Raw genomic sequence first — 57,191 nt, forward strand, 5'->3', positions numbered from 1 at the left:
ACATTTGGTCCGAAGCGGACCTAAATGCCAGGGCAGGATTCCCGCCCCGGCAGCGGCGGGGAAGCGGCGTAAAGCGTTTGACAGCACCCTGTATTTATGTGCTTTCGGGCCCGCATAAGCGGCAGCAGATTCATCAGACAGGCCCGGACCGGGCCCGGACAGGCAAGGAGCATCCTTTGGCAGCAGCAGCAGAGGCCCCCGGCAGCGCAATCCCGGCATCGCCAGCCCCCGGCGGCGCAGGCCGCCTGGTGGCGGTGGTGGTGACCTACAACCGGCTGGACAAGCTGAAGGCAACGCTGGCGCGGCTCTTGGAGAGCCCGGAGCATGAGCTGGCGGCGGTGGTGGTGGCCGATAATGCCTCCACCGACGGCACCGGTGAATGGCTGGCGGCGCAGGAGGATCCGCGGCTTGATATCTGCGCCAGCCAGACCAACCGCGGCGGCGCCGGCGGCTTCGAGATGGGCATGCGCCGGGCGATGGAGGCCCACGCCCCGGACTGGCTGGCGGTGATGGATGACGACGGCCGGCCCGCACCGGGCGGGCTGGCGGCGTTCCACGGGCTGGCGATGCACCAGCAGCCGGCAGGCGCAGCAGACGGCGGCGGCTGGGACGCGGTGGCAGCGGCGGTCTATTTCCCGGATGGCCGTATCTGCGAGATGAACCGCCCCTCGCGCAACCCGTTCTGGCACGCCCGCGAGTTCCTGCGCACCCTCTTCGGCGGCGGCCGCTCCGGCTTTCATGTGCAGCCCTCGGATTACGAGGGGCCGGGCATGCAGATCGATGTCACCTCTTTTGTCGGCTTCTTCATCTCGGCGGATGCGGTGCGGCGGATCGGTTTTCCGGATCCGGAGCTGTTCATCTATGGCGATGACGGCATCTATACGCTGGGGCTGACCAAGGCGGGCGGCCGGATCGGCTTTGAGCCCTCGGTGCGGTTCGAGCATGACCTGTCGACCTTCCAGGGCGGCGCCAAAGAGCCGGCCGGGGAGAAGGCCAAGGCGGATGCCGCGCAGCGCGGCCGCTTCGTGCCGCTGTGGAAGGCCTATTACTACCACCGCAACCTGCTGCTCTTGTACCGGATGGCGGCGGGCTGGCTGTTCTGGCCGGCGCTTTGCGTGGTGCTGCCGAAATGGGCCCTGAAACTGCGCCATCACCGCGGCGCCCGGCGCGCCTTTGCCCGGCTGCTGGCGCATGCGGTGCGCGACGGGCTGCTGCGGCGCACCAGGGTGAGCCATGCACGGGTGCTGGAGCTGGCCGCCGAAGACTGACCCCCGGCCCGCGCGGCATGCGCCCCGGGCCGGGCAGGCCGGCGGTTTCAGGCGGGCGGGTTCAGCGGTTCAGGATGTCCCGGTGGTAGCGCCCGGTCAGCACCAGCCCCAGCGCCAGCAGCCCGAGGCTGCTGAGCAGCACAAACGGCACGCTGGCATAAGAGGCGGTATAGGTCGGGTAGAAGCCGGTGCGCATCAGCCCGGTGATATGGATCAGCGGGTTGAACCACAGGATGTCCTGGGCCAGCGGCGGCAGGTCCTCATAGATGAACAGGATGCCGGAGGCGATGAACAGCGGCCGGGTCAGGATCGACCAGGCGACCTCCCACAGCGGGAACAGCCCGCTGAGGACGCAGTTCAGGGCGCCCACCCCGAGGCCGAGAATCATCGCCAGGAACATCGCCAGCACCGCCGGCGGCAGGTCCAGCACCGCGCGGCTGTCGATGACGGCCAGCACCGCTCCGGTCAGCAGCAGGGTGACCAGGATGCCGGTCAGGCTGTTGAGCAGGAACCGGGCCAGCAGCGCATCAATCCAGGTCACCGCCGGGTAGCGCAGCAGCGGCCGCGAATAGCTGAGCGCCCGGGCCACGGTGTTGGACACGCTCTGGTAGAGATTGAACGGCAGGAAGCCGGTGGCATAGAACAGCAGGAAACTGGTGCCCAGCGATGGGTTGCGGATCACCAGCGAAAAGCCGACCGACAGGAACAGGATCGCCGCCAGCGGCTCCAGCACCGCCCAGAGGTAGCCGCCCGGGGTGCGCCCGTAGCGGGTCGACATCTCGCGCAGCATCAGCGCGGCGATGGTGCGCAGCGCGGCAAAGCTGCGGGCGCGCCCGGTGCCGGGACGCTGGGCAGGAGGGAAGGCCGGAGCGGCGGCCGAAGACGGGGCAGGGGACGGGGCCGGGGCTGCCGCGGATGTGGGTCGGGTCATGAATAGCCATTGTGAATATGCGCGCTGCAGGCGATAATATGAAAGAAAGACGAGGCAATTACAAACGGCTGCAGGCCGGGGTAAGCAGATTATGACACAGGATCGTCCGGCGGCGCAGCGCACAGCGGCCGCCCAATTCCGTTCTGGCCGCAAGGATGCGGACGGTAAAGGTGCCGGCGGCAAGGACACTGGCCCGGCGGCAAGGCCCGGTCCTCTTGAGCCGGAGGTGAAGATCGCCCAGCAGAAGCGCCGGATCGGCCGCCTGCTGGTCCGGGCCGAGGCCGCCGAGGCGGAGCTGGAAGCGCTGCAGCAGCAGCAGCCCGCCTATCCGATTGCCCGCGCCGCCCATATGAAGCGGCGCCACTGGGGGCTGATCGCCTCTTTCGGGCTCTTGGTCCTGCTGCCGCTGGCGGCGGCGGTGTTCTACCTGTTTGCGGTGGCCGAAGACCAGTATGCCTCCACCGCCGGTTTCACCGTGCGCAGCCAGGACAGCGCCGGCGCCAATGACATCCTGGGCGGGCTGGCCAGTTTCACCGGCAACAGCACCGCCTCCGACAGCGACATCCTCTATGAATTCATCCAGAGCCAGGAGCTGGTGGCCGCAGTGGAGGCGCGCACCGGCCTCAGCGCCCATTATGCCAGCCGCTGGCCCGGCGACTGGGCCTTTGCGCTGTGGCCCGGCGCCACGCTGGAGGATCTGACCTGGTACTGGCAGCGTGTGGTGCGGATCGCCTATGACAGCGGCTCCGGCCTGACCGAGGTGCAGGTGACCGCCTATGAGCCGCAGATGGCCCAGGCCATCACCCGCGCCATCGTCGAGGAAAGCCAGATCCGCATCAATGCGCTCAACGAGCAGGCCCGCACCGATGCGATGCGCTATGCCGAGGCCGATCTGGCGGAGGCGCTGGAGCGGCTGAAAGCGGCCCGCGAGGCGCTGACCCGGTTCCGCTCCCGCACCCGCATCGTCGACCCGGCGGCGGATATCCAGGGCCGCATGGGGGTGATGAACAACCTGCAGCAGCAGCTGGCCGAGGCGCTGATTGAATACGACCTGCTGGCGGGCACGGTGGCAGAGGGCGACGTGCGGCTGGCCAAGGCGCAGCAGAAGATCGAGGTGATCCGCGACCGCATCGACATCGAGCGCCAGACCTTTGCCTCCAGCAACACCGACACCGGCGGCGTCGGCGAGGACTATCCGACGCTGATCTCCGAGTTCGAGCGGCTGACGGTGGACCGGGAATTTGCCGAGGAGACCTACCGCGCGGCGCTGGCGGCGCTGGAGGTGGCGCGCGGCGAGGCGGCCCGCCAGAGCCGCTACCTGGCCACCTATATCAAGCCGACCCTGGCCAGCGAGGCGGAATACCCGCGCCGCTATGTGCTGAGCGGGCTCACCGGGCTGTTCCTGCTGCTGGTCTGGTCGATCGGGGGGCTGATCTATTACTCGGTCCGCGACCGCAGCTGAGGGCAGGGCGGTGATCCGGTTCGAGAACCTGACCAAGAGCTTCTGGATCAAGGGCGAGCGCAAGATTGTCATCGACAATCTGAACCTCACCCTGCCGGGGGGCAAGTCGCTGGCGCTTTTGGGCCGCAACGGCGCCGGCAAGTCGACGCTGCTGGAAATCATCGCCGGCACCCTGCGCCCCGATCACGGAAGGGTGGTCTCCGACGGCACCATCTCCTGGCCGGTGGGGCTGGCGGCCTCGTTCCACCGCGATCTGACCGGCGCCGAGAACGTCCGCTTCATCGCCCGCATCTACGGCGTCGACAGCGACGATCTGGTGGCCTTTGTCGAGGAGTTCTCCGAGCTCGGCAAATCCTTCCACATGCCGATGCGCAGCTATTCCTCCGGCATGCGCTCGCGGCTGACCTTCGGCGCCTCGATGGGGATCCGCTTTGACACCTATCTGGTCGATGAGGTGACGGCGGTGGGCGACAAGGCGTTCCGCCGCAAGAGCCAGGCGGTGTTTGCCGACCGGATGAAGCTGTCCGGCGCCATCATGGTCAACCACTCGATGAAGCAGGTGCGCCAGTTCTGCAATGCCGGCCTGGTGCTGGAGAAGGGCGAGATGCGCTATTACGAGGACCTGGAGGAAGCCATCGCCGTGCATGAGGCGATGCTGTCCTAGGGGGCAAACAGGTCTGCGGGGATCTGCCAGCCGCCGTCTGCGGCGGGGGTGATATGGCCTGCGCGCTGCATCTGCGCCAGCAGCGCCTGCCGCCGCGGGCTGCCGGCGCTGAGCCGCAGCTGCCAGAGCGCCTGGGCCAGCGACAGCGGGTTGGGCAGCAGCTGCAGGTTGGGGGTGTCGGAGCCGCAGTGGAAATCGCGCTTGGGCACCTGCCAGTTGCCGTAGTTCTCGGTCAGGTAGCGGCCGGCGTCATCCGGGCCCTGCACCTCGATGCCGGCCAGCGGATAGGATGCCAGGCCGAAGTCGGCATTGTCCCAGCGGTACTGCGAGGAGCCGTGCCACAGCAGCCCGTCCTCGCGGTAGTGCAGGAAGATATCGGCGACGGTGCCGTTGGCGTGGCGCAGCTTGTAAAGCACCGGCAGGTCGCGCCGGGCCAGGCGGCCGCTGCCATCGCGCTCCAGCCGGGTCTGGCAGGCGCTGGCAATGCAGCGGAACGGCGGGCTGCCGTGCAGCACCGCTTCCAGCCGCTCCAGATCGGTCTCCTCTGCAATCACCCCGAGGTCGATGTCGTAGTCATGCTCCAGGATCGCCTTCTCGCGCACCGCCCCCAGGAAGGTGCCGGAGAGCACAAAGGCGCGGATGCCGTTCTGCTCCAGGAGCGCCAGGGTGTCGCGCAGCGCCTGTTCGGCGCCGGGGCGGGAAAACTGCTGCTGGATCGGCGTCCCGGCGGCGGGCGGCTGGCTGGCAGGCGGCACCGGCGCGGCATCCAGCGCCCCCTGCAGGGCGGCGGCGGCGTCCTGGCGGAACAGCTGCAGGCAGCGGGGATAGTCCGGGGTGCCGAAGGCGGCGAGGGCGGCGCTGGCCGAGATCAGGCACAGCTCGCCCTGCAGCACATCCGGCGCCAGCCGGGCGGCGCGGCGGCTGAGGAAGCGGCGCAGCGCCGCCAGCTCGCGCGGGGCCAGCTCCTGGTAGAACACCGGCACCGGGTCCTGCGAGATGTCGATGCCGGGCCAGCCGCGCCGCAGGTACCAGGACAGCCGCCGCATGCCGGTCAGGAACTGGTCGCCGTGCAGCCGCCGGAACATTTCGCGCGCCAGGGCCGGGGTGCCGGTCACCGCCAGGGTGGCGCCGGCCGCGGCCAGGGCGGTGCCCCAGCGGGCGGCGCGGCCATGGCTGCGGGTCAGGAACTGGCCGGGAAACAGGGTGCGGGCAAGCCGGGCAGCGGGGCGGGAAGCGGTCAGCGTCATCGGGGAGAAAGAGGTCCTGGTGGCGGTCTTCGGGGCAGGGCAGGCGGCGGCGGCGGGGCCGCTCCGGCTGGCTAGATAGCCTGTTCCGGAGGATTTGGATAGGGGCCTGCTGCGGGCTTGCGGCGGGCCTGTTGCAGGCCTGTTGCGGGCCGGGGGAGGGGGCTGCGCGCCGGTCCGCCCGGCCGCGGCCTGCGGGCAAAGCGCGGTGGCCTTCCGCCGCGGCAATGCGTAGTATCCGGCGCGGGAAACAGCCGCGGCCCGCGCGGCGCAACAGAGCAGCCGGAATACAATGAATCAGGTCACTTTGCACATCGGCACCACCAAGACCGGGTCGACCAGCATCCAGAGCTTCATGGCCGCCAACCGGGAGCGGCTGGCGGAGCAGGGCATTCTCTATCCCCGCAGCCTGGGCGAGGTGCCCCATAACGCCATCCCGGTGTTCCTGCAGGGGCGGCAGCGGCAGACCCAGCTGCAGGAGACGCATAATATCCGCACCCAGGCGGACTACGAGAAGTTCGAGCGCCGGGTGCAGGCGGCGCTGGCGGAGGAAACCGCCGCCCATCCGGACAAGCATATCGTGATTTCCAGCGAGCATATGCATTCGCGCTGCACCACGCCGGAGCATTTCGCGCGGCTGAAGACGCTGCTGGCGCCGGCGCTGGAGGGCCGCCGCCTGCGCATCGTGGTCTACCTGCGGCCGCAGATCGACCACGCGGTGGCGCTTTATTCGACCATGCTGCGGCACGGGCTGGAGGAGGATGTGGACAGTTTCCTGGCGCGCCACATGCACCCGCCCAAACGCGGCTATTTCAATTTCCGCAAGCTGCTGGAGAGGTGGGGCCGCGAGTTCGGCCCGGAGGTGCTGGAGGTGCGCGCCTTTGCCGCCGCGAAGGGGCTGCCGCATGGGGTGGTGTCGGATTTCGCCGCCCTGCTGGGGCTGGATCCGGAGGCGCCGGGCTGGGAGCAGCCGGAGCGCGAGAACACCAGCATGGGCGTCTGGGCCGCCGGGGTGCTGCAGGCTCTGAACAGCGGCGAAACCGGGATGGAGCTGCCGCCCCATGCCGATTTCCAGCTGCGCCAGTGGCTGCGCAACGAGGTGCCGCCCGGCAAGGTGCTGCCGGGCCTGGACACCGCCCGGGCGTTCCAGAAGAGCTTTGCCGGGGGCAACAAATGGGTGGCGGCGCAGTATTTCAAGGACCGCCCCGGCGCGCTGAAGGTTGACTGGACGCCGTTTGAAACCCCGCCGCCGCAGCCGCAGCAGGATGTCAGCCCCGAGGCGCTGATCCGGCTGGCCGAAACCATGATGTATTGCGGCAAGCCCGCGCCCGAGCGCTGGGTCCGGCGCTGGTGGCGCCGCCTGTTCGGCAGCGAAGAGGAGGCGCAGGCGGCCTCCGCTCCGGCACCTTTGCCGCGTCCCGAAAGCAGCCCGTCCGGCAGCGGCTCGCCCGGCTGATGCCCGGTGCCTAGGCCAGCGGCGGCGCAAAAAACGCCGGTGCCGCCTGGCCCTTGTCCTGGCACTCCAGGAAGCCGCGCGCCGCGTCCAGCGCCTCGCGGATGGTCACATCCATGTCGAGATAGCGGTAGGTGGCCAGCCGCCCCGCAAAGGTGACGCCCTGGGTCTCCTGCGCCAGCTGCACATAAGCGGCCAGCAGTTCCTTCTCCTTCACCTGGCGGATCGGGTAGTAGGGAATGTCGCCGGGCTCTGCCTGGCGCGAGAACTCGCGGTAGAGCACCGAGCCCTCATGGCTTTCCCAAGGGCTGAAATGCTTGTGCTCGGTGATGCGGGTGTAAGGAACAGCTTCCTCGCCGTAGTTCATCACCGCGCAGCCCTGGTAGTCGCCCTGATGGGTGAAGCGCTCGAAATCGAGCGTCCGGTAGCCGAGCCGGCCCAGCCTGTAGCCGAAATAGCCGTCCAGCGGCCCGGAGTAGAACACATGATCGTATTCTGCTCCCATCTCCGGGGTGAATTCAGTCTCTAACTGGAGCGAAATGCCCGGATGATCGAGGATCTTTGCGGTCATCGCGGTATAGCCGTCCTGCGGCATGCCCTGGAATTTGTGGAAGAAGTAATTGTCGTCGTAGTTGAAGCGCACCGGCAGCCGCTTCAGGATCGAGGCAGGCAGCTCTGAGGGGTGCATGCCCCATTGCTTGAGGGTGTAGCCCTTGAAAAACGCCTCATAGAGATCGCGGCCGACAAAGCGCAGCGCCTGCTCTTCGAAGGTCTGCGGATCCTCGATCGAGGTGTCGGCCTGTTCCTCGGTGATGAAGTCATGCGCCTCTTCCGGGCGCAGGGTCTTGCGGAAGAACTGGTTGATGGTGTGCAGGTTCACCGGCAGCGAGAAGACTTCCTGCGCGCCCGAGAGCCCGCGGGTGGTGGATTTCACCCGGTTCTTGTAGGGCAGGAAGGCTGCGAACCGGTTCACATAGTCCCAGACCTCGGTGTCGTCGGTGTGGAAGATATGCGGCCCGTAGACATGCACCATCACGCCGGTCTCCGCATCGCGCTCGGTGTGGCAGTTGCCGGCGATGTGGGGGCGCGCGTCGATCACGGTGACCTGATGGCCGGCCTCGGCCAGCTGGCGGCCGATCACCGCGCCCGACAGGCCTGCGCCTACGCAAAGAATGTTCATGGCGGTTCTCCGGGTCCGGTCCGGGCGCTGCCGGCCCTTGCGGCCCTATTGTGCCGCAGGCGGCGGCGGATGTCATACGGCTGTCATGCTCTGCGGGTTAAGTGCCCCGGAAAGCCGCCGGCAGGGCGGCAGGGCACAGGAGGCGGCAGTCGGGGAACAGCAGGCATACCACGGGGTCCGCCCGCATCCGCTGCGGCCGGGGCAAAGCCGGGCGGCGGCGGGGTTATTCGGCAGCGGTGCTGAGCCCCTGCATCTTGTTGCGGATCATCGTGCTGGAGATTTCCGGCGTGCGCGGCATGTAGATGACCTGGCAGAGATCCGACAGGAAATCGAATTCGCCGGTCCAGTCATCGCCCATGGTGAAGACGTCGATATTGTGGTCCTGCACGTCCTGGCGCTTCTGCTCCCAGGTGTGCTCCGGAATCACCAGGTCCACATAGCGGATCGCCTCGAGGTCGCGCTTGCGCTCCTCCCAGGAGAATTTCGAGGTCTTGCCCTTGAGCTCGTTGAACTCGTCGGAGGACAGTGCGACGACCAGGTAATCACCCAGTTCCCGGGCCCTGCGGAGCAGGCGGATATGTCCGAAATGAAGGGTGTCAAAAGTGCCGTAAGTAATCACACGCCGCATTAATAACTCCATATTCACACGCCCCGTGCCGGAAATCTGTTTTCCGGTCCGGTCTGGCTGCAATTCCGCTTTCCCGCCGGGGCCTGACTGCTCGTGCCGGGATGCCTCTCTTAGCTGTGGAAGCGTTGATAGCCGGTTAAGCGGCCTTTGGGTAGACCCCGGATCAATTTAGCCCGCCAGCCGCGGCCGGCAGGCCGCATTCTGCCGCTGCCGGGTCTGTGCAGGCCTGTTTCCGCCCGGTCCGGAAAGGGGCCGGGACGGGGGGTCAGGCCGGCGGCAGGCGCTTGGGGGTGAAGCCGAGAATGCGGTCGAAGAAATCCTGCAGCGCCGCCTCGCAGTAGCGTTCGGCGTCGAAGTCGGCGCCGCTGATCCGGCCCTCGATGAAATGGCGCATGCCCTCGGCAACCCCGTCGACGCTGGGCGGCACCAGGTGGCCGTACTCGGTGCCCAGCACGCTGCGGGCGCCGGGGATGTCGGTGGCCAGCACCGGCTTGCCCAGGGTGAGCGCCTCCAAGAGCACCATCGGCTGGCCTTCGTAGTCGGAGCTGAGCAGGAAGCAGCTGGCGCGGGCGATCACCGGGAAGGGGTTGCTGACATGGCCTGCAAAGATCACCAGGTCCTCGACGCCGCAGTTGCGCGCCTCTTCCTTCAGTTCCTCCTCCAGCGGGCCGGTGCCCATGATCACCAGCGCCGCCTCGGTGCCTTCGGCGCGCAGCCGGGCCAGGGCCTGGATCGCCCGGTCCTTGGCTTTCTCCGGCGACAGCCGCCCGGCCATCACGAAGACCGGCTTGTCCTGCGGCAGCTGCAGCTCCAGCTCCCGCGGCAGCGGCGCCTGCGCCCGGGTCCGGATCTGGTCCGGGCGGATCACGTTGCGCACGGTGAGCGCCGCCTCCGGCGCGGCGTAATAGGCGGTGAGATTGCCGGCATTCACCTGCCGGGTCTCATCCGAGACGCTGGCAATTGCGTCATACCATTTGTAGGTGGCAAAGACGCCGTTGAGGATCGCGAACCGCTTGTCGGCCTCCGAGCGCATGTCGTTGTGCTGGTAGATCGCATGGCGCTTGGCCGGCAGCATCGCCATCAGCAGGCTCCAGTAGCGGGCATAGCCGCTGAAATCCACTGCCGCGTCAAACTCCATGTCGCCCGCGAGCCGCCGTGCCTCGCGGCGGAAGACGGCGGTCACCGCGGCCTCATGCTCCGGGTTTTCAAAGCCGTTCAGCGTATAGAACTGCTCCACCTGGAGGTTCTCTTCCGGGCTGCGCAGCATGGCGCCGGCCCGGTGGATCAGCCGCACCCGCGGCCCGGCCCGGCGCAGGTTGGCGCGCAGCTCTTCGGATTTCTCCAGCGGCAGGCCTTCGGTCAGCACATAGATGTCGAGGTCGAACTCCTGCAGCGCCGCCAGCAGGTTCAGCATCGAGGAGGTGATGCCGTTGTTCTTCCAGCCGCCGCCGAAGAAGGCGACCCGGGGCCGCTGGCGGCTGCGCGGCGGCACCGGCCCCTTGATGGCCTCCAGCGCGCGGGCGCTGGCCTGGCCGTCCTCCAGCGGGAAGAACTGCGCCTTGGCCGCCTCAAACTGCGGCAGCGCATCGGCGCGGGTGCCATCCTGGATGGCGTCGATCACCTCGCCGGGGCGCATGCACAGCTGCGCGGGCAGATCCTCAAGGCTGGCATTGAGGCCGCGCAGCTCTTCGTATTCGGCGCGGTCGTAGACATAGAGGATCAGCTGCCGCCCGGTGGCCAGGTAGTCGAACATGATGCTGGAATAATCGCTGACCAGCACATCCGCGGCCGCCATGAAGCGGTTGGTGGACATGCCGGCGGGCACTGCCTTGGCGTTTTTGGCGCGGGTGCCGGTGAAATTGTGCATCTGGGCAAAGACGGCGTATTCTTCCGGGTCCAGCCCGTTCAGCGCCGCCAGCAGCGCCTCCAGCATCGGCGCCTTCTTGTCGGCCTTGCCCAGCTCGCCGCGCCAGGTCGGCGCCACGAAGATCAGCTTCTGGCCGTCGCTGAGACCCAGTTCGGCGCGCAGCGCATCGCGGTCTGCGGTCAGCGTCTCATCCACCCGCGGCGCGCCGATGCAGCTGAGCCGTGCGCCGACGGCCTCCTGCACATCCGCAGCCCCCAGCAGGGCATCGGCGGTGAAGCTGTTCTGCAAGAGCACATGCGAGGCCTGCAGGAAGTTGCGCTGGCTGTTGCGGTGCACGGTCGGGCGCAGGGCGTCCTCGTGCTTGAACATCCGCTTCAGCGGCACCCCGTGCCAGGTGTTGACATAGGACTGCCCGTCGCGGCGCAGGTACCAGGTCGGCAGGGTGCTGTTGGAGATGATCGTGCCGGCGGTGGCCAGCAGCTGCGCATACTCCGCCGAGCCCGGCGCCACGAAGCGCACATTGGGGTGCTCCCGCAGCGCGTCCGGCGCCAGGCCGGGCTTTTTCAGCGACCAGACATGCTGCAGCCCCTGCTGTTCCGGATCCTCCAGCAGCGCGTCGAAGATGGCGCGCGGGCTGCAGTTCATCGAGCTGCCGTGGAAGCTTTCATAGAGCATCACCCCGGGCTGGACCGGATCGTTTTCCAGCGCCCGGATGAAATGGGTCTCAGGCGCCTTGCGGGGGGCTTCGGTCCGGGCCCGGTAAAAGGCCCCGATCCTGCGGCGCAGCCCGGCGGGCATGTAGGTGCTGGTCCAGTAGAACCGGCGGTAGGCGCTGCGCAGGAGGGGCTTCAGGGTCATGGGGGCGGATCCGGGTCAGGGGCAGGTCAGGGGGCGGCGCGGGGAGCGGGCGGGGGTCAGGCGGGGGAGCTGATTTGCAGATCCTTCGGCAGCTGCTCCGGGTCATAGCCGAAACGCTCGAAATCCGCCGCATAGAACTTGCGGATCCTCTGCAGGGTCTGTTCGGTTGCGCTCAGCGTGTCGCGCTCGGATTTGCGGGCGTGGTGGATCTCGAGGGCCTCCGTGTCCAGGCCCAGATGCTCAAGCCCGGCCCGCACCGGGCTCTCCAGCCCGTCTTCGAGACGGAACACCTCGACGCGGGCGCCGATGAATTCGCCTTGCGGCCGGATGTGGTTGTCCAGGATGAAGCTGTCCTCGCCATAGCGCTTGAGCTGCCGCCGCACCCAGGTGTCGAAATCCGGCAGTTCCCGGGTCTTGGTGAGCACCCGGCGCCAGCGGTATTCGCTGACCATCCGGGCCATCGGGTGGCGGACCACCGCAAAGGCGTAATCGTAGAACCCCGCAGGCAGCCAGTGTTTCAGCACTTCCCAGTGCATGTGCTGGGGGGTGGCGTTGGAGTAGCCCAGCCGCTTGTGGTACTTCAGCGCCTGCGGTGCGCCCGCGGCCTTCAGCACCTCTTCCACCGTAGAACCGCCGGTTTTGGGAATATGGACAAAGAGAATGACTTTATCGCCGTTCCGGTAAAGGGGCATGCAGTTGCGGCCTTCTGTTCTGGAGTCGTTTTCTGCGGGTGTCATAGCCGGCGCGGCAGGGGTTTCAAACCCGAAAGGCAGGCGCTGCGGCAGGAGCGCGTATATTGGCCGCGGACCGCGTCCCGCAGGCCTCAGCGCACCAGCCATTCCTCGAGGTCCGGACCTGCCTGCCGCATCCGGATCCAGCCCGGGGCCGCGGGCTGGCCCTGGCGCAGGCGCAGCTTGCCCAGAAGCCCCGTCAGCGCCCATTCCGGGCGCGCCTCCCGCGGCACATAGGCCCGGGAGGCATCATAGGCGGGGTTCTCCTGCGGGTTACCGTCCGCATCGCGCAGCAGGGCGCCGTAGGCATCGCGCAGCCAGCGGTGCTTCCAGCCGTCCATGTCGCCGTCGCCGATCACCGCCGGATTGGCGCTGATCACGCCGAACGGCGTCTCGCCGGCGTTTGCGGCGCGGATTTTTGCGCCTTCCAGCACCACGGACAGCCCGCGGCGGTCTTCGCCCGCAGGGTTGCCGTCAGCCCATTCGAACCATTCTGCGTAATCGGCGCCGCCGCCGGACCAGGCGCCGGAGCAGCTGCCGTTGCCGTCTGATCCCAGCCGGAAATCGGCGCCGCCGCCATCACCGGCCAAGAGGTAATCATCGCTGCTGCCCCGGATCTCCAGATGCGCCGCCGGGCTGGCGGTGCCAAATCCCGCGCGCCCGTTCGGCTTCAGCGCCAGGGCGGTGCTCCAGCTGCTGCCATCATCCGACAGTTTCACCGCGAAGTCATTGCTGCCCGCCAGCCCGATCTCGGCGCGGCCGCTCCAGTTTGACTGGAACAAGAGCGAGGCGGTCTCTGCGCTGGCGGATTTGTTGATCTTGAGCTGATGGCCGGCGCCTGCGTGGCTCAGCAGCGTTGCCGGGCCGGAGACCGCCAGCGGGTTGGCGGCATCACCCGCGGTGCCCACCCCGAGGCGGGTGAGGTTCTGGGTGTCCGCCGGCGGCAGCACCCAGGCGCTGCCGTCCCAGACCCTGAGTTCCTGTTCCGCGGTGCCCCAGGCGCGCCAGCCGGGGCGGGGGGTGAGGAACAGCCAGCCCTCGCCCTGCCAGACGGCAATGGCATGGGGATGGCCGGCCCAGGCGCCGGCGGGGCTGGCCGACAGCACATGGGTCTCGCCCGGGGCGGGCGCGGCGGGGGGCGTGGCGGCATCAAACCCTTCAGCGCTGAGCTGCACCAGCGCGTCCAGCATCTGCAGCGCTTCGTTGTGGGTCACATGTTTCTGCGCCTGGGAGGGCATCAGGTAGGGCAGGGCGAGGATCGGCGAGGCCTGGGTCATCGGCGGGGCTCCGGCATGGGAAAACGGGATCGCCGGCCAGAGTGCCAGAGCCAGGTCAAAACGGCGCTAACGGGGCGTACGCAGGGTACGCAACACCCCCCTGCGGGGCCCGCGCGGTCCCGCTCTGTTCCCGACTTAGTCCCGGCCTGTTCGCGCAATTGTTCTCAATCTGTAAACAATGTCCCCGGTTTTGCCCGATTTGCCGCCCGCTTTGCGCCGCCCGGCCCCGCCAGTCTCGCCCCCGGGTTCTGCAGCGCATGGGAGCGGCACAATGGCACTGGCATTCACGGGACGGTTCGGCACCGGCGACATGATTTTCGGCACGGATCTGCGCGATCTTGAGATCGCGGTGCAGGACGGCCAGGCCACGCTTTATGCCATCAGCGGCATGAACGGCGGCATCAGCCGCTGGCAGCTGCCGGGCAATGGCGGGCTGCCGCAGCTGGCGGGCCAGCAGCTGCACAGCCAGGCGTCCTTGCGCACCGGCAGTTTCGAGCTGGCGGAGATGGGCGGCGGTGTGCGGCTGGTGCAGGAGCACGCGGGCGGCGGCCTCAGCTATTATGCCCTGGGCAGCGGCGGCAGCCTGGGCAGCCGCCAGCAGGACAGCCTGGCGGCTGCAGATGCGGGCGGGCTTGGCGATGCGGCGGTGCTGCAGCTGCAGGGCGGCCGGTCGGCGCTCTATGCGGTCGGGCAGTCCGGCGGCGGATTGCAGGGCTGGCGGCTGGATGCGGATGGGACTGTGCAGGCGCAAACCGGCGCAGCCGGCGGCGCGGATGCTTACCAGCTGGATCCCGCGGCGCTGCTGGCCGCGGTTGAGACCGCGGGCGGGCCGGTGCTGCTGGCAGCCGGCGCCGGGGGCTTGCGCGGCTACAGCGCGGATGCGGCGACCGGCGCGCTCACCCCCGGGGCGGTGCTGGGCGCGGAGCAGGGGCTTTCGGTCTCGGGCATCACCGCGCTGGAAAGCTTTGAGACGGATGGCAAGGCCTGGGCGCTGATGGCGGCGGCGGGCAGCAGCTCGCTGACGCTGGTGGAGGTGGATGCGGCGGGCGGGCTGCAGTTCCGGGCGCAGCTGCAGGACAGCGCGATGACCCGCTTCGGCGGGGTGTCGGCGCTGGAGGTGGTGCAGGCGGAAGGCCATACCCTGGTGCTGGCGGCGGGCAATGACGGCGGTCTCAGCCTGTTCACCCTGACCCCGGGCGGCGCGCTGATCCATCTGCAGAGCCTGGAGCATATGCCCGGCCTGGGGCTGCAGAATGTGACCGCGCTGGAGGCAGTGGCGGCACATGGGCAGCTGCAGGTCTTTGCGGCCTCGGGCGCGGAAGACGGCATCAGCCGGTTCACCCTGCCGCTGGCGGAGCTGGGCGTTGTGCGCCGGGGGGAGGCAGGCGATGCGCGGCTTGATGGCAGCGCCGCAAATGACGTGCTGGAGGGCGGCGCAGGGGCGGCGGATCTTTATGGCCATGCCGGCGATGACGTGCTGGTCTCGGGCGCGCAGGGCGGTGAGCTGACCGGCGGCGCAGGCGCTGACATCTTTGTCATTACCCCGGGTGCAGAGGCGGTGACGGTGCGCGATTTCACCCCCGGCGAGGATGTGCTGGACCTGTCGCTGTTCGAAGGGCTCTACAGCCCGGCCCAGCTGCAGAGCCGCGGCCGCAGCTTCGGCATCGACCTGGAGGCCGGCGGCACCAGGATCGCGGTGGTGCAGGCGGGCGGCGGGCGGCTGGAGCTGGAGGATGTGTTCGGCCCGGCGCTGCACTTCCAGTTCCCGCAGCGCCAGGGACTGGGCGATACCCTGCCCGGCGGCGGCTACTACGGCGGCAGCGGGCATGATGTGCTGGAGGGCACCGGCGGCCGCGATGCGCTTTACGGATGGGAGGGCAACGACCGGCTGGACGGCAAGGATGACCGCGACACGCTGCTGGGCGGCAGCGGCAATGACACGCTGCTGGGCGGCAGCAGCGGCGATGTGATGCAGGGCGGCAGCGGCCGCGACAGCCTGGCGGGGCAGGACGGATATGACTGGCTGTGGGGCGGCAGCGGCGATGACAGGCTGCTGGGAGAGAACGGCTATGACAAGCTGTGGGGCGGCACCGGTGCCGATATGCTGGACGGCGGCGCGGGGCATGACCAGCTGACGGGGCAGACCGGGCGCGACACGCTGGCAGGCCGCGACGGCGATGACCGGCTGGCCGGCGGGCGCGACAACGACGTGCTGCGCGGCGGCGCCGGCAATGACACGCTGCTGGGGGAGAGCGGCGCGGATTTCCTGGCCGCCAGCAAGGGCGATGACCGGCTGTACGGCAGCAGCGGCAACGACACGCTGCGCGGTGAGGCCGGAACCGACAAGCTGTGGGGCGGCACCGGAACGGACCATCTGGAGGGCGGCGATGGCGACGACCAGCTGTGGGGCGGGGACGGCAATGACCGGCTATGGGGCGGCGAAGGCGCCGACATGCTGGACGGCAGCGATGGCCACGACCGCCTGGCCGGCCAGACCGGGCGCGACACGCTGGCGGGCGGCGAGGGCGATGACCGGCTGGCCGGCGGGCAGGACAATGACGTGCTGCTGGGCGGCAGCGGCGATGACACGCTGCTGGGGGAAGGCGGCGCGGATGATCTGGCGGCTGGCGGCGGCAATGACCGGCTGTACGGCAGCGGCGGCAGCGATACGCTGCGCGGCGAAGGCGGCGCCGACAAGCTGTGGGGCGGCAGCGGCACTGACCGGCTGGCCGGCGGGCGCGGCAATGACGTGCTGGATGGCGGCAGCGGCGATGACACGCTGCTGGGGGAGAGCGGCGCGGATTTTCTGGCGGCTGGCAGCGGCGATGACCGGCTCTATGGCAGCAGCGGCAATGATACGCTGCGCGGCGAAGCCGGGGCGGACCGGCTGTGGGGCGGCACCGGCGCGGACCTTCTGGAGGGCGGCAGCGGCAATGACCGCCTGGCGGGCGGCGAGGGTGCCGATGTCTTTGTCTTTGCCGGCAGCCACGGCAGCGATACGGTCACCGATTTCACCCCCGGCCTCGACCGGATCCGCCTGAGCGGCACCGGCGCGGACAGTTTTGCGGATCTGGAGATCCGCCAGGCCGGGGACGGTGTGCTGGCGGACAGCGGCAGCGGCTGGATCCTGCTGGAGGGGCTGCGCCCGGATCAGCTGGCGGCGGATGACTTCCTGTTCTGAGCAGGCCGCCGGCCGCCGCGGCTTGCTCCGCCGCGGGCAGGGCGGTATCACCGCCGGACCCTGATGCCCCCTGCGCCGCGGCGCAGGCCAACCGGAGAGCTCTCTGCCCGTGCTGTCATCGCTGCTGCAAAAGCTCAGGCTGCAAAAATCCGGCCCGCAGAAATCCGGCCCGCAGGCCTCCGGTATGCCTGCCGGTTTTGCGGCGCCGGCGCCTGGCGAACCGCTCTGCGTGATCGGCGATGTGCATGGCTGCCTGGACCTGCTGGAACGGATGCTGGCGCAGGTGCCGCAGGGCCACCGGATCGTGCTGGCCGGCGATTACACCGGCCGGGGCGAGCAGAGCGCAGAGGTGCTGCGCTGTCTCAGCGCGCGCCCGGATCTGACCTGCCTGAAGGGCAATCACGAGGACATGCTCCTGCGCTTCCTGCGCGATCCCGGACGCGAGGGCGGCCGCTGGATCAGGAACGGCGGGCTGCAGACCCTGGCCTCCTTTGGTGTGCCGGGGGTGCGGCCGCAGATGCGCGCAGAGGAACTGCGCGCGTGCCGGGATCATCTGCAGGAGCGGATGGGGGCGGCGCTGATCAACTGGCTGGCCGGGCTGGAGGCCTCGCTGCTGTCGGGCAATGTGCTGGTGGCGCATGCCGGTGCGGACCCGCAGATTGCCGCGGACCGGCAGGCGGAAGAGGTGCTGATGTGGGGGCACCCGGCGTTCCTGGGCACCCCGCGCCGCGACGGGGTCTGGGTGGTGCATGGCCATACCATCGTGGACCATCCCGCTGCCGCGCAGGGCCGGATTGCCATCGATACCGGCGCCTATGCCAGCGGGGTTCTGTCGGCGGTCTGCCTAGGCGGCGGGGCGGTGCGGTTCCTGCAGGCCGGGCGCTGACGCAGACCGGTGCAGCCCGGACACGGGGCGGTGGCAAAGCCGCAGCCGGCGGGGGCTGGAAGTTGCGCGTATTTTTGGAAAATGTTAACGGCTTTTGCAGGGGTGTGAACGCGAACCAGTTGAGGCCGAGCAATGAAAACTTTTCTGACTGCAGCCGCCGCTGCACTTGCGGCGCACTGCCTGACCCTGACGGCTGCCTTTGCCATGGGCAACGGCAATGGATACGGCATTGGCAACGGCAATGGCGGCAACAATGGAAACGCCGGCGGCAATGGCTGGAACAACGGCGTTGGCAACCCGCACGGGGTGCCGGAAATCGATGCAAGCACCGGCCTGCTGGCACTGGCAGCCGTGAGCGCCGCCCTGGTCCTGGCCTGGGAAGTGAACCGCCGCCGCCGCGCCTGACGCGCGCGGATTTCCGAGGCGGGGTTTCGCGCCGGAGCGCAGGCCCGGACAGAGCGCGGCGCAGATGGCAGCGAAGCTCCAGACAGACAGGCCATGGCCATGGAAAGCACGATGAGTCCCAAGCCCCCCGCCAAGGCGCCGCGGCGCCGCAAACCGCTGGTGGCGGCCCGGATTGAGTCGGAAGACTATAACGGCAACCCGCAGATCTCCTCCCTGGTCTTCATCTGCGGATTGCACCGCAGCGGCACCACCCTGCTGGAGCGGATGCTGACGGCGCAGTTCGAGCTGTCCTGCCTGCGGGCCACCGTGCCTGAAAGCGAAGGCCAGCATATGCAGAATGTGTTTGCCTCCGCCCGGGGGTTCGGCGGCCCGGGGGCCTTTGCCTTCAGCCGCCGGATGCGGGAGGAGCTGCAGCAGCTGACGGATTACGCGGGCTGCCGGGAGCGGATCCTGCAGGACTGGAGCCGCTTTGTTGTCGGCAGCGCGCCGGTGCTGCTGGAGAAATCGCCGCCGCATCTGACAAAGATCTGGTGGCTGCGCCGGGTGTTTCCGGGCTGCCGCTTCATCATCGTCACCCGGGACCCGCGGGCGGTTGCGGCGGCGACGCAGAAATGGAGCAAGACCTCGCTGCCGGAGCTGATGATGCATTGGAACGCGGCCTATTCCCAGGCCGATGCGGATTTCTCCGAAGCGGATTGCATCATCAGCCGCTACGAGGACTTCGTGGAGCAGCCGGGCGCGGAGATGCAGCGGCTGGGGGCGTTCCTGCAGGTGCCCGCGCGCCGCGGCGCTGTTGCGATGGAAGAGCGGTTTGCAGAGCTGGAAAACTCGAACCCCAAGTATATCGAAGCGCATGAGGGAACTGTCTATGGCCGCGGGGTCTGGGACAGGTTCGGCTATTGCGTGTAAGGGCGCATCCCGCCGCCGGCAGACCGGCCGGGGGCCGGGCCTGTTCCGTGCCGCTGCGGCAAAAAACAGCCAGGGTCCGGAAGTATGAGAATTCCTACTTAATTTTATTACAATTAGGGTGTATCAAGCGTGGACTGCTCGCGTTAAGCGGGTGGTTTTTTATTTATCTGTTTGAATTTACGGGTGTTTGACGATGCGGGATTTTGCACTGCAGCCCTATGCTCTCGAGGAGACCGGTCAGGAGCCGGGCCAGGAGAGCAGCCTGGAGACCGGCCCGGCGTTTGCGGGGTTTTATGCCCGCACCGGCAAGCGGGTTTTCGACATCGGCTTTGCCCTGCTGCTGCTGCCGGTCCTGGTTCCGGTCATCCTGGTCTTGTGGGGGGCCGTGCGCTGCGACGGCGGTGCGGGGTTTTTCGGCCATGTCCGGGTCGGCCGGGGCGGCAAGCCGTTCCGGTGCTGGAAGCTGCGCAGCATGGTGCCCGATGCCGAAGCCCGGCTGCAATCCTACCTGGACGCCGATCCCGCGGCGGCCGCGGAATGGGAGCGCAACCACAAGCTGGCCGATGATCCGCGCATCAGCCGGCTGGGCCGGATCCTGCGCAAGACCAGCCTGGATGAGCTGCCGCAGGTCTGGAACGTGCTGAAGGGCGAGATGAGCTTTGTCGGCCCGCGCCCCATCGTCACCGGGGAACTGGCCAAATACGGCAGCAGCGCCCCGGCCTATCTGGCCCAGAAGCCCGGCATCACCGGGTTGTGGCAGGTCTCCGGGCGCAACGGCATCAGCTATGACGAGCGGGTGGCGCTGGATGTGGCCTATCTCACCCGGCGCAGCTTCCTTAAGGATTTGAAAATCATCGCCAAAACCGGCCTGGCGGTGATCGGTACCACCGGCCGCTGAGCGGCGGCGGCCTTTCTTCTTGCCGCCCCCGCGTGTATGCGGGGGCTGACGCGCCGCAGCGGCGCGCTGCGGGTCTCACGGGTTTCGGGTCATCATGAAACAATCGCCTTTGAATGAAGCTTCCTTCCCGGCGCCGCGCCCGGTGGCCGCAGAGGCGCCGGAAGACGATGCCGTCGATCTGGGCGCCCTGGCGGCCACCCTGTGGCGCGGCAAGTGGATCATGGCGCTGGCCGCAACGGCCGCCATTTTCCTGGGCGGCCTCTATGCCTTTGTGGCGGCGGTGCCGCTTTACACCTCCAGCGCCGTGGTGATGCTGGAGACCAAGCAGCAAAGCGTGGTCGACCTGCAAAGCGTCGTCAGCGGGCTGTCGGGCGATTACGCCGAGGTCAACTCCGAGCTGGAGGTGCTGCAGTCGCGCGGGCTGATGGGCAAGGTGGCGGACAAGCTGAATCTGGCGGAGGATCCGGAGTTCAACGGCGCCCTGGCGGAACCGTCTGCCCTGGGGGTGCTGGTCCGGTCCGTCAAATCGGGGATCAAATCGCTGCTGGGGCTGCACCGCCCCCGGGCGCCGCTGCCGGAAGAGCTGGCTGAGCAGCTGCTGCGGGACAGCGTGGTCTCTGCCCTGCTGGGCAAGGTCACGGTGCAGAACGTGCCCAACACGCTGGTGTTCCGGGTGTCCGTGGAAACCGAATCCGCCCGCAAGTCGGCGCTGATCGCCGACACCATCGTCGATCTCTATATCCTCAACCAGATCGAGGTGAAATTCGACGCCACCGAGCAGGCGACAACCTGGCTGACAGGCCGGGTGGCGGAGCTGAAGGCGGAGCTGGAAACCGCCGAGGCCAGGGCCAATGAATTCAACGCCGCCACCGCGCTGGTGTCGCCGGAGGCGCTGCAGGCGCAGGAGGTGCAGCTGAAGGACCTGCGCGAGCGCATCCTCCTGGCCGGCACCGCCGCGGAGACCGCGCAGGCGCGCTATGACGGGCTGCGCAGCGCAGAGACCCGGGAAGCGCAGGCCGAGATCAGCCAGGACCGGCAGCTGCAGCGCCTGCTGGCGCAAACCGGCACTGATGCGGGGGATGCTGCCTTTGACACCGCTTTCCAGCGGCTGCTGGCCCGCGCCGCGCTGGACGCCCGCCGCGCCGCCCAGCAGCTGCAGACGCTGGTGCAGTCGGAGGCGGAATTGTCCCGCCAGACCGCCCGCCAGGGCGAAGACCTGATCACCCTGCAGCAGCTCAGCCGCGAAGCGGAGGCGGTGCGGCTGCTCTATGAGTATTTCCTGACCCGCCTCAAGGAAACCTCGGCCCAGGAGGGCATCCAGAAGGCCGACAGCCGGCTGCTGTCGCGGGCGGTGATCCCGCTGCGGCCCTCGGCGCCGAAGAAATCCCTGATCCTGGCGGTGAGCGGCCTCCTGGGGCTGATGCTGGGGGCGGGCATTGTGCTGCTGCTGGAGGCGCGGCGCAAGGGCTACCGCTCCGCCCGGGAGCTGGAGCATAAGACCGGCTGCAGCGTGCTGGGGCAGATCCCGGTGTTCCCGGCCAGCGGGCGGCGCAAGGTGCTGGAATACCTGGCCGAGAAACCCTCCTCAGCCACTGCCGAGGCGGTGCGCAACCTGCGCACCTCGCTGATGCTGTCCAATGTCGACCAGCCGCCGCAGGTGGTGGTGATCACCTCCTCGCTGCCCGGCGAGGGCAAGACCACCAACGCGCTGGCGCTGGCGCAGAACTTTGTTGGCATCGGTAAGAAGGTGCTGCTGGTCGAGGGCGATATCCGGCGCCGGACCCTGACCGCGCAGCTCAAGGATGTGCCGCCGCAGGGCATCGTCTCGGTGCTGGCAGGCGACGTGCCGCCCGAAGACGCGGTGTTCCGCGATCCGCTCCTGGGCTGCGACGTGCTGGCCGGGGAGGCGACCTCGGCCAATGCCGCCGACCTGTTTGCCTCGGAGCGGTTCCGCGCCTTCCTGCAGCAGATGCGGCAGCGCTATGACGTCATTCTGATCGACACGCCGCCGGTGCTGATCGTGTCTGACGCGCGGCTGATTGCGCGCCATGCGGATGCGGTGCTGCTGACGGTGAAATGGGACGGCACGGCGGAGCAGGATGTGGCGGAATCCCTGCGCCTGTTCCACACCGACAACCAGCGCCTGACCGGGATGATCCTGGGCCAGGTCAACACCCGCCGGATGAAGCAGTACGGTTACAGCTACGGCGATTATGGCGCGAAATACTACGTCAGCTGAGGTGCCGCCCGGGGGCGGGCGCCCTGCGGAAACGGCGCGCCCCGCTTGGGGCGCGCCGCTGCTTTTGCTCCTGTCAGGCTTGCCGGCCGGGCCGGGGTTCCCCGGAGGCTCCGGGGAACCGGGCCGGATCAGTTGGTGCTGACGGTGCTGGTGGTGGAGGGGGTGGAGCCGCCGCCCGCTGCGGCGGCAAGGCCGGCCGCTGCCGCGGCGGCGCCCAGGGCCGGAGCCACCAGCGGCACGAAGCCGGTGACGCCTTCCGCTTCCGCTGCCGCGGCGGCGTCTGCTGCGTCCGCCAAAGCGCCGATGCAGGCGTCGTCGTCATTGGTCTGGTTTTCTTCGCAGTCGTCCTGGCTGGCAGTCTGGGCGGCAACGCCGGTTGCGGACAGGGCCAGTGCCAAAAGGGTAATCCGGATCATCATCAATCTCCTGAACCTATTCGGCGCGAGCCTATCATGCCCGGGCTGTTCTGAGAATGCCGCACGGTTGCAAAAGCCCGCAAGCCCTCGCTTTTTTGCGGTGTTCCGCCTGCCGGCCCGGCAGGCGTTGCGGGTGCTGGCCTGCCGGCGCCGCGGCGGCGCCGGCAAGCGGGGCTGCGGGGCCCTGAACGGGCAAGAAAACAGGCAGATTCGCCACAGGCAGGAGACAATTCGCCCGGCCCCGCCCGGCGGCGGGACAGCCCGCCGGAAAACGGATATGGGGAAGCGGGCCACAAGCGGTTTTTCAAGCGGTATGAGACAACGGATACTCCAGGGACGGCATTTTCTGCTGGCGGCGCTGGTGCTGGCGGCCCCTGCCGCGCTGAGGGCCCAGACCACCTCGAATTACGGCACGCCGGGGCTGATCGAGACGCCCACCGCCGAAATGTATCCCGATGGCACCCTGGCCTTCACCAGCGGCATGCTGGACCAGACGCTGCGGGCCACGATGACCTTTCAGATGCTGCCCTGGGTGCACGGCAGCTTCCGCTACGGGGCGGTCGAGGGGTTCTTCCCGGACCGGCCGGATGGTGCGCAGACCCTGTATGACCGCAGTTTCGACATTCATTTCCTGCTGCGCGGGGAAAGCCGCAGGGGCCCGGCCCTGGCGCTGGGGCTGCGCGACTTCGGCGGCACCGGGGTTTATGCCTCGGAATATCTGGTGGCCACCAAGACCTTCCGGGAGCGGCTGAAGATTTCCGGCGGCATTGGCTGGGGCCGGATGGCCGGGCGCGGCAGTTTTTCCAACCCGCTGGGGGTGCTGTCGGACCGGTTCAAGACGCGCGAGACCTCCGGCGCGGGCGGCATTTCAACCACCGGCCAGCTGGATTTCGGCAATTGGTTCCGCGGCGATGCGGCGCTGTTCGGCGGCGCCAGCTGGCAGTACAATGACCGTCTGACCCTGCTGGCGGAATATTCGCCGGATCTTTATACCCGGGAGCAGGCCCGCAACGGCTTCGAGGTCAATTCGCCGTTCAACTTCGGCCTCCAGTACCGGTTCAAAAACGGCGCGCAGCTGACCGCCTCTTATCTCTACGGCAGCACCCTGGGGGTCAATTACAGCTATTTCATCGACCCGCGCCAGAGCGTGGCGCCGGGCGGGCAGGGGGCGGCGCCGCCGCCCTTGCTGCCGCTGAACCAGGCGGCGCTGGCCAGCTGGAACCTGCCGTCCGCGCCCGCCGCCGCCGCCCGCCGCCAGCAGGTTCTGGCGCAACAGCTGCAGCAGGAAGGGCTGCGGCTGGTCTATCTGGAGGACGCGGGCGGAACCTTCCGCATCGGGGTGGAAAACGGCCGCTACGGCCAGGCCGCCCAGGCCATCGGCCGCACTGCCCGGGTGCTGGCCAACACCCAGCCCGCAGGCGTGCAGGCCTTTGACATCGCGCTGATGGCAAACGGGGTGCCGCTCAGTTCGGTGCGGATTGCCCGCGATGACCTTTATGAGCTGGAGCATGACCCGGACGGCGCCTGGCGCAGCTTTGCCCGCGCCGAGGTGTCCGACAGCATCTCCCTGGTCAAGGGCGGCTTCACAAGGGATGCCTATCCGCATTTCAGCTACCGCTTCGGCCCCTATCTGCAGGCGTCTTTCTTCGACCCCGACGCGCCTTTCCGCTATGAGGTTGGCGCCCAGCTGGGGCTGGACTACACGCTGTCGCCGGGGCTCAGCCTGTCGGCCGGGCTGCGCCAGCCTGCGGCCGGCAATCTGGACGACAGCCAGCGCCGGTCCAACTCGGTGATCCAGCGGGTGCGCTCGGACTGGGGGCTTTATGCGCAGCAGTCCGACCTGCGCATTGAGCATCTGACCGGTGAATACATCTGGCGGCCCGGCGAAAACCTCTATGCCCGCGCCACGCTGGGCTATCTGGAAACCATGTACGGCGGGCTGTCGGGGGAGCTTTTGTGGTTCCCGGCCAACAGCCGCCTGGCGCTGGGGGCTGAGCTGAACTATGTGCGCCAGCGCGATTTCGACGTGCTGTTCGGCTTTCAGGATTATTCCACCGTGACCGGCCATCTGTCGGCCTATTACGATCTGCCAGGGGAGTATCACGCCCAGATCGATGCCGGCCGCTACCTGGCGGGCGATTACGGCGCCACCGTCACCCTGGACCGGGAATTTGCCAATGGCTTCAAGGTCGGCGCTTTCTTCACCCTGACTTCGGTGGGGTTCAGCGACTTCGGCGAGGGCAGTTTCGACAAGGGGATCCGGCTGGAAATACCAATTTCCTGGCTGACCGGCCGCCCGTCGCGCGACCGGCTGGCGCAGGTGATCCGCCCGGTGCTGCGCGATGGCGGCGCCCGGCTCAACGTGCGCAACCGGCTCTATGGCGTCACCCGCGAGGCGCGGGCCCAGCAGCTGGTCAAGGGCTGGGGGAGGTTCCTGCGATGAAACACCTGTGGCCGGTGCTGTCCGCCTTGCTGCTGCTGATCTCCTGCGGCGAGGCCAAGGACGATCTCGATCTGTTGCGCGGCGCGCTGCAGCCCGATGCGCCCCGGTTCCATCCGCGCGCCTCGGCGCTGGCCTCTGTCCGGCCGATCCCGCCGCGGCTGGAGGTGTCCTTCCCGAGCCGCGATCTGAGCGGTGTCATGCTCTTGGAGACCGAGCGTGCGGGGGTGCAGACCTGGCTCACCGCCGATGGCGCCACCATCACGCTCAAGCAGGGGTTCCTGACCTCGGCCAAGGGCTTCGGCTCCGGCCTGGCGGCCTCGGATGTGCAGCACAGCGCGGATCTGGTGCTGGCGGCGCGGGAGGGCACCGTGGAGCGGTTCCACAGCTTCCTCAATGGCAACGACCAGATCGAGCTGCACGCCTACCGCTGCGCGGTCACGCATGCGGGCGCGGAGACCATCTTCCTGCGCGGCGAGCCGGTGGCGGTGCAAAAGCTGGAGGAGCGCTGCCACGGGCTGGCGGACAGCTTCACAAATACCTATTGGGTCCGGCAGGGGGCGGTGTTGCAGTCCTCGCAGTGGACCGGCAGTTTCCTGGGCAACCTCTTCATGAAGACGGTGCCGGATGAAAATTGAACGACAGTTGATTGGAGGACGCATCGTGCGCCGCATTTCCCTTGCCCTCAGCGCCCTGGCCCTGGCCGCACTGGCTTCCGGCTGCTCGACCATCTACCGCAGCCCCGCCGTGAAGGCCGGCGTGTCGGACGCCGGCAAGGTGCGGGTGGTGGCGGTGACGCCGGAAACCGTGCTGGTCGCCAACCGCGCCGCCTATCAGCCCAAGGCCCTGCCGGCCGTCTTCGGGGTTTCCGCAGGCTCGGGCGCGGGCGCCAGCCCGCGGGGGCCGGGCACCCTGCCGCAGGCGCCCTCCTCCCAGGACGGCAGCCGCCAGGGGCTGCGGCTGGACCCGCCGCCCAGCATCGACCCCGGCCCCTATACCATCGGCACCGGCGATGTGCTGGTGCTGTCGACGCCCTCGACCCAAGGCACGGTGGCGGAGCTGTCCGGCCTGCTGGCGGCGCAGAACAGCCGCAACGGCTACACGGTGCAGGATGACGGCGCGATCAACATTCCGGATGTGGGCCGGGTGCGGGTTGCGGGCCTCACCGTGGACGAGGCCGAGGCGCTGTTGTTCCAGCGGCTGGTGGAAAGCCAGATCGACCCGACCTTCAGCCTCGAGGTTTCCGAGTTCAACTCCCGCCGGGTGTCGGTCGGCGGCGCTGTCGGCCAGCCCGGCGTCTACCCGATCACCCTGACCCCGCTCACCCTGGGCGAGGCGCTGGCCGCCGCAGGCTCGGTCTCGGTGGCGGATATCGACACCAGCTCGGTCCGGATCTACCGCGATGGCACCATGTACCAGATCCCGCTCGAGGATCTCTATGCCCGCCCGGCGCTGCAGCGCCTGCCCCTCTTGGCGGATGACTCGGTGTTTGTGGACACCGACTACGATCTCAGCCGCGCCGAGCGTTATTTCACCCAGCAGATCGAGCTGCAGAGAGCCACGCTGGCAGGCCGCCGCGCCGCGATCGACGAGCTGACTGCGGCGCTGACCCTGCGCCGTGCCGATCTGGATGAGCGGCGCGACAACTTCTCCCAGGCGCTGGAGCTGGACGCGGTGGACCGGGATTACGTCTATCTCAGCGGCGAGGTCCGCACCCAGGGCCGCTACACGCTGCCGTTCGGGCGCAAGGCCATGCTGGCGGATGCGCTGTTCGACACCGGCGGCGGCATCGCCAAGGAGACCGGCGACGCCAGCCAGGTCTATGTGCTGCGCGCGGCGCAGGACGTGCGCGAGTTCGGCGCGGTCACCGCCTGGCACCTGGACGTGCGCAACGCCGCGCATCTGCCGCTGGCGGCCCGGTTCGAGCTGCGCCCCGGCGACATCGTGTTTGTGGCGGAAAACCCGGTCACCCGCTGGGGCCGCACCATCGACCAGATCACGCCGTCGCTGATCACCACGCCGGTCAATGCGCTGAGCGACTGATCCGGCGCCGGGGCGGGCGCGGCTATTCGCTGTAGCCGAAGGCCTGCAGCGACGGGCGCAGCCGCCGGGTCAGCCCGGCGGCCTCCTGTGCACTCAGCCCGTCCCGCCATTTGCCGGACCCGCCGCGCCGGAAGGTGTGCGACTTCGACGGGGCAATGGCGCTTTTCAGGGTCTCCAGCAGCGCCTCCGGACTGCCAGCCGCGGCGGAGCTGCGGGCGGCAAAGCCGGCGATGATGCGGGCCAGCTGCGCCTCCTGGCCGGCGCCTGCGAGGTCCTCGTAGCGGATCGCCAGGGTGCCGGGATCCTGCAGCCAGCCGGCATAGGGCAGCAGGCGGGCATTGCACTCCGGATAGCGGCTGTCGAACCCGTCCAGGGCCAGCTGCAGCCGCTCCCGGCTGCCGGGCAGCCGGGCAAAATGCCGGTGCATCCGGTGCCAGCGGTTCATCTCGCCCAGGTAATGCGCCTCAGAGACCAGAACGTCGCGGGGGTCGCGGTAGATGAAGAGATGCAGGGCGTTGATCCGCGCCAGCGCCGCGGCGGCTTCGGGGGAATAATGCAGATGGCTGCCCAGGGTTTCCGACGGCAGGATCCGGCTGATCCGCCGGGCCAGCGCTGCCGGGGAGCGCTGCCGCAGGGTCACCGACGGGCTGGTTGCGATGAAGCGGCCGAGATAGCGGGCCTCGGGCAGCGCCCGGGTCACCTGCAGCAGCAGATGGGTGCCGCTCTTGGGCAGGGAGTTGGCAAAAACCGGGGGATGCCCCTGATACTGGCTGTCGCTGATCCGGCGCCGCTCCAGCGCGGCCGCCGGTTCCCGCAGGAAGGCAATCCCCTTTCTCAGCAGGGAGGACCTGCGCACGGCGGGGAGGTCGGCGATCTGGTCAATGTTCATCTGGAAACCGTTTCCATGTTGCAGGGGTGGCGGCTGCGGGCGGCGGCCTGGCTCAGCGCGGCTTCAGCCGCGGGACCGCGTCCCGCAGCCGCCGCCGCATCCTGCCGAGCCGGGCATTGAGGCGGAGGATACGCCATTCCGGGCTGGTGATGACCCGATGGGTGAAATCAAAATCCAGTTTGACCTCGGCGGGAAGCTGGAAATCCATCCGCCCCGGCGTCTTCTGTCCCAGCCCGAACAGGCTTGGCAGGCTCAGCCGGGAGGCATGGGTGCCGCCGCCGAAGCCGGAGTTGCGCAGCATCGGCACCGGCGGAAACAGCGACATGCCGCCGTGTTCGGCGATGGTCCGCTGCCAGTGCACATACCAGCTGCTGATGCGGCCGGCCTCCTCCATCTCCAGCATGCGGGTGAAGTCCCGCAGCCCGTGCGCATTGAACCGGTCCCGGAAGGCGCGGCAGCGGCGGGCCTCGCGGCTCAGGCTGCAGGTGCCGGTGAACTTGGCCCAGCGGTCCGACCAGGTGGCCCAGCCCCAGGAACTGCCCGCGGGCATGAAATGGGCGGTCCCGCGGCCATAGCCCTTGAGGTCGGGGACATCGCCGCAGATGCTCCAGACCCGCATGTCGGCGCCATAGGCATCAAGCGCCTGGTTGAAATAGCGCAGCGCATCCGGGCTGAGCACCAGGTCGTCTTCCAGCACGATGAGGCTGGCGTGGCGGCTGCAGACCTCGCTGATCCCCGCCGACAGCGACGCCTTGAGGCCGCGGTTCTGCGGCCGGGCCGCCACTGTCATCGCCGGGTGGCCGAGGGTTTCGAAGAACTGCCGGACCGCGTCTGTCCGGGCCCGCTCGGCTTCCGTTCTGGGGCCGTCCACAAAGACATAGGCCTGCGACTGCCGCCACTCCGGGTTTGCGTCCAGCGACGCGGCGAGCTTTTGCGCCAGGTCCAGGCGGTTGAAGGCAAAGATCGCAATGGGCGCCAGGGCGGGATCAGGCAAGGGGCGGCTCCTTTCCGGGATCCTGCGGCGGCGCGGCTGGCCGGTGCCGGCCGGCCTGTCTTTTGCCGGCCTGTCTCCGGCCTGTCAGCGGCAGGAACATCAGAAGGCCGAAATAGAGCCACAGGGAAGGGTCGAAGAAAAAGAATTTGGCCACGATCAGCGGCAGGCTGGCCAGCAGCAGGCCGGGGCCTGCATGCAGCACCGCCATCACCGCCAGCCAGAGGAGCAGCGGCACCGCCAGCAGGATGCCCGCAAACCACAGCATGTTGATCAGCGTGCCCAGGTCCTGCGGCGAGCCGCAGGTTTCGCAGAAGGAGCGGCCCAGCGGGTGCGGGAACAGCATTTCCGTTCCCAGCCTGGCGGTCCAGGCATTCCAGGCCTGCAGCTTCATCACCATCGAGCCGGAGGCATCCTCGGTTTCGAAGCGGTCGAGGAAATACTGGATATAAGCCGTGTTCTGGAAATCCAGCGACTTGACGAGCAGCAGGCAGGGAATGGCGGCGGCGGCCAGCACCGCGGCAATGGCCAGGGCCTTGTGGCGCCGCCGGTTCAGCAGGGCTTCCACCAGGCAGCCGCAGAGGTAGCTCAGAATGGCCAGCACCGCCCAGGCCGACAGGGTGATCGCGGTCGACAGGATCGCCGCGGTTTCCAGCCGCCCGGCCAGCCGCCCGCGCAGGACGGCTGCCAGCAAGGCGCAGAAATACACCGTTGCGGTGTAGGTGCCCGGCTCGATCTGGAACCCGGTGACCCGGTAGTAGCCCATGAACTCATGGATCCGGGCTGCGCTCCAGGGGAACATCAGGCCGTGAAAGTCGATGGCCAGGCCGCCGCCGTAATAGGCGGCCGCCGCCAGGCAGAGGCCGGCGAAGTTGACCAGCAGGTAGACGCGCACCAGCCGCAGGAAGAGCGCCCGGGTCCCGGGCCGGTGCTGGATCCCGCCCAGCAACAGCCCGGTGAGGATGGCAAAACAGGCGATCACCGCAAAAGGCGAGGGGTCGGCAGCATTTGACAGCAGGAAGATCACGGAGATGAAAACCGCCCAGATCAAGGGGCTGAACCGCAGCCCGGCGCGGTGCAGCTGCACCAGCTGGACCAGCAGCGCCGCCCCCGCCAGGCCCCGCAGCAGGTAGGAGAGGCCGGCAAAGGTGCCCAGGGCCGGAAATTCCGTCCGGGTCATGAACAGAAAGAAACAGATGTGCAGCATAAGCTGCGGCAGCGGTCCGGGGCGTGTCATCTGCCGCCCCCGTCTTCTGCAAGGGCAGCAAGGGCCGCCGCGTGCCCGGCAAAGTTCCGCCCCGCGTCAAACCGCTCTTGCCACAGCGCCCGCGGGTCCAGGCCTGCCGGGCGGGTCGGCCCCAGCAGCGCTTCCGCCTTGTCTGCCAGGCGGGCGCTGTCCTGGGCCTCTGCCAGGCTGCACAGGCTGCCGCTCCGGCCGTCCACAACCGCTTCCGGGGTGCCGTCGACCGCAGTGGCCAGCACCGGAATGCCAAAGGAGACCGCCTCCATGATCGACACCGGAATGCCTTCGGATTTGGACAGGTTGACAAACAGGTCCACCGCCGTTGTGCGGTAGAAGGCCATCAGCTCCGCGTTTTCGACCCAGCCGTGCATCCGGATGCTGAGGCCCTCCTGCGCCCGGGCCGCCTCGATGGCCTGCAAGGCGGCATCCTCCTCCCCGGTTCCGAAATGGTGCCATTCCACCTGCCGCCCGCGGCGGGCCAGCTCTGCCGCCAGCCGGGCGATCAGATGCACCTGCTTGACCTGGGTGATCCGCGAGCAGGACGCCAGCACCAGGGGGCCCGCCCGGGGCGCCTGCCGGCCCTGGCCCATGTCCGGGGTGCCGAGGCGGGAGACCACGGCCCTGCCGGCAAAGCCGGCTCCGCCCCATCGGTCCCCGAAATAGCTGCAGCCATGCTCGGAGATGAACACCAGCCGGGCGGCCCCCTCCAGGTCGCGGCGCCAGGGGAAGCTTTGCAGCGGGCTTTGCCCGGCGGTGTAATCATGGCCGCCGTATTCATAGAGATCGACCCTGTGAAAGCGCACCGCAAAGGGAATGCCTTCGCGGGCGAACAGGCCCGAGGCCAGCGCCGGGGTGTGCCCCCAGTAGGAATAGGCCGCCCTGGGGCCTTTGGCCGCCAGCAGGCGGCGCACCCCTTCGGACTGCTCAAGGCGCTTGCGGATGGCGGCCCAGGCCAAGAGCCGCTTCCAGTCCGCCGGATCGCCGCTGCGGCGCAGCTGCCGCCGTTCCGCCAGGGCCATCTTCCACACTGCCGGATCCAGCAGCGCCTTCACGGCAAGGGCCTTGCGGTCCTTGCCGTGGTACAGCGGCGGGCACAGCTCAAAGCCCTCCGGCAGCTCCCGGCGCTGCGGCGCGCCCATCACCGGCTGCACGATGACCCGGGCGAACCGCGCCTTCAGATAGGGCAGCTCTGCCGCCAGGAAGGGCTCGCCGCTGGCATAGGGGTATTTGAATGTGGTCAGCAGAAGCGTTGACGGGTGTGCCGCGGCATGCGTCATCTCAGCCGGCCTCCTTCTGCGAAGCGTTGCGGGATGCTGCCAGCCGCCAATACCAGAAAAGCATGGCGGTCATATAGGGGACAGACAGCCAGACGGAGGTGCCGAGGGCCCGGAACATGCTGCCGCCACCCCAGTGCCCCAGCAGAAAGCCGCCCAGGAAGACCGCGGTCTGACCGCAGGCCACCGCCAGCATCGCCTTCTGGCGGCCGGCCAGAAGATAGCAGGGCGCCACGGTGGCAAGCACCATCTGCAGGACGATATAGGGGGCAAAGACGGCCGCCATCAGGCCGGCCGGCTGCCATTGCGGCCCCAGCACCAGGACAAAGAGATCCGGCCCGAAGAGGACCAGGACGGCGGCGGTCAGCGCGCCAATTCCCAGAAGCGGTGCCGCGGTTGCCTTCAGCGCGCCCCTGAAAGACCCGGCCTGGCGCTGTTCTTCTGCGGCGGTGCGGAAGAACACCTGGCTCAGCGCCCCCGAGACAAGCGTGGAGGGCATCATCACCACCCGGAACATCATGAAATAGGCGCCGGCCTCGGCGGCGGAGTAGAGGGCGGTGATCAGGGCCGCCATGATCCAGCGGGACACCTGGTTCACAAACACATGCGGCAGGTTCCAGAGCGGCTGACTGGCATAGAACCGGGCCAGCCGGCCGGCATAGCGGCGGCCGCGCGCGCTGCGCCAGAGGACGGGGCCTTTGCCCCCGGCCCGCAGCACCGGCAGGATGGACAGCGCCGCGCCCAGGGTTTCGCCCGCAATCAGCGCCCCGGTGCCGCCCCAGAGCGCATAGGCCAGAGCCACCTGGAGGGCGAAGGCGGCGGCAGGTTTGACCACGCGGGCCGCGGACACCGCACCGAACCGGCCCAGCCGCACCGCCATGAAGCTGAGCGACGTCTGCACGGAGACAAAGAAGCCGGCCGCGGGCACCGCCATCCACGCCGCCCCCAGGGAGGCGCCGCTCCAGGCGTCGAGCTGGTGCCGGAACAGCCCGGACAGCAGCACCAGGGCAAGCGCCGCCGCCAGCGCCGTTGCCTGCGCCAGCTGCAGGGTGTGCCGGGCCCGGGCCTGGGACCGGCACAGCATGATGGCCTGCTCGTAGCGCCCGGCCAGGGAGGCGCCCAGCACCTGCATGCCGAAGAAGAACAGCGCAAAGGTGCCGAAATCCTCCGGCGAAAACAGCCGGGACAGGACCGGGTAGGACAGGATGCCGATCGCCTGGGAGGCCAGAACCCCGGATCCCATGACCGCACCGTTGCGCAAGAGGCCCCTGGGTTTCATCACCGGACGGCACTGCTGCCGAAAAACGCATCAAGGGCTTTCCGGATCTCCGCGGCGTTTGCGGCAAAGGCCTGCGCGAGGGTGCCGCGCCATGTGCCGCGGTCCGCAACAAACCCGGCCAGGGCGCCGGCATTGGCATCCGCCGGGGCGCCGGCCTCCAGGATCAGGGGGGCGAGCCCGGCCTGTTCGAACACCCCGCGGATCTTCTGTTCGCCGCTGTTCAGCAGCGGCACCGGGATGGCCCCGCGGGAGGCGGCGATGAGCAGCCCGTGCAGCCGGTTGGAGACAATCACGGCGGCCTCGCCGTAAGCCTCCAGCGCGGCTTCCAGCCGCCCCTCGCAGTTGCCGGGGAGGGGCAGGATCCCGGCTCCGGTGAGCGCGGCCAGGCGGCGGTTGCAGGCCTCGTCCCGCGCCACCTGCCAGCCGAACACGGGGTCCAGGCCCATCTCCCTGGCCTGCGCCACCAGGGGAGCCAGATGTTCTGCAAACGCCTCGGCCCCGGTGCCGGGGTCGCGGAACATGAACAGCGCCTTGCCGCCGCGCCCGGAGGGGGCGAAGTCCAGCAGGAAGGCCAGGTCGGGCACGATCCCGGCCCGGATGCCCGCGGCTTGCAGCGCCTGCAGGGAATAGCCGTCCCGCACCGTGATCTTGCCGGATCTGTCTGCGGCCCGCTGCAGCCACACCTGTTCGCTGCGGCCGGCCTGCAGCCGCGAGGCGCCGATCTGGGCAATCTCCAGGAAGGGCAGCCGCGACAGCAGGCCCATGGCCCGGTCCCGCTTCCGATTGGGCCTGGCGCGGGTGACGTCGCCGCAGGACAACAGCATCACGCTGCCCGGCGGCAGCAGGCTGCCGAGCAGGAGCCGGAGCAGGCCGCGCGCCCTGCCGCGCAGGAATTCCGCCTGCGGGGCGCCTGCCGGCAGCCAGGACGCAATGTTCGCCCGGTACCAGTCCGGCGCCTTGCCGGTGAAGATGCGCAGCCGGGCCCGCCGGGCGGTTTCCCGGAGCAGCAGCGCGTTGATCACCTCGTCCCCGAGGTTTTCGAATTGCGTATCAAGCGAGACATAGACTGGCATCGAAGAGACTTTCCTGAGCGGACGGCCCTGAAGGCCCTGGGTGCAAGCGCCCTGGGGCAGCGGGCCGGCCTTCTCTGACCGCTTCAGGTCATAGGCCATTGCGGGCTTCGCTGAACAGGGTTTCGAACTTGTCCGCAACGCGCTCCAGGTCGAAATGCGCCTCGGCATAGGCCCGGCCGGCCGCGCCGGCGGCCTGGCGGGCCGCCGGGTCATCGCGGAAGGCCTGCGCGGCAGCGGCAAACCCTTCGGTGTCTTCGGGCTCCACAACCTGTCCCGCACCGGTTTCCCGCAGGATCTGCGCCGCCAGGTTGTCGCCCGGCGCGGCCAGCACGATGGGGCGGCCGGCACAGAGATAGGACAGGATCTTGGAGGGCACCGAAAAGGTTCCCGCCTCCCGTTCGATGACCGCCAGCAGAATGTCCCCCGAGGCCAGGACCTGCGGGAACACCTCAAAAGGCTGCAGCGGCAGAACCCGCATCCCCGGCAATGTGCCGTCTGCAGCCCGCGCCGCCAGCCCGTCCGCGCCGACGCCCGCCGACACCAGCACCACCTGGTCCCCAGCCGTGACAGCCCGTGCAAGCCCCGCCAGAAGCTCCGGGTTGTGCTTCATGGCCAGGGTGCCGGAATAGAGGAACCGGGTGCCCGGGCCCAGGCCGTTGGCCTGCGCCCAGGCGGTGTTCCTGTCCAGCACGCCGATCTCATCCAGCGCCCCCCAGTTGGGGATCACGGACACGCGCTCCCGGGGGATGCCCCAGGCATCGGTCTGCGCCCGGAAGCTTTCGGTGATGTGCAGGACACGGCTTGCGCGCCGCATCTGGCGGCGCTCAAGAAACCGGTAATAGCCGCCGATCAGGTGGCCCGGCCCCGGCAGTTTCCGGGCCAGGAGCCTGGAGGCTGCCACCGAGTAGAAGTCCTGGCACCAGTAGATGAAGGGCGTGCCGGTCTGCCTGCAGGCCCTCTGGATGCCCTCCTGCGCCTCGGTCGGCGTGTTCCCGGAAATCACCACATCCGGCTTCATGGCGCAAATGGCCTGCCCCAGCTCCTTCCCGTAGGCGATATCGCCGGCCCGGCGCCGGAGAAAATCCGTCTTCGAGTAGCGGAGATCCTGCCCTGCGGGCAGGAAGGCGAGCGTGTCCGCGTCGCCTTCGGTGCGGGCCATCCGGCCCTTGGGGCCGGTATCGCCCGCAAACCAGGCATGGGTGACCCTGTGGCCGCGCCGGGCCAGCGCGCGGGACAGCTCCGCCTGAAACGGGTGGCCCGCAAAATCATGAAGCAAGATGTGCATCCGGCGGCCTTCAGACGTGGTTGGGACGGCGGCTCAGCTCTCCGGAAATCCAGTCGAAGGTCCGCTCCATCCCGGTCCGCAGCGGCATCTGCGGCGCCCAGCCGAGGCGTTCGGCGATCAGCCGGTTGTCGGAATTGCGGCCGCGCACGCCTTCGGGGCCGGGGATGTTCCGGATCGAGATGCTCTTGCCGGAAATCTCCGCCACCATGCGGGCCAGATCGTTGATCGAGATCATCTCCTCGGAGCCGATATTGACCGGGCCTTCAAACTCCGAGCGCAACAGCCGGGTGGTGCCTTCCAGGCATTCGTCGATGTAGAGGAAGGAGCGGGTCTGCAGCCCGTCGCCCCAGACTTCGATCTCGCCGCCGTCGGGGGTGGCGGCCACTTTCCGGCACAGGGCCGCCGGCGCCTTTTCCTTGCCGCCGTCCCAGGTGCCTTCGGGGCCGAAGATATTGTGGTAGCGCGCCACCCGGCATTCCATGCCGAAGTTCCGGTTATAGGCCAGATAGAGCCGTTCCGAGAACAGCTTCTCCCAGCCGTATTCACTGTCGGGGTTGGCCGGGTAGGCGCTGTCTTCGGCGCAATTGGGATTGTCCGGGTCTTCCTGGTTGTGGCTCGGGTACATGCAGGCCGAGGAGGAATAGAACACCCGCTTGATGGTCCGCTTGTGGCAGGCATCCAGCACGTTCAGGTTGATGGTGGCGGAGTTGTGCATCACGTTGGCATCGTTTTCGCCGGTGAAGATATAGCCCGCGCCGCCCATGTCGGCGGCCAGCTGGTAGACCTCGTCGAACCGGCGGTCGATGACGCTGCGGACCACCTGCTGGTCCCGCAGATCGCCGATCACGAAATCATCGGCTTCGGTTTCCGCGTGCTCGTGGAATTTGATATCCACGCCGCGCACCCAGAACCCTTCCCGTTTCAGGCGCTTGACCAGATGCCCGCCGATGAAGCCCCCGGCTCCCAGAACAAGTGCGGTCTTCATGTCGTTCTCCTTCGTAAATGCTTTTAAAGATCGGTTTCAAAAAAGGCTTCCGTGCCGGGCTCAATCCGCCCCGGACAGGTCGCGGGTAAAAACTTTTTCCGCCACATCGCGGAGCTCGCCGCTCAGCCGGTTGGCGACAATCAGATCGGATTCCGCCTTGAAGGCGGCCAGGTCGCGGACCACCCGGGACCGGAAGAAATGCGTCTCCTCCAGCACCGGCTCATAGACGATCACCTCGACCCCCTTGGCCTTCAGCCGCTTCATGATGCCCTGAATGGAGGACTGGCGGAAATTGTCCGAGCCGGCCTTCATCACCAGCCGGTGGATCCCCACCACCTTGGGCCCGCGCATCAGGATCCGGTCGGACAGGAAATCCTTGCGGGTGCGGTTGGCGTCGACAATGGCGCGGATCAGGTTCTGCGGCACATGGTTGTAATTGGCCAGGAGCTGCTTGGTGTCCTTGGGCAGGCAATAGCCGCCGTAGCCGAAGGAGGGGTTGTTGTAATGGCTGCCGATCCGCGGATCGAGGCCGGCACCTTCGATGATCTGGCGGCTGTCCATGCCGCCGGCCATGGCGTAGCTGTCCAGCTCGTTGAAGAAAGCCACCCGCATCGCGAGGTACGTGTTTGCAAACAGCTTGATCGCTTCCGCCTCATCCGGGCCGGTGAACAGCATCGGCACATCGGTTTCCGCGGAGCCTTCCAGCAGCAGCCCGGCAAAGGCCCGCGCGCGTTCCGACTGCTCGCCGACGATGATGCGGCTGGGATGCAGGTTGTCGTGAAGCGCCCGGCCTTCGCGCAGGAACTCGGGCGAGAAGATCACCTGGTCCGTCTCCAGCTCCGCCCGGATCCGGCGCACATAGCCCACCGGGATCGTCGATTTGATCACGATGGCGGCGGTCCGGTTCACCGCGATGGCCTGGCGGATCACCGCCTCCACCGAGGCGGTGTCGAAACAGTTGGTCCTGGGGTCGTAATCCGTGGGCGTGGCCACAATCACGTAGTCGGCATCGCGGCAGGCCGCAGCCGCATCCAGCGTGGCGGTCAGATCCAGCGGGCGGCTGGCGAGGAACTCCTCCAGTTCCGGGTCTGCGATGGGGCATTTGCGGGCATTGACCATCCTGACCCGGTCCTGCGACAGGTCAACGGCGGTGACCGTGTGGTTCTGCGCCAGCAGAACCGCATTGGACAGGCCGACATACCCCAGTCCTGCAACCGCGATTTTCATGCCCTCAGCCCCGCGCGTAGACATCTTCGTAGCGGATGATGTCATCCTCGCCGACATAGGCGCCGGTCTGCACCTCGATCAGCACCATCGGCACCTTGCCGGGGTTCTCCATCCGGTGCACCGCGCCCAGCGGCACATAGACGCTCTCGTTCTCGGTCACCAGCTTTTCGACCCCGTCCACCGTCACCTTGGCGGTGCCCTCGACCACGATCCAATGCTCGGAGCGGTGCACATGGCTCTGCAGGCTCAGGGCCGCGCCCGGGTGCACCAGGATCCGCTTGACCTGGAACCGGTCGCCCACTGCCAGGCTCTCGAACCAGCCCCAGGGGCGGTGGTCCTTGGGGAACTGGGTGGCCTGGGGGGCGGCCTTCTTCTTCAGCGCCGCCACCGCCAGCTTGACGTCCTGGGCGCGGGATTTGTCGGCGACCAGAACCGCATCGTTCATCGCCACCGCCATAATGCCGTCCAGGCCGATGCCGACCACCTCCAGCCGCTCGCTGTCGGCGCGCAAGAGCGTGTCCCGGCAATCAATTGCGGTGGCGCCGCTGCTGGTGACGACGCCGTCTGCATCCGGGGTGCTCTCGCGCCAGACCGCATCCCAGCCGCCCAGGTCGGACCAGGCCGCATCAAAGGGCACCACCGAGAGGTTCGCGGCCTTTTCCATCACCGCATAGTCGATCGAGATATCCTCGGCAGCGCTCCAGGGCTCAGGCGCCAGGCGCAGGAATCCGAGATCGGGCTTGGCCTGATCCAGCGCCGCCTGCACCGGCGCGATCAGGGCCGGCGCATGGGCCTTGAAGGCGGCGATGATATCGGCGGCGCGGAACAGGAAGATGCCCGCGTTCCACTTGAAATTGCCCGCCGCCAGCATCTCGGCGGCCCGGGCCGCATCGGGTTTTTCCACGAACTGCTTGAGCGGCACCGCACCGCCCTCCGCGCCCCCCCCGGTCTTTGGCGCAGCGGCCAGCTCGAGATAGCCATAGGCGGTTTCGGCATGGGCGGGGGTGATGCCGAAGGTGACCAGCTGGCCCGCTGCCACTGCCTCAAGGCCGCGGGCAACGGCGGCGTGGAAGGCCGCGGTATCCGGAACCACATGGTCCGAAGGCGCCACCAAGAGCACCGCATCGGGATTGTCCGCCCGGGCGCGCAGGGCCGCGGCCAGCACCGCAGGCGCGGTGTTGCGCCCCTCCGGCTCGATCAGGATGGCGCCGGGGTCGATGCCTGCGCCCTGCAGCTGCTCGGTGACGATGAAGCGGAAATCGGAGTTGGTCAGCACCATCGGCGCGGCAAAGCGCAAGCCCTCTGCCTGCCCCGGACCCGGCCGGGCGGACAGCCGCCGGGCCGAGGCCTGGAACAGCGTCTCTTCACCCATCAAAGGCACGAACTGCTTGGGGTAGCTCTTGCGCGACAAGGGCCACAGACGGGTTCCGGAGCCTCCGCACAGGAGGACGGGTGTAATCAACATGATTAAAACTCGATTAAAGCTTGCCTGTCTCCGGTCCTAGTGAATGCGTGCCGCACTGACAAGCCTTAGGGGCGAAACGCCGTAAAAAATTCATCTTGTGATTTAGCTGGCGGGACTGGGCACAGCCTGCGGAAGGGATGGCGGCTGCGGCTGCGGGGCGGGCAGGTTTCCGCCAGAGGGCCTGTGCAGAGGCGGCGGCGGCGGCCCCGGCAGGGATGACGCCGGCCGCAATACGTGCCATTGATCCGGGCACCACAGATATGCTCCGGAACAGCGGCACGGCCGGATCCGGCCGCACGCCCCGCACGGCAGGGGCCGGGAAAGGCAGGCAAGGACAGTGATGCAGGCGGTTTACTCAAGGCCATTCCTCCCCCGGCTGGCGGTCTTTGCGGCCGTCCTGCTGGCCGAAGTGCTGGCCATCCGCCTTGCCTTTCAGTTCAGGGAGACGTTTTCCTGTGCCGCCACCACGCTGCCCGGCCTGTGCGCCTGGATGAAAACCCTGCCGCTGCGCACGGTCTTTTCGGGCCTGGCCCTGGCGGCTGCGGTTGCGCTGAAGCCGTCTCTCTGGGGCGCGCGCGGGGCCCGGCCGGCCGCCGCTGCCGGGCTGCGCCCGAAGCCCGCGCTGCTGCATCTGGGGGGGCTGGTGCTGCTTTTTGCACCGCTCTGGCAGCTGTCCTTTGCGGATCTGGAGGCCCGGTTTGCCCTGCTGGCGCCGGTGTTTCTGCTGGGCGCCTTCTGCGCCGCCGCGGGGGCGCTGCTGTGGCTGATGCCGCTGCGGGCCTGGCGGCAGGGGCTGTCCGGCAGCGGGCTGGTGCTGCCGCTCACCCTGGCGGCCTTCTTTGCGCTGCCGGATATCGTGGACGCCTCCGGGGCCGTCTGGGGCGACAATCAGCTGCTGACCCGGCTCACCTTTGCCGCCGTGGACCAAGTCCTGTCGCTGTTTCACACCACAGTCACCAGCCTGCCCGAAGAGCGCATCTTTGCGCTCAACGGCTTTGCGGTCCAGGTCGGCGATGCCTGCTCCGGGATCGAGGGGTTTGCCCTGATTGCCCTGTTCATGGGCGGCTATGCGCTGCTCTGCCGCGGCAGCCTGCGCCTGCGGCCCTACTGGCTGGTGCTGTTCCCGCTGGCGGTGCTGCTGAGCTGGGCCTTCAACGTCCTGCGGATCTCGGTGCTGATCTGGATCGGCGCCTATGTCTCGCCGGCGCTGGCGGTGGAGGGGTTCCATTCCTACGCGGGCTGGCTGGTGTTCTCGCTGCTGGCGCTGGCGATCCTGATTTCCGCCCACAACATGCCGCTGTTTCAAAAGCCGGCGGCGGACAGCGCCCCGTCTTTGGCCCCGTCCCTGGCGGCGGATCCGCTGTTTGCCCGGATCGTGCCCTTCATCCTGTTCATGATCAGCGGCACGCTGACACCGCTGTTCTGGGAGGTCCCGTCCGAGGGCTACCCGCTGCGGGCGGCGCTGATGCTGCTGGGGCTGGGGCTGTTCTGGCCCGCGCTCAAGACGTTCAGCTGGCGGGCCGGGCCGCTGGACTGGCTGGCGGGCGCCGCGGTGGCGGCGCTGTGGCTGTGGACCGCACCGGAAAGCGGCGGCAGCACCGCCGCGGCGCCGGATCCGGTCTGGATCATCTGCCGCCTGCTGGGCACGGTGCTCCTGGTGCCGGTGATCGAGGAGCTGTTCTTCCGCGCCTATGTGCTGGAGCGCATCGCCGGCGGCCCCGGCGCGCCCGCCTGGCGGGCCTGGGCCGGTCTAGCGGCCAGCAGCCTGCTGTTTGCGGCGCTGCATGGCCGCTGGCTGGCCGGGGGCGGGGCGGGGATCGTCTTCGGGCTGCTCTACCTGCGCAGCCGCCGCCCCGGCGGCGCGGTGCAGGCGCATATCCTGGCCAATGCCCTGATTGCCGCTGCCGCCCTCGCGGCGATGGATTTTGATCTGCTCTGATCCGGCCTTTGCGGACAGGCCTGTTCAGAAAATGCGGCGCGGCGCGGCGGCGCAAACCCTTAAAATTTGCCTAACATGAGATCTAAAGTGTTGATAATGTGCTAATTTTTGCCACATCCGCAACCCGGTCAGCGCGCAACGCTTTCTTAATCAGTCTCCAACGCCCGTTAACGCTTTGGAGGCCTGACCATGCTGGCACAGAACACCGCATCTTCCGCCGCCGCCCTAATTGGCCGCCGCCGCACCCTGTTTCATTCCGCCGCAAAAGCCGCCGCCGTGCTGGGCCTGGCGCTGATGGCGCTGCAGCCCTCTGCCGCCGCCGCCCAGCAGACCTATGTGGTTGGCAGCGACCGCGGCGGCTATCTGCATGACCGGCTGATCGAGCTGAAGAATCTGCAGCAGAACGGCGTCCGGGTCGAGATCCGCGGCAAGGTCTGCTATTCCACCTGCACCATGTTCCTCGGCCTGCCGGGCGCCTGCGTCGATCCGGCCACCACTTTCGGCTTCCACGGCCCCTCGCGCGGCGGCCGCCGCCTGACGCAGGAGAAATTCGACTACTTCAGCCGGGTGATGGCCGGGTATTATCCGGCGCCGCTGAAGAGCTGGTTCATGGCCGAAGGCCGCAACCGGATTTCCGGGGTCCACAAGATCAAAGGCAGTGAGATCATCCGCATGGGCGTGCCGGCCTGCCGCAACGCCTAAGTAGTACCCGCTGCCGGCAGGGCCGTGTGCCCGGCTGTTTCCCGCGCCCCCGCTGCAGGAGCTCCCGCGGCGGGGGCGTACTCTTGTGCGCAGGCCTCTGTGCACCTGGCAGGACAGGGCATTTTCCCTGCGCCGGCCGGATCGGCGATTCTCGCCCGCAACCATAGCCTGTAATGGGTATTATGGAAAATAACTCCGGGCAGCCCGGGAGGCGGACAAAAAAACGGGCCTCTGCAGAGGCCCGTTTTCCAAAGATTGCGGTGCCGCCGGTGCCGGCAGCAGGCCGTCAGATCAGTTGGTGGTGGTGGTGGTGGTGGTGCTGACGGAATCGTCGTCGTTGGCAATCACGCCGACCACAACCAGGGCACCGACGACAGCTGCAGCGGTGCCGGCGGTCACGCTGGTGCCGAGGATGCCGGTTTGTTCGCCGCCGGTCGGTGCCGGAGCGGTTTCCTGTGCGGAAACGGCAGTTGCCGACGCCAGGGCTGCCAGGGTCAGAGCGGACAGAAGATTTTTCATTTTCAAACTCCTTTGGAGAACTGTGATAGGTGCGTTGAGGCGACCTTATGGGAGGCGGATGGTTATTTCAACGTATGGAATAGCGGCAAAACTGTTGAAATCCCGTTTGCATTGAAGATTTTTTCCGCCCGTTGCCGCAATGCCGCGGGGACAGGGTGGAAACCGGCGCGGAAAACCGGCGCAGCCTCACCGCTGCAGCTGGCGGATTCGGATATATCCAATTTCCGGGCCAGCCCATTGCCGCGATTGCCAGACCCGGATGCGCCCCGGGCGGGAATCAACCCAGTAGTCATTGACCACCGCCCCGCCGGCGCCTTCGCAGCGCTCCTGCAGGTGGCGGGCCGGATGGGTGATCTCGACAATTTCCACTGGTTCCGGGCCGAGGTCGTGCAGGCTGCAGGCCATGTTCAGCACCCGCTGGCTGTTGCCATCGGCGCGCACGGTATAGCGGCGCGCGCCGCCGCGCGCCGGGCCGCCCTTGCCGTCTGCGGCCGGCACCTGCGCCGACAGCAGCCCGCCGCCCAGGCCGCGGGTGGCAATCAGCATGCCCTGGCGCAGCGCAACGGAGGCATTGTCCCGGCTGCGCCAGACCTCGATTTCGCCGGCATGGCTGTCGCGGCGGCGCAGCCCCGGGGTCAGGTAGGCGGTGACCGCGCGATTCTCGATGGTGAGCTCGATATGGGGCAGGGTCTCGTTGTCCAGGAGCGCCCGGGTCAGCTTGGGCAGCGGCGGCGGGCTGCGGCGGCGTTTGAACTGCTCTGCCACCGCCTGCACAACTTCCAGCTCGGCCTGGGTCTTTTCCGGCCCCTGGCTGCAGCCCGCCAGCAGCAGCGCAGCGGCCAGGGCGGCGGCGGCCATCCGGATCATGCTCATGCTCATTCCCAGAACCTCGCGCGCTGGTCTTCCAGGCTCTTGCGGTGGGCCTCGCGCACCGGACCGTAGAGCCGGTCCGGCACCGCCACCCGCTGGCCGCCGTCGCGCTGGGTCGGGCGGATGGTCAGGCCGAAGCCCGACCGCGACGGTTTGCCCAGCAGCCAGTCGACCGGAATGCGGAAGCGGAAGCCCTTGTCAAAGGAGCCCTCGCCGAAATCCTCGGCGGAAACATTTGTCAGGGTAAAGAAGGCGCCGACCAGGAAGCCGTTGTCGAACTCCCGGTTCAGGCTGAAGGTGCCGCCGTAGTCGCCGGCCAGGTAGCGGCCCGCATCCAGCTGCAGCAGATAGCCCTTGCCCAGCTCCGCATAGGCCGAGGCATGGCCGGTGAAGGTGCGGTAATCGCGGAACGAAAACCGCTGGTCGAAATCGCGCTGCACCACATAGTTGGCCTCCAGCCCGAAGCCGATGCGGCTGTTCACCGGTTTCCACAGCACCTCGCCCGAAATGCCGCCGTACATCGTCTCAAACAGGCCGGCGGTGGCGCGGGCATAAAGGTTGCGGCCCGGTTTCCACAGGCGGCTCACATAGAGGTTTTCCAGGGTGGTGCCGAACTGGGCGTATTCGCTCTGGTCGGTGCGCACATGCGGCAGCACCGAGTTGGAGGCGCGGCCGTTCTTCACATTGCCGGCCAGCCGCTGGCGGATGGTGCCGGCGATGCGCCAGCCGGGCGCGGGCGCATATGAGGCGGTGAAATCGAGGCCCGCATCAATCCGGAACGGCTTTTCGGGATCGAAATAGGCGGGCTCGGTATAGGGGCTGATGGAGCTGGCAAACGCCGGGTACAGCTCGCTGGAGAACAGCGCATCCGCGGGCAGCGGCCCGGCGTCCTGCACCCCGGCGGCGGCGAACAGCGCGTCCGCGGCTTCCGGGTCGAACTCCAGCGCCTCCAGGTCGGAACGGCGGATCTCGATCACAGACAGGCCGAGGCCGCGGCGCACCGGCACCAGCCGGAAGCTCTCCACCGAGGGCGGCAGGGTCTGGGCCAGGGCGCGGGCGGCGCGGCCCGCTGCCTGGCTCTGCGAGCGGTAGCGGATGTTGCGGTAGCGCAGCTCGGCGCTGGTGCCGGTGAGGGTGATCGCCTCCAGCACCAGCCCGTCCGCCTTCAGCGCCTCGGCGGCCCGGTCGCGGACGGTGCGGGACTTGGTTTCGCTGGCGGCCCAGTCCTGGCTCCAGTGCGCCTCTTCGGTGGCCCATTGGCTGCGCGGGTTGACCGGGTGCGGCGCCGGCACCGCCATCAGGGTGGGCGGATGCTTCGGATTGAGCTGGATCTGCGCGGTCAGGCCGATCTCGGAGCCATAGAGGTAATAGGCGCCCAGGCGCACCCGGTCGGAATACTGGTATTCCACCCCGAAGTTGGCGGCCGATTTATGCTCGAACACATCCGATCTGCGGGTTTCGGTCACATAGGCGTCGGTGGAATATTCCGCCTTCAGGCTCCAGCGCTCATCCGGCTGCCATTCAAAGCCGGCAAAAGGCGCGACGGGGCCGCGGAACCACTGGTCCGTGGCCAGCTTGCCGCCGGTGCTGCCGCCGACAAAGCCGGGGCGGGTGCCGGTTGAGCCGATGCCGCCGTTGCTGCCGAGCCGCCCCCAGCCAAGCCCTGCCGAGATCTTCAGCCGGCCGGGACCGCGGCCCCAGCCCAGGGCGGCGGCCTGAAACCGCTTGGTGGCAACAAAATACTCTGCGGCATAGATGCCGGTGCCGGCAAAATCCTGCAGCCCCATGGTGACCTCGGGCAGCCAGCCGCGCTCGCGCCAGAGCCGGGCGCGCACATCGAAGCCGCGGTCGTAATAGGTGCTGAAGCCGAACAGGTTCAGGTCCTGGATGCCGTTGTAGCGGAACGAGGCGCTGAGCCAGGGCAGCGCCTGGAAGGTGATGTTGTAGCGCGACGTGCCCGCGAACCAGGAGTAGGTGACCGCATACTGGCCGTCGGGCAGCATTTCGGCGCTTGGCATATCGATGAGGCCGGGGCTGCCGTAGAAGTTGAGACTGGGCGGCGGCAGCGGTTTCAGCCGCGGCGCCGCGGCTTCCGTGCCCGGGGCCGCCTGCGGATCGTCGCGGGTGATCTGCGGCACCTCTGCCTGTCCCGGAGCGGCAGCCAGGCACAGCAGCGCCAACGCTCCGGTGCTGTGCAGAAGGGTCTTGATCGGGGTCACGGGGAAACCTGCCTTATGGAACTGCCTGCCGCCGGTCTTCGCGGTCCCGGCCTGTTGTCTGTGGCCCGCTTAGACCATGGGGCGGGCGGCGGATCAATTGCCGGCGGCGCCGGGGCCGCGGTTTTGCCGCCATTGCTGCCCCCGGGCCGCACTCCGGCCCGCCTGCCCGGCCGCAGAGGCCGGCGCGTTGTCAGGAACTCTTGCGCTCCGGGGCCGGCGCCTGGCAATAGCCTTCGACCCAGTGCCGCACCACCTGCAGCGCCGCCGCCTCGTCGCCCGCGGCCACCGCCTGGCGCAGGCTGCGCAGGAAGCCCGCGACCTCGATCTCCGACAGCACGGTTTCGCGGGCGCAGAAGATCTTCTGGTGGCGGGTGTGGATCAGCTCCTCGCTGAGGGTCAGCTCTTCTTCCATCTTCTCGCCGGGGCGCAGCCCGATGATCTCGATGGCGATGTCGCCCTCGGGATGCTCTGCATCGCGCACCGTGTGGCCCGCGCTTTCGATCACCTGGCGGGCCAGCTGCAGGATCGGCACCGGCGCGCCCATATCCAGCACGAAGACCTCGCCGCCCTTGGCCATATCGCCTGCCTGCAGGACCAGCTGCACCGCCTCGCTGATGGTCATGAAGAAGCGCTTCACATTCGGGTCGGTCACGGTGACCGGGCCGCCGCGGCTGATCTGCTCCTGGAACAGCGGCACCACCGAGCCGGAAGAGCCCAGCACATTGCCGAAGCGCACCATGGTGAACACGGTGCGGCTGCCGAAGCGGGTGGCCAGGTCCTGCACAATGAGCTCTGCCATCCGCTTGGAGGCGCCCATCACATTGGTGGGGTTCACCGCCTTGTCCGACGAAATCAGGATGAAGCGCTCGACGCCTGCGCGCGCCGCGGCGCGGGCCAGGGTCTGGGTGCCGAAGACGTTGTTGGCCAGCCCCGGCAGCGGGTTGGCTTCGACCAGCGGCACATGTTTATAGGCGGCCGCATGCAGCACCACCTGCACCTCATGGGCATTCAGAACCATCCGCACCTGGCGCGGATCGGTGACCGAGCCCAGGACCGGCACCAGCTCGATGCCGGCTTCCTCGGCCAGCGGCCCCAGTTCCTGATGCACGGTGTAAAGCGCCAGTTCGCTGAGCTCGAACAGCACCAGCTTGGACGGGCGGCAGGCCAGCACCTGGCGGCACAGCTCCGAGCCGATCGAGCCGCCGGCGCCGGAGACCAGCACCGATTTGCCCTGGTAGGAGCCGGCCGCTTCCTGCAGCGGCACATCGCGCGCGGCCCGGCCCAGGAAGGCCTGCGGCGCCACCGGCGTCAGCTTGTCGACCAGCGCCTCCTCGCCGATCAGCTGGGCAAAGGAGGGCAGCGCCTGCACCTCCAGCCCCAGTTTCTGCAGCCGCTGGGTGATCTGCGCCTGGCGCGGCTGGCTCTGCGAGGGCATCGCCAGCAGCACCCGGCGGATCTGGCGCGCCTGCACGATCTCGGCAATCCGCGACGGCGCGAACACCGGCAGCCCGACCAAGGTCAGCCCCTGCAGCGAGGAGTTGTCATCGGCAAAGGCGACCGGGTCGATGCCGCTGTGCGCCTTCAGCGCCTGCGCCAGCTGGGTGCCGGTATTGCCGGCGCCGTAGATCAGCACCCGGCAGCGCGGCTTGGCGCGGCGGTAGACGGCCAGCACCAGCTGCAGCATCGCGGCGCGGGTGACCACCATGAACAGGAAATAGCAGATCGCAAACACCACATGGGTGCCGGGGCCCAGCACCGGCCCGAAGATGGCGGTGAGTGCCGCCAGCACCAGCGCGGTGCCGGCAGCCAGCAGTGCGCTTTGCGCCGCGGCGTGGCGCTCATAGGCGTTGAGCTGCACATAGGGCAGCCCCAGCCACAGGGTCAGCGCCGCGGCGGCGGCCATCACATAGGGCAGCAGCGGCGACAGCTGCGCCAGGGTGGCCAGCGCCGGCTCCGGCAGCGGCTGCACCTCAAGGGTGAACAGCAGCGCCAGCGGCAACAGCGCCAGGTCCACCGCCAGGAAGACGTAGGATTTCTGCCTGCGCGACAGCGCGCTGATCAGGTTGTACATGCCTGTTTGCCCTTGAATGCCTGCATTCCTGCCCTGCTCTGTATCCGTTTGCCTGTTCCGGCAGCGCCCTGCTGCCGGATAGCAGAAAAAAGTAAATCAAACACGGCCCAGATGCGCTGAAATCCGGTGCGCGGCCCATAAAACACAGTTTCTATCATAGCCGGCTTCCCCTGTTCCGCAAAACGGCCGGCGGCGGAAACCCGCCGGACAGCGCCAGCCGTCTGGACAGCCTGCCCCGGCCAGGCGGCGCAGGCTATGCGGGAATCACTAAAACTGTGTCTACCCCCGGCGGAATATGTTGCCAATGGTCTGGAACACGATGTCGAAATCAAAGCACATGCTTTGATGGCGCTGGTAGATCAGGTCCAGCCGCGCCTTCATCGGCACGCAGAGCCGGGAATAGACCGCATGGGTTTCTTCGGCGCTTTTGCAGCGCGCCAGCAGCGCCGCCTCATGCTTGTGATAGGTGATCGAGGCGAGCCCGGTGACCCCGGGGCGCGATTTCAGCACCTCTGCGTAAAGCGCGGGGTTTGCCTCCACATACTGCCTGAGCGGCGGGCGCGGCCCGACAAAGGAAATGTCGCCCTTGAGGATGTTCCACAGCTGCGGAAACTCATCCAGCCGCTTGCCGCGCAGCCAGGCGCCGGTGCGGGTGATGCGGGCCGACTTGTCGCCGCCCGACACCCCGGTGTCGGTGTCCACCACCGTCATCGTCCTGAGCTTCCAGAGGCGGAAGGGCTGGTCCACCCCCTTCATCCGCTCCCCCGCATAGAACAGCGGCCGCCCCTCCTTCCACAGCAGCCAGCCCATCAAGAGCAGCAGGACGGGGCCCAGCACCGCGATCAGCAGGCTGGCAAAGAACAGGTCGAACAGCCGTTTGCGCCAGGTCATGTCGTGTCTTTCATCAGGTTAGTCATCCGCCATATCAGGCTCTAATGCGGCCCATTCTGCCGCCATGGCGCCCGCATCCGCTGCGGGCAGCGGGACGGGCAGCAGCGCCTGCAGGCGGGCCGCATCCAGCGCCACCTCCGGGATTGCCGCGGGCGGCGCCGGGCGGGTGGCAAAGGGTTTGCCTGCCGCCTGCAAGAGCGCGCCCATCTCCACCGCTCCGGGCTGCGCGACATTCAGCACCGGCGGCAGATCCGGCGCTCTCAGCAGCGCGCCCAGCACCTGCGCCAGGCAGCGCACCCCGATGTAGCTGCGCCGCGGGGTGGCGCCATCGGCGAACCGGTCCAGGGTGAAGCCTCGGCGCCAGCCGCCCAAGGCCGCGTCAAAGCCCGCAATATTGCCGATCCGCAGGGAACAGACCGGCACCGCCAGTTCCGCCCCCAGCGCCGCGGCGCGCGCCTCCATCTCTGCCTTGGCTGCGCCGTAAGGATTGGCGGGCTGCAGGGCTGCGTCCTCAGCCAGCAGGCCGGAGCCCGCGCCGTAAACCGCCGCTGAGGAGGCCAGGAGCACCCGGGCGCCCGCAGCGGCACCGGCCCGCACCGCCGCTTCGCCCAGATGGATATGGTCTGCCATCTCTGCGCCGCTGCGTCCGGGCACCGGCCCCGCCAGGCAGAGAATCGCAGCCGCGCCCTCTGCAGCGCGCGCCAGCGCCGCCGGCTCTGCCAGCGGATCGAAAATGTGCCAGTCTCCCGGCAGCTGCGGCATCCGGCGCGCCTGCAGGCGCAGATCCAGGCCTTCGGGCGGGCACAGCTGCAGCAGCCGCCCGATGCGCCCTGTTGCGCCCAGAACCAATACGGCGTGTTTCGCCATCGCGGCTGCCCGTTCCTGTTGAACCCTCTCGCCCAGCCCAGTATCCTTTGCCCGGACAAAAATCAAAGCGGTTCCCCCGGGCATGGGCCAGACATTGGCAAGACATGGGTCAGGGGGCGCCCCGAGCGCTTCAAGGGCAGGCTCCCGATGCTGAAACTACTTCCCTGGCTGGCCGCTGCCGGCCTTTGCCTTCTGCCCGCGGCCTGTTCCCGCCTGCCCGGCGGCGCCCCCGCCAGCGAGGAGATTCTGAAGGAATCAGGCGAGGCGGATGCCAATTTCGCGCTCTACAAGGTGAACCGGGCGCTGCTGCCCACGGTGGCGGCCTGGCCGCCCACCGGCAAGCAGGAACGGCTCTCCTGGCTGCACGCCCGCCAGGGTGCCCGCACCCAGATCATCCAGCCCGGCGACCTGCTGACGCTCAGCATCTGGGACAGCAACGACAATTCGCTGCTCACCTCGCTTGAAGAGAAGATGGTGCAGCTGCAGGACATGAAGGTCGCCGCCAACGGCACCATCTTCATGCCCTATGTGGGCGATGTGAACGTGAACGGGCTGACCCCGGACCTGGCGCGGCGCAAACTGCAGGAGGCGCTGGAGCCTGTTGTTCCGTCCGCCCAGGTGCAGCTGGCGATGGCCGAGGGGCGCGGCAACTCGGTGGATCTGGTCTCCGGCGTTGCCCAGCCCGGCACCTATCCGATGCCCGACCGCAACTATACGGTGATGGGGCTGATCTCCGCGGGCGGCGGCATCAGCGCCACCCTCAACAACCCGCAGATCCGGCTGGTGCGCGGCCAGTCGATCTATGGCACCTCGGTCGACAATCTGCTGAACAACCCGCGCCTCGACACCTTGCTGCGCGGCGGCGACCGGGTGTTTGTCGAGGAGGACGAGCGCTATTTCCTCTCCTTCGGCGCCACCGGCGAGGAAGACCTGCACATCTTCTCCAAGGATGAGATGTCGGCGATGGACGCGATGTCCGTGGCAGGCGGCTTTCAGGACGGCAAGGCCGATCCCAAGGGCCTGCTGATCCTGCGCGAATACCCGGCATCCGCCATTGCGCCCGGCGTGCGCGGCCCGCGCCAGCAGCGGGTGGTGTTCTCGCTCGACCTCACCTCCGCCGACGGGCTGTTTTCGGCGCGCCAGTTCCAGATCAACCCGGGCGACCTGGTGATGGCCACCGAATCGCCAGTCAACGACGTGCTGACCGTCTCCAACATCTTCGGCAACTTCTTCGGCGTCTTCAGCCGCGCCGGCGTGATCGAGTAAACTGCCGCTGAGGGGAAACTCCCGCGCCTTGCCCGCGGCATCAAAGATGCCGCGGCAGAAGCCTTGGGCCCGGCGCCGCTGGCGCGGCGCTGTTTTCTTGCTGAGAAGCGCTTCAGGTGCGGCCTGCACCTGAAGACGCCTTGTCCATGGGACCGGCGGCCAGCGCCGCCTCAAGGGCAAGCCGCGCAGATGCGCGGAGGCTGACGCCTCCCTTGACCCGGCGCCGGCCTGAAAGGCAGGCCCGCTACTTCAGCAGCCCTTCCAGATAGGCGCCATAGGCGTTCTTGGCGAATTTCTCCGCCCGTGCCTTCAACTGGGCGTCATCAATCCAGCCCTGCTCATAGGCGATCTCTTCCGGGCAGCCGGTCTGCAGGCCCTGGCGCTCCTGCAGGGTGCGCACGAAATTGCCCGCATCCAGCAAGGACCCGTGGGTGCCGGTGTCCAGCCAGGCATAGCCGCGGCCCATGGTTTCGACCCGCAAGGCCCCCTCGTTCAGGTAGCTTTGCAAGAGATCGGTGATCTCCAGCTCGCCGCGGGGGCTGGGCTTGACCTGACGCGCCCGCTCCGGCGCGGTTCCATCCAGGAAATACAAGCCCGTCACCGCATAGTTCGAGGGCGGAACGGGGGGCTTCTCGATGATCTCGCGCGCCTTGCCGTCCCCGTCAAAGGCCACCACGCCGTAGCGCTCCGGATCGGCCACGTGATAGCCGAAGACGGTGCCGCCCGCGGCCTGCCCGTCTGCGGCGGCCAAGAGTTTCGGCAGGCCATGGCCAAAGAAGATGTTGTCGCCCAGCACCAGCGCCGAGGGCGCGCCCGCCAGGAAGTCTTCTGCCAGGATAAAGGCCTGCGCCAGCCCGTCGGGCGAGGGCTGCACCACGTAAGTGAGCTCAACCCCCCACTGGCTGCCGTCGCCCAAGAGGCGGATGAACTGCTCCTGATCCTGCGGCGTGGTGATGACGCAAATCTCGCGGATGCCCGCCAGCATCAGCACCGACAGCGGATAGTAGATCATCGGCTTGTCATAGAGCGGCAAGAGCTGCTTGGAGACCGCCATGGTGATCGGATAGAGCCGGGTGCCGGAGCCGCCTGCCAGGATAATGCCTTTGCGTGCTGTCATGAGAGCTCTCCCAAATCCTTCAGAATATCATCCAGCCCCAGCCGCCAGTCCGGCTGCGGGATGCCAAAAACAGTGTCTAATGCGGTGCAATCAAGCCGTGAGTTCAAGGGCCGCGCCGCCGGCGTCGGATAGGCAGTGGTGGGAATGTCCTCCACGCCGCAATCTACCCTTGCGCGGGCAAAGATCTCCCGCGCGAACCCGGCCCAGCTGGTCTGCGGCTGGCCCGCAAAATGATAGGTGCCGGATTTGCCCGGATCCGCCGTCAGCTGCCGCGCCATCGCAAGGCAGGCCGCCGCAATATCCCGTGCCGGCGTCGGCGCGCCAATCTGGTCGGCGACGATGGTCAGCCGCTCGCGCTCCTTGCCCAGACGCAGCATGGTCTTGACGAAGTTATTGCCGTGGGCCGAGACCACCCAGGAGGTGCGCAGCACCGCATAAGGTCCGCCCGCCGCGCGCACCATCTCCTCGCCCTTGAGCTTGGAGCGGCCATAGGCATTCAAAGGCGCGGTGGCATCCCCTGTCTGCCAGGGCGCATCCCCGCTGCCGTCAAAGACGTAGTCGGTGGAAACGGTGACAAAGGGAATGCCCATGTCCGCGCAGGCCGCCGCCATCGCGCCGGGGGCGGCGCCGTTGATCACGGTTGCCAGCGCCTCTTCTTCTTCGGCCTTGTCCACGGCGGTGTAGGCGGCGGCATTGATCACCGCCTGCGGCTGCGCCTGCCGGATCGCCGCTGTACAGGCCGCCGGATCAGACAGATCCGCCTGATCCCGGCCCAGGCAGGTGACGCCGTCATAGGCTGCCAGTTCCTGCGCCAGCTGGCCGGTCTTTCCGAATACGAGGATGGTCATGCTTCAGTCCTTTTCCGGAACAGAGGAAGGCGCCGGCCCGGCCGCGCTCACTTGCCGGTGCCCAGCCGCTGGCCGACGCCGTCGCGGTCCTGCAGGGCGCGCCACCAGGCCTCGTTGTCGAGATACCACTGCACGGTCTTCTCCAGACCTTCCTCCACCGTCACCGAAGGCCGCCAGCCCAGTTCTTCGCGGATGCGGCTGGGGTCGATCGCATAGCGCGCGTCATGGCCCGGGCGGTCACTGACAAAGGTGATCTGGTCTTTGTAAGACCGCCCATCCTCCCGGGGCCGCTTGCCGTCCAGAATCTCACACAGCGTATTGACCAGCTCCAGGTTCGAGCGCTCATTCTCGCCGCCGATATTATAGGACCGTCCCAATGCGCCCTTTTGCACCACCAGGAGCAGCGCATCAGCGTGGTCTTCGACATAGAGCCAGTCGCGCACGTTGGAGCCATCGCCGTAGATCGGCAGCGGTTTGCCCGCCAGCGCATTGAGGATCACCACCGGGATCAGCTTTTCCGGGAAGTGATATGGCCCGTAGTTGTTGGAGCAGTTGGTCAGCACCACCGGCAGCCCGTAGGTCTCAGCCCAGGCGCGCACCAGGTGGTCGCTGGCGGCCTTGCTGGCCGAATAAGGCGAGCGCGGATCGTAAGATGTCTCTTCGGTGAACTGCACCGACGGGTCGGCAGGCAGGCTGCCGTAGACCTCATCCGTTGAAATATGGTGGAAGCGGAAACCCTCCGGCTTGCCCGCCTGGGTCCAGTATTTCCGGGCTGCTTCCAGCATGTTGAAGGTGCCGGTGATATTGGTCTCGATGAAATCGCCCGGCCCGTCGATTGAGCGGTCCACATGGCTCTCGGCCGCCAGATGCATCACCGCGTCGGGTTTATGGGTCTCAAACACATGGTCCAATGCGGCGCGGTCGCGGATGTCGGCCTGTTCAAAGGCATAGTCCGGGCTTTCAGCCGCTTCCGCCACATTGTCCAGGCAGGCGGCATAGGTGAGCGCATCGAGGTTCACCACCTGATGGCCGCGGGCGATGGCCAGCCGCACCACGGCTGAGCCGATAAAGCCGGCGCCGCCGGTCACCAGTAGTTTCATGCCGCACCTCCGGTTGCGCGCAGTTTCATCTCTTATCCTTCCCAGACAAAGGGGCTGGCGAAATCCGCAAGCGCCGGCGCTGCGGCGTCTTTCCCGGACAGCACCGGGGTGCCTTCGAATTCCCAGTCAATGCCGCAGCTGTCCCAGGCCACCGCGCCGTCGCAGTCCGGCGCGTAGTAATCGGTGCATTTATAGACCACCTCGGTATCGGGCACCCGGGTGATGAAGCCGTGCAGGAAGCCCTTGGGCACCAAGAGCTGTTTGCCGTTTTCCGCGCTCAGCTCGATGCCGAACCATTCCCCGTAAGACGGCGAGCCCTTGCGGATGTCCACCGCCACATCAAACAGCGCGCCCTGGCCGCAGCGCACCAGCTTGTCCTGGGCCGCGGGCGGCGCCTGGAAATGCAGGCCCCGCAACGTGCCGGGCTCGCGCGACAGCGAATGATTGTCCTGCACGAAATCCAGATCGATCCCGGCCTCCTGCATCCGCCGCCGGTTCCAGCTTTCGCTGAAAAACCCGCGCGCATCGCCGAACCGGGCCGGTGTCAGCACCTTCAGCCCCGGCAGCCCCGTTTCCTCAACCTGCATTCCTGTCTCCGCGTCATCGCATTCATGCCTTTGCCACTCCTAGCCCCGCGCTGGCGGCAGGGCAACAGCCGCGGCAGTTCCCTGCCCGCGCCCGCCTCCCGCGCTTGCATCCCCGCCGCCGCCCCGGCAAGCATACCCCCATGAAAATCCTGTTTGTGCATCAGAACATGCCCGGCCAGTACCGCGAGCTGGCCCCCTGGCTGGCCGCCCAGGGCGGCCATGAAATCGTCTTTCTGACCCAGCGCGGGGGCGTGCAGCTCCCGGGCATCAAAACCGTGGTCTACAAGCCCTTCCGCACCCCGGAAAAAGACGCCTTCGGCCTCTCCAAGGACTGGGAGGCGGCGGCCGGCGCGGGCCTTGGCGCGGCGCTGGCGGCGCGGCAGCTGCGGGATGCGGGCTTCACCCCCGACATCATCATCGGCCACACCGGCTGGGGCGAGCTGATGTTCATCAAGGACCCCTACCCCGATGTGCCGGTGATCGGCTTCTTCGAGTATTTCTACCAGACAACCGGCGGGCTGGTCGGGTTCGACCCGGAAAACCCGGCCAACGACCAGGCCTATTTCTTTGCCGAGGCGCGCAACTCCGTGCCTTACGCCAGCATTGAGCAGGTGGACCTGGGCCATGTGCCCACCATCTGGCAGCGCGACCGTTTTCCGGCCAGCTTCCATGACCGCATGTATCTCTGCCATGACGGCATCCGCACCGACCGGCTGGGCCCCGATCCGGCAGCTTCGGTCAGCCTCGGGCGGCTGGACAGGCCGCTTACCCGCGACGACGAGGTGGTCACCTATATTGCCCGCAACATGGAGCGCGCCCGCGGCTTCCACATCATGATGCGCGCCCTGCCCCGGATCCAGGCGCAGCGCCCGAATGCGCGCATCCTGATGATCGGCGGCAACGAGACCTCTTATGGCGCCGAGAGCAAGCACCCCGGCGGGTTGCGCGGCGAGATGGAGGAGGAACTGGGCGATAGCGTCGACTGGAGCCGGGTGCATTTCCTCGGCAAGGTGCCGTATGACGACCTCACCCGGATCATCCAGATCAGCCGCTGCCACATCTACCTGACGATGCCCTTCGTGCTCAGCTGGTCGCTCCTGGAATCGATGGCGATGCAGGCCACCGTGGTGGCGGCGGATGTCGCCCCGGTGCGCGAGGCGATCACCCATAATGAGACCGGGCTGCTGGTCGATTTCTTCAGCCCGGAGGCGCTGGCCGATCAGGTGGCGGATGTGCTGGCCAATCCTGGCCCCTACGCCCATATCGGCCCCGCCGCCCGCGCCCATGTGGTGGAGACATATGATTTCCTGACCCGCTGCCTGCCGGAGCATATCGCCCGGATCAATGCGCTCGTGCCGGAGGCACGGAGAATAAAGGTCTAGCCGGAGGCACGGAGGATAAAAGTCCAGCCGGAGGCGCGGCGGATCAGGCTCTGTTCAGGCCGTTTCCGCCTGTTCCGGGTCAAGACCGGCGCAGCCGCCGCGCAGCGGCGCCCAAGACTTTTTGAAAAGTCTTGGCAAAAGTTTTCGAAAACTTTTGCGCACCGGGTTGGCCCACCGGCCGGATGCGGCGGGCCCCGGCCCCGCCCGCATCCGGCAAGCGGCGCCGCCGGCCATGGGCCGGGGCGCCTGTTGCATGTCTGGCGCTGCCGCCCGCAGCCCGCTCAGTGGCGGTGCGCCTGCGGCGGCAGCTGCTCGGAGGCCCAAAGCGCCGCCTGGGTGCGGTTCTTGGCGCCGATCTTGCGGAAGCAGGTGCGCAGATGCACTTTCACCGTGGCTTCGCAGATCCCCAGTTCATTGGCGATGCTCTTGTTGGTGGCGCCTTCCGTGAGCTTGGCCAGGATCAGCTGCTCGCGGTCCGACAGCCCGTGCCGCACGTCCTGGCGGGCCGGTGCCGCCGCCTGCGGCTCCGCCCCGTTCAGCATTTCCGGCACCGGCCCTGCCGCCGCTGCGGCGGACAGCACGATGCGGTAGCCGTCCTGCACCACCTGCAGCGCCGCAATCAGCGCGCCGGCCGATTTGCGCTCCGGGATCACCGCCTCGGCATACTGGCTGAGCTGCATCTGGGCCGAGGCCGGGCAGCCGTCGCCGGTGATCAGGATCAGCGGCACCGCGCCGTTGCGGCTGCGGAAGGCCTGCAGCTCCTGCTGCAGCTCCGCGCCGGCCGCATGGCTGTAGCACAGCACCATGTCGCGCTCCGGCAGCTGCGGCAGTTCCGCCAGGGCGCCGCAACAGCGCCCGGTCTCATAGTCGTTTGCTTCACAGATGGTCAGAAACATGTCCCTGAGAAGCCTGCTTTCCCCCACAACGTGCACAGGCATCCAAAACTCCTTTACTCGTAACATGCCGGAAATTGCCTCCGGCCCGTCCCCCTGGAGCGTGCTGTTTCGGCTGGCCCACCCCCGCAGACCGCCGGATTTGCAATGCGCCGGCACACCCCGGAACACAACTCACCTGCTTGCCGCCGCCTGGGCCCCGGCAGCGCCCGCGCGCCGCCGTTTCCGGATCGTGATAAATACAGAACACACCCGGAAAAAACGTCCCGGACCAGGCAGCGCACGCCGGCATTCAAACACTTCAGATGCGCATTGCTGTGGATAAACCGTAGCGAATCCAGCCTTTATTGTTAAGAAACTTCCCCTCCCGGAGCAGTGCTTTTTGGCAGCGGCAGTGCCGGTTCCGGGGCCTGCCCCGCCCTACTGGCCTGTTTTTTCACGCGATCTGCCCCCGGCGCCCTACCCCCTTGGCATTGTCCCCAAAGCGGAAACGCAGTGTTTCCGATTGGGTTTCTACAATTTTAAGACATTCGTACTTTTTGGAATCACAACCTCAGGTTTCAGCGATTCGCCGCTTCCGGCCCCGGCAGCTACCCCCATGGTGGTATTTTGCCCGGGCGCCCAGCCAAAGGCCGCAGCGCCGCCCGGCCTTTGGCGTACCCCCTATGCCCGGTTTGACCCTGACGCCAGAGTGCTACCCTCAAGACATTCATTATGTCATGCCGGGGGGCAACATGGTTATGTTGAGTGCGTCCGTTTCGCAAACGGGCAGGTTGTTTTTCACGCGGTCTCTCCAGAGGCAAATCTCATCCCTGACACATCTGGCCCTGGTCCAGCCCGGCCACCGGCATGCCCCGGTGCTGACCAGCGACGACAGCCTGGGCGGCGCCTGTTCCAGCGCCGCCGCGGCGCTGCTGCGGCGCCAGCTGCAGCCCGGCAGCGCCACCGCCTTCCGCCCCCGCCAGCCCGGCGGCGCCGCGGCGCGGATGCTGGCCGCACAGCTGGCCGCGGCAGACCAGCCGCAGCTGGCTGAGCTGGCAGCGGAGCTGGCGGCTGGGCGCGGCTGGGCCATGTTCACCTGCAGCTTCGAGGACGGCAGCGAGGACCTGATCGCGCTGCGCCTCGAAGGCGGCCCGCATGATGCCCATTGCGGCGACATCCTGCAGGCGATCTGGCCGGTGCTGCGCGAGGACTCCTTGCGCGAGCTGGCCGGCGAAACCCAGGCGGCA

47 protein-coding genes (1 of these 47 running past the window's edge) are annotated in these 57,191 nt (G+C 68.0%); 18 read left to right on the plus strand and 29 right to left on the minus strand.

Annotation, left to right across the window (positions count from 1 at the left end):
- Window positions 1–176: 176 nt before the first annotated feature.
- On the plus strand, window positions 177–1,268 hold the full coding sequence (locus tag GC1_RS18950; protein WP_237754634.1) for a glycosyltransferase: 1,092 nt from the start codon (window positions 177–179) through the stop codon (window positions 1,266–1,268).
- A 61-nt stretch (window positions 1,269–1,329) separates the two neighbouring features.
- Here GC1_RS18950 and GC1_RS18955 read toward each other — a convergent pair whose 3' ends face one another.
- On the minus strand, window positions 1,330–2,199 hold the full coding sequence (locus GC1_RS18955; protein ID WP_019294884.1) for an ABC transporter permease: 870 nt from the start codon (window positions 2,197–2,199) through the stop codon (window positions 1,330–1,332).
- 91 nt (window positions 2,200–2,290) lie between these two features.
- Between GC1_RS18955 and GC1_RS18960 the strand changes: the two genes are divergently transcribed.
- Complete coding sequence (locus tag GC1_RS18960; RefSeq protein ID WP_019294885.1) at window positions 2,291–3,661, plus strand: sugar transporter; 1,371 nt, start codon at window positions 2,291–2,293, stop codon at window positions 3,659–3,661.
- A gap of 10 nt (window positions 3,662–3,671) precedes the next feature.
- Complete coding sequence (locus GC1_RS18965) at window positions 3,672–4,325, plus strand: ABC transporter ATP-binding protein (RefSeq protein WP_019294886.1); 654 nt, start codon at window positions 3,672–3,674, stop codon at window positions 4,323–4,325.
- Here the strand turns inward: GC1_RS18965 and GC1_RS18970 are convergent.
- The gene (locus GC1_RS18970; RefSeq protein WP_019294887.1) at window positions 4,322–5,572 is read right to left on the minus strand and encodes a hypothetical protein; all 1,251 of its coding nucleotides are present in this window, start codon (window positions 5,570–5,572) and stop codon (window positions 4,322–4,324) included. The genes GC1_RS18965 and GC1_RS18970 overlap by 4 nt on opposite strands.
- A 289-nt stretch (window positions 5,573–5,861) precedes the next feature.
- Here GC1_RS18970 and GC1_RS18975 point away from each other — a divergent pair, with 289 nt between their 5' ends.
- Complete coding sequence (locus GC1_RS18975; protein WP_019294888.1) at window positions 5,862–7,025, plus strand: hypothetical protein; 1,164 nt, start codon at window positions 5,862–5,864, stop codon at window positions 7,023–7,025.
- Window positions 7,026–7,035: 10 nt separating this feature from the next.
- Here the strand turns inward: GC1_RS18975 and glf are convergent, their stop codons facing one another.
- The 5 genes from glf to GC1_RS19000 all read right to left on the minus strand — a co-directional run bounded on the left by glf (window position 7,036) and on the right by GC1_RS19000 (window position 13,563).
- On the minus strand, window positions 7,036–8,202 hold the full coding sequence (glf, locus tag GC1_RS18980) for a UDP-galactopyranose mutase (protein ID WP_019294889.1): 1,167 nt from the start codon (window positions 8,200–8,202) through the stop codon (window positions 7,036–7,038).
- A gap of 223 nt (window positions 8,203–8,425) precedes the next feature.
- Entirely contained in the window at window positions 8,426–8,830 is a 405-nt protein-coding gene (gene tagD / locus GC1_RS18985; protein WP_036761752.1) for a glycerol-3-phosphate cytidylyltransferase, read from the minus strand.
- Window positions 8,831–9,095: 265 nt separating this feature from the next.
- Entirely contained in the window at window positions 9,096–11,555 is a 2,460-nt protein-coding gene (locus GC1_RS22020; RefSeq protein WP_019294891.1) for a glycosyltransferase, read from the minus strand.
- Between the two features lie 56 nt (window positions 11,556–11,611).
- A complete protein-coding gene (locus GC1_RS18995; protein WP_162183423.1) occupies window positions 11,612–12,247 on the minus strand; it encodes a sulfotransferase family 2 domain-containing protein in 636 nt (211 codons plus the stop codon).
- A gap of 131 nt (window positions 12,248–12,378) precedes the next feature.
- A complete protein-coding gene (locus GC1_RS19000; protein WP_019294893.1) occupies window positions 12,379–13,563 on the minus strand; it encodes a DUF2793 domain-containing protein in 1,185 nt (394 codons plus the stop codon).
- Window positions 13,564–13,834: 271 nt separating this feature from the next.
- Between GC1_RS19000 and GC1_RS22025 the strand changes: the two genes are divergently transcribed.
- The 6 genes from GC1_RS22025 to GC1_RS19030 all read left to right on the plus strand — a co-directional run bounded on the left by GC1_RS22025 (window position 13,835) and on the right by GC1_RS19030 (window position 22,081).
- Window positions 13,835–16,744 (plus strand): calcium-binding protein, encoded by a 2,910-nt coding sequence (locus GC1_RS22025; protein WP_052260497.1) that lies wholly within the window; start codon window positions 13,835–13,837, stop codon window positions 16,742–16,744.
- Between the two features lie 109 nt (window positions 16,745–16,853).
- A complete protein-coding gene (locus tag GC1_RS19010; RefSeq protein ID WP_019294881.1) occupies window positions 16,854–17,630 on the plus strand; it encodes a metallophosphoesterase family protein in 777 nt (258 codons plus the stop codon).
- A gap of 132 nt (window positions 17,631–17,762) precedes the next feature.
- The gene (locus GC1_RS19015) at window positions 17,763–18,035 is read left to right on the plus strand and encodes a VPEID-CTERM sorting domain-containing protein (protein ID WP_019294880.1); all 273 of its coding nucleotides are present in this window, start codon (window positions 17,763–17,765) and stop codon (window positions 18,033–18,035) included.
- 111 nt (window positions 18,036–18,146) lie between these two features.
- Window positions 18,147–18,944: a sulfotransferase family protein gene (locus GC1_RS19020; RefSeq protein WP_029204675.1), complete on the plus strand. Its 798-nt coding sequence runs from the start codon at window positions 18,147–18,149 to the stop codon at window positions 18,942–18,944.
- Window positions 18,945–19,137: 193 nt separating this feature from the next.
- A complete protein-coding gene (locus tag GC1_RS19025; RefSeq protein ID WP_019294878.1) occupies window positions 19,138–19,842 on the plus strand; it encodes a sugar transferase in 705 nt (234 codons plus the stop codon).
- A gap of 94 nt (window positions 19,843–19,936) precedes the next feature.
- Window positions 19,937–22,081, plus strand: coding sequence for a GumC family protein (locus GC1_RS19030; RefSeq protein WP_029204674.1), 2,145 nt, complete (start codon window positions 19,937–19,939; stop codon window positions 22,079–22,081).
- A gap of 128 nt (window positions 22,082–22,209) precedes the next feature.
- Here GC1_RS19030 and GC1_RS19035 read toward each other — a convergent pair whose 3' ends face one another.
- Window positions 22,210–22,497 (minus strand): hypothetical protein, encoded by a 288-nt coding sequence (locus GC1_RS19035; protein ID WP_152612440.1) that lies wholly within the window; start codon window positions 22,495–22,497, stop codon window positions 22,210–22,212.
- Window positions 22,498–22,810: 313 nt separating this feature from the next.
- On the opposite strand from GC1_RS19035, the gene GC1_RS19040 reads away from it, so the two are divergent.
- From GC1_RS19040 to GC1_RS19050, 3 genes are read left to right on the plus strand one after another with little or no spacing between them, the layout of a single operon-like run.
- Window positions 22,811–24,940 (plus strand): YjbH domain-containing protein, encoded by a 2,130-nt coding sequence (locus GC1_RS19040; protein ID WP_029204673.1) that lies wholly within the window; start codon window positions 22,811–22,813, stop codon window positions 24,938–24,940.
- Window positions 24,937–25,575: a YjbF family lipoprotein gene (locus tag GC1_RS19045; RefSeq protein WP_019294874.1), complete on the plus strand. Its 639-nt coding sequence runs from the start codon at window positions 24,937–24,939 to the stop codon at window positions 25,573–25,575. Before GC1_RS19040 ends, GC1_RS19045 begins: the two co-directional genes overlap by 4 nt.
- Window positions 25,565–26,980, plus strand: coding sequence for a polysaccharide biosynthesis/export family protein (locus GC1_RS19050; RefSeq protein ID WP_237754635.1), 1,416 nt, complete (start codon window positions 25,565–25,567; stop codon window positions 26,978–26,980). The genes GC1_RS19045 and GC1_RS19050 overlap by 11 nt, the downstream gene beginning before the upstream one ends.
- A 22-nt stretch (window positions 26,981–27,002) precedes the next feature.
- On the opposite strand, the gene GC1_RS19055 is transcribed toward GC1_RS19050, so the two are convergent.
- Genes GC1_RS19055 through GC1_RS19100 form a run of 10 tightly spaced genes read right to left on the minus strand, consistent with a single transcriptional unit; the run spans window position 27,003 to window position 38,691 of the window.
- Window positions 27,003–27,869 (minus strand): sulfotransferase domain-containing protein, encoded by an 867-nt coding sequence (locus GC1_RS19055; protein WP_019294872.1) that lies wholly within the window; start codon window positions 27,867–27,869, stop codon window positions 27,003–27,005.
- A 52-nt stretch (window positions 27,870–27,921) separates the two neighbouring features.
- Window positions 27,922–28,863 (minus strand): glycosyltransferase, encoded by a 942-nt coding sequence (locus GC1_RS19060; RefSeq protein WP_019294871.1) that lies wholly within the window; start codon window positions 28,861–28,863, stop codon window positions 27,922–27,924.
- On the minus strand, window positions 28,856–30,097 hold the full coding sequence (locus GC1_RS19065) for a hypothetical protein (protein ID WP_019294870.1): 1,242 nt from the start codon (window positions 30,095–30,097) through the stop codon (window positions 28,856–28,858). Before GC1_RS19065 ends, GC1_RS19060 begins: the two co-directional genes overlap by 8 nt.
- On the minus strand, window positions 30,094–31,380 hold the full coding sequence (locus tag GC1_RS19070; protein ID WP_019294869.1) for a glycosyltransferase: 1,287 nt from the start codon (window positions 31,378–31,380) through the stop codon (window positions 30,094–30,096). The genes GC1_RS19065 and GC1_RS19070 overlap by 4 nt, the downstream gene beginning before the upstream one ends.
- A gap of 1 nt (window position 31,381) precedes the next feature.
- Window positions 31,382–32,656 carry an oligosaccharide flippase family protein gene (locus tag GC1_RS19075; RefSeq protein ID WP_039154838.1) on the minus strand — a complete coding sequence of 425 codons (1,275 nt, stop codon included), beginning with the start codon at window positions 32,654–32,656 and terminating at the stop codon, window positions 31,382–31,384.
- Entirely contained in the window at window positions 32,656–33,828 is a 1,173-nt protein-coding gene (locus GC1_RS19080) for a polysaccharide pyruvyl transferase family protein (protein WP_019294867.1), read from the minus strand. Before GC1_RS19080 ends, GC1_RS19075 begins: the two co-directional genes overlap by 1 nt.
- Window positions 33,818–35,014, minus strand: coding sequence for a glycosyltransferase family 4 protein (locus GC1_RS19085; protein ID WP_019294866.1), 1,197 nt, complete (start codon window positions 35,012–35,014; stop codon window positions 33,818–33,820). Before GC1_RS19085 ends, GC1_RS19080 begins: the two co-directional genes overlap by 11 nt.
- 10 nt (window positions 35,015–35,024) lie before the next feature.
- Window positions 35,025–35,999, minus strand: a complete 975-nt coding sequence (locus GC1_RS19090) for an NAD-dependent epimerase/dehydratase family protein (RefSeq protein ID WP_019294865.1) — start codon at window positions 35,997–35,999, stop codon at window positions 35,025–35,027.
- Window positions 36,000–36,059: 60 nt separating this feature from the next.
- Window positions 36,060–37,226: a nucleotide sugar dehydrogenase gene (locus GC1_RS19095; protein ID WP_019294864.1), complete on the minus strand. Its 1,167-nt coding sequence runs from the start codon at window positions 37,224–37,226 to the stop codon at window positions 36,060–36,062.
- Window positions 37,227–37,230: 4 nt separating this feature from the next.
- A complete protein-coding gene (locus GC1_RS19100) occupies window positions 37,231–38,691 on the minus strand; it encodes a mannose-1-phosphate guanylyltransferase/mannose-6-phosphate isomerase (protein ID WP_019294863.1) in 1,461 nt (486 codons plus the stop codon).
- Window positions 38,692–39,031: 340 nt separating this feature from the next.
- Between GC1_RS19100 and xrtE the strand changes: the two genes are divergently transcribed.
- Entirely contained in the window at window positions 39,032–40,630 is a 1,599-nt protein-coding gene (xrtE, locus tag GC1_RS19105) for an exosortase E/protease, VPEID-CTERM system (RefSeq protein WP_019294862.1), read from the plus strand.
- A gap of 189 nt (window positions 40,631–40,819) precedes the next feature.
- Window positions 40,820–41,332, plus strand: a complete 513-nt coding sequence (locus GC1_RS19110) for a hypothetical protein (protein ID WP_019294861.1) — start codon at window positions 40,820–40,822, stop codon at window positions 41,330–41,332.
- Window positions 41,333–41,623: 291 nt separating this feature from the next.
- Here the strand turns inward: GC1_RS19110 and GC1_RS19115 are convergent, their stop codons facing one another.
- The 6 genes from GC1_RS19115 to GC1_RS19140 all read right to left on the minus strand — a co-directional run bounded on the left by GC1_RS19115 (window position 41,624) and on the right by GC1_RS19140 (window position 48,769).
- Window positions 41,624–41,851, minus strand: coding sequence for a hypothetical protein (locus GC1_RS19115; RefSeq protein WP_019294860.1), 228 nt, complete (start codon window positions 41,849–41,851; stop codon window positions 41,624–41,626).
- Window positions 41,852–42,037: 186 nt separating this feature from the next.
- A complete protein-coding gene (locus tag GC1_RS19120; RefSeq protein ID WP_237754636.1) occupies window positions 42,038–42,724 on the minus strand; it encodes a YjbF family lipoprotein in 687 nt (228 codons plus the stop codon).
- 2 nt (window positions 42,725–42,726) lie between these two features.
- On the minus strand, window positions 42,727–44,940 hold the full coding sequence (locus tag GC1_RS19125) for a YjbH domain-containing protein (RefSeq protein WP_019294858.1): 2,214 nt from the start codon (window positions 44,938–44,940) through the stop codon (window positions 42,727–42,729).
- A gap of 190 nt (window positions 44,941–45,130) precedes the next feature.
- Entirely contained in the window at window positions 45,131–47,011 is a 1,881-nt protein-coding gene (locus GC1_RS19130) for a polysaccharide biosynthesis protein (protein WP_019294857.1), read from the minus strand.
- A 279-nt stretch (window positions 47,012–47,290) separates the two neighbouring features.
- Window positions 47,291–47,902, minus strand: a complete 612-nt coding sequence (locus tag GC1_RS19135) for a sugar transferase (RefSeq protein ID WP_019294856.1) — start codon at window positions 47,900–47,902, stop codon at window positions 47,291–47,293.
- A gap of 18 nt (window positions 47,903–47,920) precedes the next feature.
- Window positions 47,921–48,769, minus strand: coding sequence for an NAD-dependent epimerase/dehydratase family protein (locus tag GC1_RS19140; RefSeq protein WP_019294855.1), 849 nt, complete (start codon window positions 48,767–48,769; stop codon window positions 47,921–47,923).
- 147 nt (window positions 48,770–48,916) lie between these two features.
- On the opposite strand from GC1_RS19140, the gene GC1_RS19145 reads away from it, so the two are divergent.
- Window positions 48,917–50,035: a polysaccharide biosynthesis/export family protein gene (locus tag GC1_RS19145; protein WP_019294854.1), complete on the plus strand. Its 1,119-nt coding sequence runs from the start codon at window positions 48,917–48,919 to the stop codon at window positions 50,033–50,035.
- A gap of 244 nt (window positions 50,036–50,279) precedes the next feature.
- Here GC1_RS19145 and rfbA read toward each other — a convergent pair whose 3' ends face one another.
- Genes rfbA through rfbC form a run of 4 tightly spaced genes read right to left on the minus strand, consistent with a single transcriptional unit; the run spans window position 50,280 to window position 53,687 of the window.
- On the minus strand, window positions 50,280–51,152 hold the full coding sequence (gene rfbA / locus GC1_RS19150) for a glucose-1-phosphate thymidylyltransferase RfbA (RefSeq protein ID WP_019294853.1): 873 nt from the start codon (window positions 51,150–51,152) through the stop codon (window positions 50,280–50,282).
- Window positions 51,149–52,000 (minus strand): dTDP-4-dehydrorhamnose reductase, encoded by an 852-nt coding sequence (rfbD, locus tag GC1_RS19155; protein ID WP_019294852.1) that lies wholly within the window; start codon window positions 51,998–52,000, stop codon window positions 51,149–51,151. The genes rfbA and rfbD overlap by 4 nt, the downstream gene beginning before the upstream one ends.
- Before the next feature lie 47 nt (window positions 52,001–52,047).
- On the minus strand, window positions 52,048–53,100 hold the full coding sequence (rfbB, locus tag GC1_RS19160) for a dTDP-glucose 4,6-dehydratase (RefSeq protein ID WP_019294851.1): 1,053 nt from the start codon (window positions 53,098–53,100) through the stop codon (window positions 52,048–52,050).
- Window positions 53,101–53,132: 32 nt separating this feature from the next.
- Entirely contained in the window at window positions 53,133–53,687 is a 555-nt protein-coding gene (rfbC, locus tag GC1_RS19165) for a dTDP-4-dehydrorhamnose 3,5-epimerase (RefSeq protein WP_019294850.1), read from the minus strand.
- A gap of 140 nt (window positions 53,688–53,827) precedes the next feature.
- On the opposite strand from rfbC, the gene GC1_RS19170 reads away from it, so the two are divergent.
- Window positions 53,828–55,069, plus strand: a complete 1,242-nt coding sequence (locus tag GC1_RS19170) for a glycosyltransferase family 4 protein (RefSeq protein WP_019294849.1) — start codon at window positions 53,828–53,830, stop codon at window positions 55,067–55,069.
- 281 nt (window positions 55,070–55,350) lie between these two features.
- On the opposite strand, the gene GC1_RS19175 is transcribed toward GC1_RS19170, so the two are convergent.
- A complete protein-coding gene (locus GC1_RS19175; RefSeq protein ID WP_029204671.1) occupies window positions 55,351–56,007 on the minus strand; it encodes a helix-turn-helix transcriptional regulator in 657 nt (218 codons plus the stop codon).
- Window positions 56,008–56,819: 812 nt separating this feature from the next.
- On the opposite strand from GC1_RS19175, the gene GC1_RS19180 reads away from it, so the two are divergent.
- Window positions 56,820–57,191, plus strand: the 5' portion of a protein-coding gene (locus GC1_RS19180) for a helix-turn-helix transcriptional regulator (RefSeq protein WP_237754638.1). It continues 597 nt past the right edge of the window; the window shows 372 of its 969 coding nt (coding positions 1–372); its start codon is at window positions 56,820–56,822; its stop codon lies beyond the right edge, outside the window.

Source organism: Leisingera sp. ANG1 (assembly GCF_000203975.2).
In the GTDB taxonomy this organism is placed as follows: domain Bacteria; phylum Pseudomonadota; class Alphaproteobacteria; order Rhodobacterales; family Rhodobacteraceae; genus Leisingera.

Excerpts from the sequence above, each read along its gene's own strand:
- GC1_RS18955 (WP_019294884.1), bottom strand. The coding sequence starts at position 2,199 with ATGACCCGACCCACATCCGCGGCAGCCCCGGCCCCGTCCCCTGCCCCG.
- tagD (WP_036761752.1), bottom strand. The coding sequence starts at position 8,830 with ATGCGGCGTGTGATTACTTACGGCACTTTTGACACCCTTCATTTCGGA.
- GC1_RS19080 (WP_019294867.1), bottom strand. The coding sequence starts at position 33,828 with ATGGCCTATGACCTGAAGCGGTCAGAGAAGGCCGGCCCGCTGCCCCAG.
- GC1_RS19175 (WP_029204671.1), bottom strand. The coding sequence starts at position 56,007 with ATGCCTGTGCACGTTGTGGGGGAAAGCAGGCTTCTCAGGGACATGTTT.
- GC1_RS18970 (WP_019294887.1), bottom strand. The coding sequence starts at position 5,572 with ATGACGCTGACCGCTTCCCGCCCCGCTGCCCGGCTTGCCCGCACCCTG.
- GC1_RS19115 (WP_019294860.1), bottom strand. The coding sequence starts at position 41,851 with ATGAAAAATCTTCTGTCCGCTCTGACCCTGGCAGCCCTGGCGTCGGCA.
- GC1_RS22025 (WP_052260497.1), top strand. The coding sequence starts at position 13,835 with ATGGCACTGGCATTCACGGGACGGTTCGGCACCGGCGACATGATTTTC.
- GC1_RS19020 (WP_029204675.1), top strand. The coding sequence starts at position 18,147 with ATGAGTCCCAAGCCCCCCGCCAAGGCGCCGCGGCGCCGCAAACCGCTG.
- GC1_RS19030 (WP_029204674.1), top strand. The coding sequence starts at position 19,937 with ATGAAACAATCGCCTTTGAATGAAGCTTCCTTCCCGGCGCCGCGCCCG.
- GC1_RS19140 (WP_019294855.1), bottom strand. The coding sequence starts at position 48,769 with ATGGCGAAACACGCCGTATTGGTTCTGGGCGCAACAGGGCGCATCGGG.
- rfbC (WP_019294850.1), bottom strand. The coding sequence starts at position 53,687 with ATGCAGGTTGAGGAAACGGGGCTGCCGGGGCTGAAGGTGCTGACACCG.
- GC1_RS22020 (WP_019294891.1), bottom strand. The coding sequence starts at position 11,555 with ATGACCCTGAAGCCCCTCCTGCGCAGCGCCTACCGCCGGTTCTACTGG.
- GC1_RS19090 (WP_019294865.1), bottom strand. The coding sequence starts at position 35,999 with ATGAAGACCGCACTTGTTCTGGGAGCCGGGGGCTTCATCGGCGGGCAT.
- glf (WP_019294889.1), bottom strand. The coding sequence starts at position 8,202 with ATGAACATTCTTTGCGTAGGCGCAGGCCTGTCGGGCGCGGTGATCGGC.
- GC1_RS19035 (WP_152612440.1), bottom strand. The coding sequence starts at position 22,497 with ATGATCCGGATTACCCTTTTGGCACTGGCCCTGTCCGCAACCGGCGTT.
- GC1_RS19015 (WP_019294880.1), top strand. The coding sequence starts at position 17,763 with ATGAAAACTTTTCTGACTGCAGCCGCCGCTGCACTTGCGGCGCACTGC.
- GC1_RS19065 (WP_019294870.1), bottom strand. The coding sequence starts at position 30,097 with ATGACACGCCCCGGACCGCTGCCGCAGCTTATGCTGCACATCTGTTTC.
- GC1_RS19055 (WP_019294872.1), bottom strand. The coding sequence starts at position 27,869 with ATGAACATTGACCAGATCGCCGACCTCCCCGCCGTGCGCAGGTCCTCC.
- rfbB (WP_019294851.1), bottom strand. The coding sequence starts at position 53,100 with ATGAAACTACTGGTGACCGGCGGCGCCGGCTTTATCGGCTCAGCCGTG.
- GC1_RS19130 (WP_019294857.1), bottom strand. The coding sequence starts at position 47,011 with ATGTACAACCTGATCAGCGCGCTGTCGCGCAGGCAGAAATCCTACGTC.
- GC1_RS19040 (WP_029204673.1), top strand. The coding sequence starts at position 22,811 with ATGAGACAACGGATACTCCAGGGACGGCATTTTCTGCTGGCGGCGCTG.
- rfbD (WP_019294852.1), bottom strand. The coding sequence starts at position 52,000 with ATGACCATCCTCGTATTCGGAAAGACCGGCCAGCTGGCGCAGGAACTG.
- rfbA (WP_019294853.1), bottom strand. The coding sequence starts at position 51,152 with ATGACAGCACGCAAAGGCATTATCCTGGCAGGCGGCTCCGGCACCCGG.
- GC1_RS18960 (WP_019294885.1), top strand. The coding sequence starts at position 2,291 with ATGACACAGGATCGTCCGGCGGCGCAGCGCACAGCGGCCGCCCAATTC.
- GC1_RS19110 (WP_019294861.1), top strand. The coding sequence starts at position 40,820 with ATGCTGGCACAGAACACCGCATCTTCCGCCGCCGCCCTAATTGGCCGC.
- GC1_RS19000 (WP_019294893.1), bottom strand. The coding sequence starts at position 13,563 with ATGACCCAGGCCTCGCCGATCCTCGCCCTGCCCTACCTGATGCCCTCC.
- GC1_RS19145 (WP_019294854.1), top strand. The coding sequence starts at position 48,917 with ATGCTGAAACTACTTCCCTGGCTGGCCGCTGCCGGCCTTTGCCTTCTG.
- GC1_RS19075 (WP_039154838.1), bottom strand. The coding sequence starts at position 32,656 with ATGAAACCCAGGGGCCTCTTGCGCAACGGTGCGGTCATGGGATCCGGG.
- GC1_RS19050 (WP_237754635.1), top strand. The coding sequence starts at position 25,565 with ATGAAAATTGAACGACAGTTGATTGGAGGACGCATCGTGCGCCGCATT.
- GC1_RS19135 (WP_019294856.1), bottom strand. The coding sequence starts at position 47,902 with ATGACCTGGCGCAAACGGCTGTTCGACCTGTTCTTTGCCAGCCTGCTG.
- GC1_RS19070 (WP_019294869.1), bottom strand. The coding sequence starts at position 31,380 with ATGACGCATGCCGCGGCACACCCGTCAACGCTTCTGCTGACCACATTC.
- GC1_RS19045 (WP_019294874.1), top strand. The coding sequence starts at position 24,937 with ATGAAACACCTGTGGCCGGTGCTGTCCGCCTTGCTGCTGCTGATCTCC.
- GC1_RS18975 (WP_019294888.1), top strand. The coding sequence starts at position 5,862 with ATGAATCAGGTCACTTTGCACATCGGCACCACCAAGACCGGGTCGACC.
- GC1_RS19095 (WP_019294864.1), bottom strand. The coding sequence starts at position 37,226 with ATGAAAATCGCGGTTGCAGGACTGGGGTATGTCGGCCTGTCCAATGCG.
- GC1_RS18995 (WP_162183423.1), bottom strand. The coding sequence starts at position 12,247 with ATGCCCCTTTACCGGAACGGCGATAAAGTCATTCTCTTTGTCCATATT.
- GC1_RS19025 (WP_019294878.1), top strand. The coding sequence starts at position 19,138 with ATGCGGGATTTTGCACTGCAGCCCTATGCTCTCGAGGAGACCGGTCAG.
- GC1_RS19100 (WP_019294863.1), bottom strand. The coding sequence starts at position 38,691 with ATGTTGATTACACCCGTCCTCCTGTGCGGAGGCTCCGGAACCCGTCTG.
- GC1_RS19085 (WP_019294866.1), bottom strand. The coding sequence starts at position 35,014 with ATGCACATCTTGCTTCATGATTTTGCGGGCCACCCGTTTCAGGCGGAG.
- GC1_RS19120 (WP_237754636.1), bottom strand. The coding sequence starts at position 42,724 with ATGAGCATGATCCGGATGGCCGCCGCCGCCCTGGCCGCTGCGCTGCTG.
- GC1_RS19170 (WP_019294849.1), top strand. The coding sequence starts at position 53,828 with ATGAAAATCCTGTTTGTGCATCAGAACATGCCCGGCCAGTACCGCGAG.
- xrtE (WP_019294862.1), top strand. The coding sequence starts at position 39,032 with ATGCAGGCGGTTTACTCAAGGCCATTCCTCCCCCGGCTGGCGGTCTTT.